46 protein-coding genes and 2 tRNA genes (2 of these 48 cut by a window edge) are annotated in these 56,874 nt (G+C 65.1%); 26 read left to right on the top strand and 22 right to left on the bottom strand.

The window, feature by feature from the left end; all coding sequences use genetic code 11:
- From ACEN9F_RS17940 to ahpF, 6 genes are all read left to right on the top strand, one after another.
- On the top strand, positions 1-682 hold the 3' end of the coding sequence (locus ACEN9F_RS17940) for a T6SS effector BTH_I2691 family protein (RefSeq protein ID WP_413421861.1). Its footprint begins 1,784 nt before the window's first position; 682 of the gene's 2,466 nt are visible here — the last part of the coding sequence; its start codon lies beyond the left edge, outside the window; it ends in the stop codon at positions 680-682.
- Between the two features lie 9 nt (positions 683-691).
- A complete protein-coding gene (locus ACEN9F_RS17935) occupies positions 692-1,756 on the top strand; it encodes a DUF6708 domain-containing protein (protein ID WP_413421860.1) in 1,065 nt (354 codons plus the stop codon).
- An 18-nt stretch (positions 1,757-1,774) separates the two neighbouring features.
- Positions 1,775-2,185: a hypothetical protein gene (locus tag ACEN9F_RS17930; protein ID WP_413421858.1), complete on the top strand. Its 411-nt coding sequence runs from the start codon at positions 1,775-1,777 to the stop codon at positions 2,183-2,185.
- A gap of 81 nt (positions 2,186-2,266) precedes the next feature.
- Positions 2,267-2,581, top strand: a complete 315-nt coding sequence (locus ACEN9F_RS17925; RefSeq protein WP_413421856.1) for a hypothetical protein — start codon at positions 2,267-2,269, stop codon at positions 2,579-2,581.
- Between the two features lie 148 nt (positions 2,582-2,729).
- The gene (ahpC, locus tag ACEN9F_RS17920; protein WP_176653407.1) at positions 2,730-3,293 is read left to right on the top strand and encodes an alkyl hydroperoxide reductase subunit C; all 564 of its coding nucleotides are present in this window, start codon (positions 2,730-2,732) and stop codon (positions 3,291-3,293) included.
- 111 nt (positions 3,294-3,404) lie between these two features.
- Positions 3,405-5,003 (top strand): alkyl hydroperoxide reductase subunit F, encoded by a 1,599-nt coding sequence (ahpF, locus tag ACEN9F_RS17915; protein ID WP_413421854.1) that lies wholly within the window; start codon positions 3,405-3,407, stop codon positions 5,001-5,003.
- Positions 5,004-5,098: 95 nt separating this feature from the next.
- Here ahpF and ACEN9F_RS17910 read toward each other — a convergent pair whose 3' ends face one another.
- Together ACEN9F_RS17910 and ACEN9F_RS17905 are read right to left on the bottom strand one after the other, a co-directional pair.
- The gene (locus ACEN9F_RS17910; protein ID WP_413421852.1) at positions 5,099-5,698 is read right to left on the bottom strand and encodes an NADPH-dependent F420 reductase; all 600 of its coding nucleotides are present in this window, start codon (positions 5,696-5,698) and stop codon (positions 5,099-5,101) included.
- Positions 5,699-5,723: 25 nt separating this feature from the next.
- Positions 5,724-6,458: an SDR family NAD(P)-dependent oxidoreductase gene (locus tag ACEN9F_RS17905; RefSeq protein ID WP_413421850.1), complete on the bottom strand. Its 735-nt coding sequence runs from the start codon at positions 6,456-6,458 to the stop codon at positions 5,724-5,726.
- Positions 6,459-6,607: 149 nt separating this feature from the next.
- Here ACEN9F_RS17905 and ACEN9F_RS17900 point away from each other — a divergent pair, with 149 nt between their 5' ends.
- Positions 6,608-7,183, top strand: a complete 576-nt coding sequence (locus ACEN9F_RS17900) for a TetR/AcrR family transcriptional regulator (protein ID WP_413421848.1) — start codon at positions 6,608-6,610, stop codon at positions 7,181-7,183.
- Positions 7,184-7,197: 14 nt separating this feature from the next.
- Here ACEN9F_RS17900 and ACEN9F_RS17895 read toward each other — a convergent pair whose 3' ends face one another.
- Positions 7,198-8,322, bottom strand: coding sequence for an AI-2E family transporter (locus ACEN9F_RS17895; protein WP_413421846.1), 1,125 nt, complete (start codon positions 8,320-8,322; stop codon positions 7,198-7,200).
- The gene (locus ACEN9F_RS17890) at positions 8,319-8,798 is read right to left on the bottom strand and encodes a cyclic nucleotide-binding domain-containing protein (RefSeq protein ID WP_413421844.1); all 480 of its coding nucleotides are present in this window, start codon (positions 8,796-8,798) and stop codon (positions 8,319-8,321) included. Before ACEN9F_RS17890 ends, ACEN9F_RS17895 begins: the two co-directional genes overlap by 4 nt.
- A gap of 175 nt (positions 8,799-8,973) precedes the next feature.
- Here ACEN9F_RS17890 and ACEN9F_RS17885 point away from each other — a divergent pair, with 175 nt between their 5' ends.
- Together ACEN9F_RS17885 and ACEN9F_RS17880 are read left to right on the top strand one after the other, a co-directional pair.
- Positions 8,974-11,373, top strand: a complete 2,400-nt coding sequence (locus ACEN9F_RS17885) for a TonB-dependent receptor plug domain-containing protein (RefSeq protein ID WP_413421842.1) — start codon at positions 8,974-8,976, stop codon at positions 11,371-11,373.
- Complete coding sequence (locus tag ACEN9F_RS17880; RefSeq protein WP_413421840.1) at positions 11,370-12,680, top strand: aminotransferase class V-fold PLP-dependent enzyme; 1,311 nt, start codon at positions 11,370-11,372, stop codon at positions 12,678-12,680. Before ACEN9F_RS17885 ends, ACEN9F_RS17880 begins: the two co-directional genes overlap by 4 nt.
- Before the next feature lie 4 nt (positions 12,681-12,684).
- On the opposite strand, the gene ACEN9F_RS17875 is transcribed toward ACEN9F_RS17880, so the two are convergent.
- The 4 genes from ACEN9F_RS17875 to ACEN9F_RS17860 all read right to left on the bottom strand — a co-directional run bounded on the left by ACEN9F_RS17875 (position 12,685) and on the right by ACEN9F_RS17860 (position 14,642).
- On the bottom strand, positions 12,685-13,296 hold the full coding sequence (locus ACEN9F_RS17875) for an ATP-binding cassette domain-containing protein (RefSeq protein ID WP_413421838.1): 612 nt from the start codon (positions 13,294-13,296) through the stop codon (positions 12,685-12,687).
- Positions 13,287-14,390: a hypothetical protein gene (locus tag ACEN9F_RS17870; RefSeq protein WP_413421836.1), complete on the bottom strand. Its 1,104-nt coding sequence runs from the start codon at positions 14,388-14,390 to the stop codon at positions 13,287-13,289. Before ACEN9F_RS17870 ends, ACEN9F_RS17875 begins: the two co-directional genes overlap by 10 nt.
- A 75-nt stretch (positions 14,391-14,465) precedes the next feature.
- A tRNA-Asp gene (locus ACEN9F_RS17865) sits at positions 14,466-14,542 on the bottom strand.
- Between the two features lie 24 nt (positions 14,543-14,566).
- Positions 14,567-14,642: transfer RNA gene (locus tag ACEN9F_RS17860), tRNA-Val, on the bottom strand.
- Between the two features lie 148 nt (positions 14,643-14,790).
- Here ACEN9F_RS17860 and ACEN9F_RS17855 point away from each other — a divergent pair.
- The 3 genes from ACEN9F_RS17855 to ACEN9F_RS17845 all read left to right on the top strand — a co-directional run bounded on the left by ACEN9F_RS17855 (position 14,791) and on the right by ACEN9F_RS17845 (position 17,410).
- Positions 14,791-16,092 (top strand): MFS transporter, encoded by a 1,302-nt coding sequence (locus ACEN9F_RS17855; protein WP_413427094.1) that lies wholly within the window; start codon positions 14,791-14,793, stop codon positions 16,090-16,092.
- Positions 16,093-16,160: 68 nt separating this feature from the next.
- Positions 16,161-16,523 carry a nuclear transport factor 2 family protein gene (locus ACEN9F_RS17850; protein WP_413421834.1) on the top strand — a complete coding sequence of 121 codons (363 nt, stop codon included), beginning with the start codon at positions 16,161-16,163 and terminating at the stop codon, positions 16,521-16,523.
- A 62-nt stretch (positions 16,524-16,585) separates the two neighbouring features.
- Entirely contained in the window at positions 16,586-17,410 is an 825-nt protein-coding gene (locus tag ACEN9F_RS17845; protein WP_413421832.1) for a helix-turn-helix domain-containing protein, read from the top strand.
- Here the strand turns inward: ACEN9F_RS17845 and ACEN9F_RS17840 are convergent.
- Entirely contained in the window at positions 17,399-18,241 is an 843-nt protein-coding gene (locus tag ACEN9F_RS17840; RefSeq protein ID WP_413421830.1) for a substrate-binding periplasmic protein, read from the bottom strand. The genes ACEN9F_RS17845 and ACEN9F_RS17840 overlap by 12 nt on opposite strands.
- Positions 18,242-18,342: 101 nt before the next feature.
- Here ACEN9F_RS17840 and dinB point away from each other — a divergent pair, with 101 nt between their 5' ends.
- From dinB to ACEN9F_RS17815, 5 genes are all read left to right on the top strand, one after another.
- Positions 18,343-19,494, top strand: coding sequence for a DNA polymerase IV (dinB, locus tag ACEN9F_RS17835; protein ID WP_413421828.1), 1,152 nt, complete (start codon positions 18,343-18,345; stop codon positions 19,492-19,494).
- A 100-nt stretch (positions 19,495-19,594) separates the two neighbouring features.
- Positions 19,595-21,148, top strand: coding sequence for an ATP-binding protein (locus ACEN9F_RS17830; RefSeq protein WP_413421826.1), 1,554 nt, complete (start codon positions 19,595-19,597; stop codon positions 21,146-21,148).
- A gap of 90 nt (positions 21,149-21,238) precedes the next feature.
- On the top strand, positions 21,239-22,135 hold the full coding sequence (locus ACEN9F_RS17825) for a recombination-associated protein RdgC (protein WP_413421824.1): 897 nt from the start codon (positions 21,239-21,241) through the stop codon (positions 22,133-22,135).
- Positions 22,136-22,292: 157 nt separating this feature from the next.
- On the top strand, positions 22,293-29,120 hold the full coding sequence (locus tag ACEN9F_RS17820) for a beta strand repeat-containing protein (RefSeq protein WP_413421823.1): 6,828 nt from the start codon (positions 22,293-22,295) through the stop codon (positions 29,118-29,120).
- 171 nt (positions 29,121-29,291) lie between these two features.
- Entirely contained in the window at positions 29,292-32,648 is a 3,357-nt protein-coding gene (locus tag ACEN9F_RS17815; protein WP_413421821.1) for a hypothetical protein, read from the top strand.
- A 4-nt stretch (positions 32,649-32,652) separates the two neighbouring features.
- On the opposite strand, the gene ACEN9F_RS17810 is transcribed toward ACEN9F_RS17815, so the two are convergent.
- Positions 32,653-33,138: an asparaginase domain-containing protein gene (locus tag ACEN9F_RS17810; RefSeq protein WP_413421819.1), complete on the bottom strand. Its 486-nt coding sequence runs from the start codon at positions 33,136-33,138 to the stop codon at positions 32,653-32,655.
- A 138-nt stretch (positions 33,139-33,276) separates the two neighbouring features.
- On the opposite strand from ACEN9F_RS17810, the gene ACEN9F_RS17805 reads away from it, so the two are divergent.
- A complete protein-coding gene (locus tag ACEN9F_RS17805) occupies positions 33,277-34,044 on the top strand; it encodes an L-asparaginase (RefSeq protein WP_413421817.1) in 768 nt (255 codons plus the stop codon).
- Positions 34,045-34,102: 58 nt separating this feature from the next.
- Here the strand turns inward: ACEN9F_RS17805 and ACEN9F_RS17800 are convergent, their stop codons facing one another.
- Positions 34,103-35,113, bottom strand: a complete 1,011-nt coding sequence (locus tag ACEN9F_RS17800) for a D-2-hydroxyacid dehydrogenase family protein (RefSeq protein WP_413421815.1) — start codon at positions 35,111-35,113, stop codon at positions 34,103-34,105.
- A 275-nt stretch (positions 35,114-35,388) separates the two neighbouring features.
- Between ACEN9F_RS17800 and ACEN9F_RS17795 the strand changes: the two genes are divergently transcribed.
- The 4 genes from ACEN9F_RS17795 to ACEN9F_RS17780 all read left to right on the top strand — a co-directional run bounded on the left by ACEN9F_RS17795 (position 35,389) and on the right by ACEN9F_RS17780 (position 39,777).
- Entirely contained in the window at positions 35,389-37,254 is a 1,866-nt protein-coding gene (locus ACEN9F_RS17795; RefSeq protein ID WP_413421813.1) for a phosphoenolpyruvate carboxykinase (GTP), read from the top strand.
- A gap of 110 nt (positions 37,255-37,364) precedes the next feature.
- Positions 37,365-37,892, top strand: a complete 528-nt coding sequence (locus ACEN9F_RS17790) for a hypothetical protein (RefSeq protein WP_413421811.1) — start codon at positions 37,365-37,367, stop codon at positions 37,890-37,892.
- 48 nt (positions 37,893-37,940) lie between these two features.
- Positions 37,941-38,558 (top strand): TetR/AcrR family transcriptional regulator, encoded by a 618-nt coding sequence (locus ACEN9F_RS17785; protein WP_413421809.1) that lies wholly within the window; start codon positions 37,941-37,943, stop codon positions 38,556-38,558.
- A 211-nt stretch (positions 38,559-38,769) separates the two neighbouring features.
- On the top strand, positions 38,770-39,777 hold the full coding sequence (locus ACEN9F_RS17780) for a hypothetical protein (protein WP_413421807.1): 1,008 nt from the start codon (positions 38,770-38,772) through the stop codon (positions 39,775-39,777).
- On the opposite strand, the gene ACEN9F_RS17775 is transcribed toward ACEN9F_RS17780, so the two are convergent.
- Positions 39,774-41,207 carry an aldehyde dehydrogenase family protein gene (locus tag ACEN9F_RS17775; RefSeq protein ID WP_413421805.1) on the bottom strand — a complete coding sequence of 478 codons (1,434 nt, stop codon included), beginning with the start codon at positions 41,205-41,207 and terminating at the stop codon, positions 39,774-39,776. The genes ACEN9F_RS17780 and ACEN9F_RS17775 overlap by 4 nt on opposite strands.
- 203 nt (positions 41,208-41,410) lie before the next feature.
- Between ACEN9F_RS17775 and ACEN9F_RS17770 the strand changes: the two genes are divergently transcribed.
- Together ACEN9F_RS17770 and ACEN9F_RS17765 are read left to right on the top strand one after the other, a co-directional pair.
- Positions 41,411-43,195 (top strand): DUF885 domain-containing protein, encoded by a 1,785-nt coding sequence (locus ACEN9F_RS17770; RefSeq protein WP_413421803.1) that lies wholly within the window; start codon positions 41,411-41,413, stop codon positions 43,193-43,195.
- A gap of 4 nt (positions 43,196-43,199) precedes the next feature.
- A complete protein-coding gene (locus ACEN9F_RS17765; RefSeq protein ID WP_413421801.1) occupies positions 43,200-44,153 on the top strand; it encodes a DUF1028 domain-containing protein in 954 nt (317 codons plus the stop codon).
- On the opposite strand, the gene ACEN9F_RS17760 is transcribed toward ACEN9F_RS17765, so the two are convergent.
- From ACEN9F_RS17760 to uvrA, 3 genes are read right to left on the bottom strand one after another with little or no spacing between them, the layout of a single operon-like run.
- Positions 44,133-45,029 (bottom strand): hypothetical protein, encoded by an 897-nt coding sequence (locus tag ACEN9F_RS17760; protein ID WP_413421799.1) that lies wholly within the window; start codon positions 45,027-45,029, stop codon positions 44,133-44,135. The genes ACEN9F_RS17765 and ACEN9F_RS17760 overlap by 21 nt on opposite strands.
- Positions 45,030-45,045: 16 nt before the next feature.
- On the bottom strand, positions 45,046-45,951 hold the full coding sequence (locus tag ACEN9F_RS17755) for an AraC family transcriptional regulator (RefSeq protein ID WP_413421797.1): 906 nt from the start codon (positions 45,949-45,951) through the stop codon (positions 45,046-45,048).
- Between the two features lie 4 nt (positions 45,952-45,955).
- Positions 45,956-48,802, bottom strand: coding sequence for an excinuclease ABC subunit UvrA (gene uvrA / locus ACEN9F_RS17750; RefSeq protein ID WP_413421795.1), 2,847 nt, complete (start codon positions 48,800-48,802; stop codon positions 45,956-45,958).
- A gap of 244 nt (positions 48,803-49,046) precedes the next feature.
- Here uvrA and ssb point away from each other — a divergent pair, with 244 nt between their 5' ends.
- On the top strand, positions 49,047-49,550 hold the full coding sequence (ssb, locus tag ACEN9F_RS17745) for a single-stranded DNA-binding protein (protein ID WP_413421793.1): 504 nt from the start codon (positions 49,047-49,049) through the stop codon (positions 49,548-49,550).
- Positions 49,551-49,974: 424 nt separating this feature from the next.
- On the opposite strand, the gene ACEN9F_RS17740 is transcribed toward ssb, so the two are convergent.
- The 3 genes from ACEN9F_RS17740 to ACEN9F_RS17730 form a co-directional block, all read right to left on the bottom strand.
- Positions 49,975-51,960, bottom strand: coding sequence for a PatA/PatG family cyanobactin maturation protease (locus tag ACEN9F_RS17740; RefSeq protein WP_413421791.1), 1,986 nt, complete (start codon positions 51,958-51,960; stop codon positions 49,975-49,977).
- Positions 51,961-52,122: 162 nt separating this feature from the next.
- The gene (locus tag ACEN9F_RS17735; RefSeq protein WP_413421789.1) at positions 52,123-53,094 is read right to left on the bottom strand and encodes an SDR family NAD(P)-dependent oxidoreductase; all 972 of its coding nucleotides are present in this window, start codon (positions 53,092-53,094) and stop codon (positions 52,123-52,125) included.
- Positions 53,095-53,115: 21 nt separating this feature from the next.
- Positions 53,116-53,874 (bottom strand): SDR family NAD(P)-dependent oxidoreductase, encoded by a 759-nt coding sequence (locus ACEN9F_RS17730; protein WP_413421787.1) that lies wholly within the window; start codon positions 53,872-53,874, stop codon positions 53,116-53,118.
- Between the two features lie 122 nt (positions 53,875-53,996).
- Here ACEN9F_RS17730 and ACEN9F_RS17725 point away from each other — a divergent pair, with 122 nt between their 5' ends.
- Positions 53,997-54,581 carry a TetR/AcrR family transcriptional regulator gene (locus ACEN9F_RS17725; RefSeq protein ID WP_413421786.1) on the top strand — a complete coding sequence of 195 codons (585 nt, stop codon included), beginning with the start codon at positions 53,997-53,999 and terminating at the stop codon, positions 54,579-54,581.
- Positions 54,582-54,596: 15 nt separating this feature from the next.
- Here the strand turns inward: ACEN9F_RS17725 and ACEN9F_RS17720 are convergent, their stop codons facing one another.
- The 4 genes from ACEN9F_RS17720 to ACEN9F_RS17705 all read right to left on the bottom strand — a co-directional run.
- Positions 54,597-55,181: a hypothetical protein gene (locus tag ACEN9F_RS17720; RefSeq protein ID WP_413421784.1), complete on the bottom strand. Its 585-nt coding sequence runs from the start codon at positions 55,179-55,181 to the stop codon at positions 54,597-54,599.
- 64 nt (positions 55,182-55,245) lie between these two features.
- Positions 55,246-55,461, bottom strand: coding sequence for a DUF2783 domain-containing protein (locus ACEN9F_RS17715; protein WP_413421782.1), 216 nt, complete (start codon positions 55,459-55,461; stop codon positions 55,246-55,248).
- A gap of 9 nt (positions 55,462-55,470) precedes the next feature.
- Entirely contained in the window at positions 55,471-56,460 is a 990-nt protein-coding gene (locus tag ACEN9F_RS17710) for an SLAC1 anion channel family protein (RefSeq protein ID WP_413421781.1), read from the bottom strand.
- A 112-nt stretch (positions 56,461-56,572) separates the two neighbouring features.
- A protein-coding gene (locus ACEN9F_RS17705) for a GlxA family transcriptional regulator (RefSeq protein ID WP_413421779.1) crosses the window boundary here: on the bottom strand, positions 56,573-56,874 show its final stretch. It continues 679 nt past the right edge of the window; only the last 302 of its 981 coding nucleotides appear in the window; its start codon lies off the right edge, out of view; the stop codon is at positions 56,573-56,575.

Below are 56,874 nucleotides of genomic sequence, written 5' to 3'. Positions count from 1 at the left end.
GAAACAACGAGCGGAATGGTTGGCGAAAAGCATCAAGACTGTGGAGGCCGTGGAAGCGCTGAATCTGGGGCGTTGGCGTAAGGTGATTAATAGCAATGTCAGGTTTGGTATCGTGGCTGCTGTTTTGCAGGCCGCGAGCTTGACCAAATTGGTCGCTGACGAAGAAAAAAGCTTAGCAAATGACAATTTCGACGCGAAGAGTCGTCTTTACGCGGGTATCACGGCGTTTGCGGCCACCACGTCTGAAGTGATGGGGCATGCTTTAGGTGGGCGTGTCGCTTTGGGCATGCGCTATGGACAGGGTCTCGCTTCAACTTCAGGAAGATTGCTGAGATTGGGAGGGCGATGGGCCGGTGTTCTGGCGGGCTTGGTCGTAGCGGGCCTGGATGCCAGGAAAGCGTATGTCGAGGCGCAAGAGAACGCCAGCGGGCTAGTGATTGGCGCCTACGTAGGTTCAGCAGTTGTTGGGTTGGCCTTGAGCGCTGCCGTGCTATTGGGCGCTTCGATTCCTATCATCGGCCTGCTGGTTCTGTTATTGATAGGCATAGGAATTTTGATCGAGTACATCAAAGACAACCCGGTGCAAGATTGGTTGGAACGTTGCCCTTGGGGCATATTGCCCGCGCAGCGTTACTCAAATATGGCGACGGAACAAGCAGAATTAGCGCAAGCACTTAAGTGAAAGCTGTACATGGAATTTTCAGGTCTTATCAAGAAATATCGCGTTAACCGCCTGCTCAGTGAGCAGGAGCGGGCGTGCCAGCTTCGGCAAAAACGGCGTCTGAATGTCGAGCCGCATTATCAGCTCAGCGTCATCAAGATGAATTCCACCTATCTGGAATCGGTGGACAAATGGTTTGCGTGGAAGGGAACAATCACCGCCTTGGTGCTTGCCTTCATCGGGATATTTGGTGCGCTATATGTGGGCTTGGTGCATTTGTCCCTGACACGTGCGCCGGATTTTCAAGGTGAAACAGACGACGGATCAATTTTAACCATAGTCGGCCTAATAATCCTTCCCTTCCTGGCCGGTTTTATCTGGCTCCTGTTGAGGGAATCGTTTGCCTACACCCACTACCCCATGCGGTTCAACCGCAAGACGCGCATGGTGCACGTATTCCGAACCGACGGCACGGTGTTGTCCCTACCCTGGGACCAGGTTTTCTTCACGCTCGGCCACATGCCGCAATGGGAAGACTGGGAAGTGCGCGGCCATGTGTTTGAGCCGGACGGCGTGACGGTGCGCGAGACGTTTGCCTTGAGTTATGTGGGTTCCCTGGAGGACCGCGACGTCAATCCGGCTCAGGCGCAATTTTCCGATCAGGATTTTGTCAGGGCACACTGGGAGTTTGTGCGCCGCTACATGGAAGAGGGCCCGCAGGCAGTGGCAAGTCAGGTGCAGTTCTGCATGCCCGTCAGCGCGCATCGCGAAAGCTTTAAAGGGGGTGTCGAGCGTGTTTTTGCCAACATCGCCGCCGCGCCTTTCTTGCTCTACTGGCTGCTGTCTCCGCTGTGCCTGGTAGTGAGCCTGGCGCGTGTTGTCGCCATGCGCACCAGTAAGATCCCACAATGGCCTGCGGAGGTCGAGGCCGCAAGCGCCATTGAGCCGGGTGATCCATATGCGATGGAAGGCGATTCGGCTGGTGAGCGGGTGGCCACGTTCCCGGAAGCAGCGCGGGCGACAGGTATTGCTTTCATCGCGAAGGCTTCCCATGGCGCAGCAAAGAAAACCATGCAGAAGACACGTGACACTTGACTATAAAATGGCGGAAGCATGGATTTTTTGGGTCTCGTTGTCAGATATCCGGCTAATCGCCCGCTGAGCGACCAGGAGCGGGCGCATCACCTCAAGCAGAAGCAGGGTCTGAATATTGAGCCGCATTACCAGCTCAGCGTTGTCAAGATGAACTCCACCTACCTGGAATCGGTGGACAAGTGGTTCGGCTCCGCTACATGGAAGATGGCCCACAGGCGGTGGCCGCTCAGGTGCAGCTTTGCATGCCCGTGGACAAACAACGTGAGCGTTTCAGCGTCGGCATGGAACCTGTTTTCGCCAATATCGCGGGCGGCAACATGCTGCTCTACTGCTTGCTTTTCCCGCGAAGCGACCAGCGCTATCGAGCCTGGCGATCCCTATGCCATTGAAGGCGATGCAAGCGGTGAGCGTGTGGCGGCGCAGAGCTGAGCGCGCCGCCGGCCGGCTTGCAAGCGCCACGCCGTTGACTACAATCAAAGCAGGGCCGGCCGTTCCGGCCGGGGGATCATCATGTTGAACGCATTCTATGCCTGGGCCAGGACCACGCTGGACCACATGCCCGAAGACATCAATACTCAGTTGACCATGGGCCAGAGCGCCCACAATCCCAGCATCCGCTTTGAAATCGCCACCGACAACGCCAACGGCAGCGTCACCTGCTGGGAATGCGGCAACTTCCACGCCAACATCACCGATAGCTGGTCGCACCAGCCGCGCTACACCGTCCAGGGCAAGCTGGACCCGGCCCAGCCGCTGGGGCCGCAACTGCACGATTTCCTCTCCAAGCTGGGCGTGGCCGATTTCGCAAGCGTGTCGCAGAGCTAATTCAGCCGGGAACAGGGATAATAACTATCCCGTTTGCCCAAGTCATAGTTAAAAGCGATTGAAACTATTGGAACAATCAATTTTGCAAATGGGACTAAACGCTTTACACTGGCGTCTCAATGATTCACAACCCAACGAGGAAACCACAATGTCCCTGATCAATACCCAAATCAAACCATTCAAGGCCACCGCATACGCAAACGGCAAGTTCATCGACGTGAGCGATGAATCCCTGAAAGGCAAGTGGTCCGTCCTGATGTTCTACCCAGCCGACTTCACCTTCGTCTGCCCGACCGAACTGGAAGACCTGGCTGATCACCAGCCTGAATTCGCCAAGCTGGGCGTGGACGTGTACGGCGTGTCGACCGACACCCACTTCGCGCACAAAGCATGGCACGACACCTCGGACGCGATCAAGAAAGTGAACTACCCGCTGATCGGCGACCCAACCGGCACCCTGTCGCGCAATTTCGAAGTGATGATCGAAGAAGAAGGCCTGGCTTACCGCGGCACCTTCGTCATCAATCCAGAAGGCAAGATCAAAGTGCTGGAAGTGCACGACAACGGCATCGGCCGCGACGCGTCGGAACTGCTGCGCAAAGTCAAGGCAGCGCTGTACGTGGCATCCCACCCAGGCGAAGTTTGCCCAGCTAAATGGACCGAAGGCGCAGCGACCCTGACCCCATCGCTGGACCTGGTCGGCAAGATCTAAGTTCGGCAGCAAGTCTTGAAAAAGACCGCAGCACACAAGTAGTTACCGCGATGCCGGTCCGGGCGTCCGGCCCGGCATTCGCCTAAATATTTGTAGAAAAGGAAGAAAATCATGTTAGACGCAACTCTCAAAACCCAGTTGAAGGCTTACCTGGAAAAGGTCGTGCAACCGATTGAGATTGTCGCCTCTCTCGATGACAGCGCCAAAGCCCGCGAGATGGAAGAATTGCTCCAGGAAATCGTCCTGTTGAGCGACAAGATCACGCTGGTCAAGCGCAGCGACGACGCCGAGCGCAAACCGTCGTTCAGCATCAACCGTGCCGGCACCGATATCGGCGTGCGCTTCGCCGGCATCCCGATGGGCCACGAATTCACCTCGCTGGTGCTGGCCCTGCTGCAAGTCGGCGGCCACACCATCAAATTTGACGAAGCCGTCATCGAACAGATCCGCAACCTGGAAGGTGATTACGCATTCGAAACCTTCATCTCGCTGAGCTGCCACAACTGCCCGGAAGTTGTGCAAGCGCTCAACGCGATGTCGGTGATTAACCCACGCATCAAGGTCACCACCATCGACGGCGGCGTGTTCCCGAAAGAAGTCGAGGAACGCCAGATCATGGCCGTGCCGATGATGTTCCTGAACGGCCAGCACTTCGGCCAGGGCCGCACCAACGTCGAGGAAATCCTGGCCAAGCTGGACACCAACGCCGGCGTGCGCCAAGCCGCTGAACTGAGCAAGAAAGACGTGTTCGACGTGCTGATCGTCGGCGGCGGTCCCGCCGGCGCGGCCGCGGCGATCTACGCCGCCCGCAAGGGCATCAAGACCGGCGTGCTGGCCGAGCGTTTCGGCGGCCAGGTGCTGGATACGCTGGCGATCGAGAACTTTATCTCGGTCAAGGAAACCGACGGTCCGAAATTCGCGGTCGCGCTGGAACAGCACGTCAAGGAATACGAAGTCGACATCATGAACACGCAGCGCGCCAGCAAGCTGGTGCCGCTCGGTAAGCTGGTGGAAGTGCAGACCGCGTCCGGCGCCGTGTTGAAAGCCAAGACCGTGATCATCTCGACCGGCGCCCGCTGGCGCGAGATCAACGTGCCGGGCGAGAAGGAATACCGCAACCACGGCGTGGCCTATTGCCCGCACTGCGACGGTCCGCTGTTCAAGGGCAAGCGCGTGTCGGTGATCGGCGGCGGCAACTCCGGCGTGGAAGCGGCGATCGACCTGGCCGGCCTGGTCAAGCACGTCACCCTGATCGAGTTCGGCGCCGAACTGCGCGCCGACGCGGTGCTGCAGCGCAAGCTGCGCAGCCTGGCCAACGTCACCGTGATCACCTCGGCGCAGACCACCGAGATCCACGGCGACGGCAAGATCGTCAACGGCCTGAGCTACACCGACCGCGTGTCGGGCGAGTCCAGGAAGGTCGAGCTGGAAGGCGTGTTCGTGCAGATCGGCCTGGTGCCGAACACCGAATGGCTGAAGGGCACGGTCGCCTTGTCGCGTCACGGCGAGATCGAAGTCGATGCGCGCGGCCAGACCTCGGTGCCGGGCGTGTTCGCCGCCGGCGACGTCACCACGGTGCCGTACAAGCAAATCATCATCGCCACCGGTGAAGGCGCGAAGGCGGCGCTGTCGGCCTTCGATCACCTGATCCGCTCTGACGACGACGAAGCCGTCGACGAATCGGCCGCCAAGGTCGCGATGACCGCGTAAGCACCCCGAAGCAAACAAACCCCAAAGTTGGACGCCAACTCTGGGGTTTTTTTCTATTTCGGGGCGTCTGCGGTACGGGCGCGCGTGACGCGCCGCTATTTGAACTTGACGAGATCCTTGAAGATCAGCTTACCCCAGGTATTGCCCCTGGCGTGGACCAGCGAGCCGCCATCCTTGAGCGGTCCTAGCGCAATCGGCGCGAAACCGAGTTGTTCGGCCAGGACCGCGACCGGCGCCACCGCATTTTCGTCATCGCTCGACAAGAACACGATGCGGCTGCCGCCATGCACGCTCGGATCCGCGGCCAGAACTTGGGCGGGAAGATGGTTAAAGCCCTTGACGAACCTGGCGCCGGTAAACGCTTTGGCGACAACCGCGGACGACGGCTGATCTTCCAGGTCTTCAACGGGAACACCGAAAGCATTTGTCGTGTCGATGATCGTCTTGCCCCGCCAGCTTGTGATCTGCTGCGCGACTTCGCGATGTTCCCAAAACGGAACCGCCAGGAAGATCGTGTCGGCCGCGATGGCATCCTGCAGCGTCCTGGGGACAACGGTGGGGCCGATCGCTCGTGCCCGCTGCATCAACGTCTCGGGAGGGCGCCGGCTGGCGACGCCCACATCGATGTTCTTTCTTGCAAACGCCTGGGCGAGCGCCTGGCCTACCGCACCAAAGCCAATAATCGAATAACTCATGTTAACTCTCCGTTTCCGCGCGATTTCAGATGGCCGCAGTGCCGCCGTCGACATACAGCTCCACCCCATTCACGAAGCTGGAATCGTCTGAAGCGAGAAACAGCGCGACCGTCGCGATTTCCTCAGGCTGCCCCATCTTTCCACGCGGGACCAGGGATTCGAAATACCGCTTCGTCTCCTCGTCGAAGAGCTGCTCCTGGATCGGTGTGGCGATCTGCCCCGGGCTCAGCACGTTCACCCGGATCTTTCGGCCCTTCAGTTCGTTGAGCCACCCGCGTGCGAACGCGTGCAGCGCCGCCTTGCTCGCCGCATACACGCTGAAACCAGGAAAACCTTTGATCGAGGCAATGGACCCGGTCATGAAGATCGATCCGCCATCGTTGAACAGCGGCAGCGCTTTCTGAACCGTAAACAGCGTGCCGCGCGTATTCAGGCCGAAGGTCGCATCGAAGTGCCGCTCGGTAATCTCGCCCAGCGGGAGAGCTTCGCCCGTGCCGGCGCTCGCGAACAGGATGTCGATCTTGCCCTTTTCCCGCTTGACTGTATCGAACAGGCGGTCGAGGTCGTCGAGATTGGCCGCGTCGCCGCGCACGCCGGTCACGTTCCGGCCAATCAGCTTGACGGCCTCGTCGAGCGCCTCCTGTCTCCGGCCCGTGATGAAAACATAAGCGCCTTCTTCAACGAACCGCATGGCGCTGGCCAGCGCCATGCCGCTCGATCCGCCCGTAATGACTGCAACCTTACCCTCAAGCTTACCCATGACTTCTCCTTTGGTGGTGTCGAACCACGTTTCTGTTCCCATTTGCGCGAATGCGCTGTATCTTACGGATCAGTGATCCAGATCTTGATTAAATGGATCGCTGATCCATTTAAATATACGGATCACTGATCCGGTTGTCAAGGGAATCCATGCGCGCCGACGCCAGAAAAAATTACAGCCACCTGCTTGCCGTCGCGCGTGACGTCGTCACCGAACATGGCGCCGAGGCTTCGATGCGGGATATCGCCCGCCGGGCCGAGGTCGGGTTGGCCACACTGCTGCGCCATTTCCCGACGCGGGAAGCCTTGTTCGATGCGTTGCTGCGGACGCATCTGGACGCGCTGACGCAGAAGGCAGGCGAATTCGAAACGTCGAGTCCACCCGACGAAGCGCTCGTGTCCTGGTTTCGCGAAGGGGTGGCATTCGTGCACAGCTATAGCGGCGTTGTTACCTTGATGGCGAGCGCCCACGAGGACCCGGACTCCGCGCTGTACGCTTCATGTACGGCGGTGCACGAAGCGGGCGCGCGACTACTGCTGCGTGCCCAGGCCGAGGGAACGGCGCGCGCCGACATGGATGGGGTCGACCTGTTCGCCCTGATGTCGGCGCTCGGCTGGCTCGTCGACCAACCTTCGTTCGCGCCACGGGGGGATCATCTGTTTCACGTTATTACGAGCGCCATCCTGACGAATCGGCCTGGCGGCGATGCCAAGAAGGCGGCGTAACAGAGCGCAAGGAATTACGCCAGGTCGGCGCTGGCTTGCCGGGTGCGCAGCTGCATCGCGTGGCGGTGGCGCGCGCGCAGGCGCGGGTCGGTGATCAGGCGGCCCAGCGTTTCGCCGATCACCATCACCACGCCCAGCAGCGGCAGCACCAGCATCAGCCCCGCCACGCCGGCCACCATGCCGCCGATGAAGATCATCAGTACCGTGATCAGCGGATGGATGTGCAGGCTGCGCCCCAAGGTCAGCGGCATGAAGACGAAGTCGTCCAGCAGCCGCACCAGGATGAACACGCCGATCGCCAGGTAGGCCACCGACGGATCGTTGGGCGCGTCGGTCGAGGCCACCATCACCACCAGCACGCAGCCGACGATCGAGCCGACATACGGCACCCACGCCAGCAAGGCCGCGATCAAGCCCAGCACCAGCGGCGACGAGACGCCGATCGCCCACAAACCCAATGCCAGCACGGCCGTATCGAGCACGGTCAGCTTGATCAGGCCCTGGAAGTAGCGGTGCGCGGTCTGGTCCACCTCATGCAGCAGGCACAGGGTCTTTTCAAAGAAGGCGTTCGGCACCGCGCGCGCCAGGAATTTCTTGAACCGCAGGCCGTCGCGCAGGAAGAAGAAGGTCAGGAACGGCGCCAGCAGCAGCGACGGCAGCCAGGCCGCGACCGACACCAGGATGTCGGTCAGGTGCTTTTGCACGAAGCCGCCGGTGAAGGCGGTGACGCGGATGTTGACCGTCTTGGCCAGCTTCATCTGCTTCAGGATCGGGAACTGCTGCTCCAGCGACTGCATCGTGTGGCGCACGAAGTCCAGCCCGCCCGTCATATAGATGCCCAGCATGTCCTGCCACGAGTCGGACGGCGTCGAGTTCCAGAACACGGCGATCAGGATCGCCAGCGACACCAGCACGAAGAAGGCCAGGCCCACCGCCAGCGCGGCCGCGTTGTGGCTGACGCCCAGGCGTATCAGCCGCTGCATCGGCGGTTGCAGGATGTAGTACAGCACGATGCCGAGCAGGAAGGGGATGGCCAGGAACAGCATCTGCTGCAGCAGGAACAGCAGCACGCAGGTGGCGGCGATGATGCCGCTCCAGACCACCGGCCCGGCCCGCTGCTGGGTTGGAAGCAGATTCATAGCGCCTCGACTTGCGGCTTGCCGGTCATCCAGTCGCGCAGGCGGCTGCCGATGTGGCGCGCCAGGGCCAGCGCGATCTTGTAGCCGATCACGGCGTCGGTTTCCATCAGTCCCATGAAGTCGGCGCGGAAGAACACCGCCAGTTCGCAGTTGTCCAGCGCGCGCGTTTGCGCGTTGCGCGGCGAGTTGTCCAGCAGCGCCAGGTCGCCGAAGAAGGCGCCGGCCGACAGCTCGGCCACCACTTCGCGGCTGGCGCCCACCTGGCGGCTGATCATCACCCGGCCCGACATCACCAGGTACAGCGCCTGGCCCTCTTCGCCCTCGTCGAAGATGATTTCATCGGCCAGGTAGCGGCGCTCGTGCATCAGGCGGTCGACGATATTCAGTTCGAGCGGGGTCAGCGTCGCGAACAGCGCCGATTCCTTCAGCCGCAGCAGCCGGGGGGATAAGACGGGTGACTTGAACAGACCGAACATCGACGCATGACTCCAGGCAATAAGGGATATTGCTAATGTATCACGCCGCGCCTGGTCATGCCCCTGACACACTGGCTGTATATGCTACCGCTCGCTTGCTTCCTGGTAGTTACCGGTCATATGAATGAAATTAATGGGAGTTGGCGATTTTTCTCACCTAACCAACAGAACAGCCATGAACTTGAAACGTAGCCAAATTGCGAGCGCAGCCGCGCTTGTCGCCTGCAGCGCGCTGACCGGCGCCCATGCCCAGGATATCCAGAATACCCAGAGCACCAGCGGCGCCGCCGCCGACGCCCAGCAATCGGTGATCGTCACCGGCACCCGCAGCAGCAACCGCACCCAGTTCGACACGCTGGCGCCGGTCGATGTCTTCACCCGCGAAGAGATCGCCGCCGTCGAATCGTCCGATCTCAACGACGTGCTGGCGCAGCTGGTGCCATCGTATGTGGTGCAGCGCCTGCCGATGGCCGACGGCCAGGTCTTCGTCCGTCCCGCCACCCTGCGCGGCCTGTCGCCGGACCAGACGCTGGTGCTGGTCAACGGCCGCCGCTTCCACCGCAGCGCGCTGCTGGGCGCGCGCGGCGCCCAGGCGCCCGACCTGGCGCAGATCCCGACCAGCGCGATCAAGCGCATCGAGGTGTTGCGCGACGGCGCCTCGGCCCAGTACGGTTCGGACGCGATTGCCGGCGTCATCAACATCATCCTGGACGACAGCGTCGGCGGCGAGCTGACCGCCCAGCATTCGCAATACAGCGAAGGCGACGGCAAGGCCAATGAACTGCACGCCAAGTACGGCTTCGAATTCGGCGACAGCGGCCGCCTGATGCTGTTTGCCGAATCATCGCAGTCGGATCCGACCTCGCGCACCCGCCAGCGTCCCGACGCGATCGCCTTCCAGGCCGCGCATCCCGCGCTGACCGTGCCGAATCCGGTGCAGCGCTGGGGCCAGCCGGACCTGGAAAGCCAGCGCGCCGGCTACAACGCCAGCGTGGGCCTGGGCGGCGATACCGAGTTGTACAGCTACGGCCTGTTCGGCCACATGGACGGCACCTCCGATTTCAACTGGCGCAATCCCGATACCAGCACCACCGTCTACAAGACCAGCACCGTGTTCCCCGGCTGGGATGTGCGCAGCATCTATCCGGTCGGCTTCAGCCCGCAGTACACCAACAAGCAGGACGACCTGCAGCTGATGGCCGGCGTGCGCGGCCGCTTCACGCCTGTGCTGGGCTGGGATGTCAGCGCCTCGTATGGCCGCAATGAAATCGATTACGGCCTGCACAATTCGATCAACGCCTCGCTGGGCCCGAACAGCCCGACCTCGTTCTACCTGGGCCGCTTGACGCAGGAAGAAAAGCTGGTCAACGCCAACTTCAACTACGAGTGGCGCCTGGCCGACCTGGCGCAGCCGGTCAACGTCGCCTTCGGCGCCGAGTACCGCAACGAAACCTACAAGGTGAAAGCGGGCGACGCCGCCTCGTATGCGGTCGGACCGGGCGCCGCTGCCGGCCTGGACGCCAACGCCAACGGCGCCCCCGGCTTCAGCGACCGCCAGTCCGGCAGCTGGGGCCAGGACAGCTACGCCGCCTACCTCGACGTCGAAGCGCCGCTGAGCCGTCGCCTGACGGTCGGCGCCGCGCTGCGCTATGAAGATTTCTCCGAGTTCGGCAACACCGTCAACGGCAAGCTGTCCGGCCGCTTCGAATTGGCGTCCGGCTTCGCCGTGCGCGGCTCGTACTCGACCGGCTTCCGCGCGCCGACGCCGGGCCAGTCCAACACCAGCAGCACCACCCAGGGCCTGGACACCAAGACCCTGCTGGTGTTCACCAGCGGCCGCCTGTCGAACAACGACCCGCTGGCCATCGCGCTGGGCGCCAAGCCCTTGCAGCCTGAGAAATCCAAGAACCTGTCGCTGGGCCTGACCTGGAAGACCGACCTCGGCCTGTCCGGTTCGGTGGACCTGTACGACATCAAGCTGCGCGACCGCTTCAGCACCTCGGCTTCGTTCGCGGTGCCGGCCGGCGTGCCCAATCCGCTGCGCTACACCTCGGTCAGCTACTTCACCAACGATTTCGACACCACCACCCAGGGTGTCGATGTGGTCGGCAATTACCTGAGCCGCGTCGGCACCGGCAAGCTGAACCTGACGCTGGCCTACAACTACAACACCACCACGGTGGACGGCGGCAACTCCAGCATCGCCACCAATGCCAGCCAGCGCATCGTGTTCGAGGAACGCCTGCCGCGCCAGAAGGCGACCTTCAGCGCCGCCTACGATCTCGGCAGCTGGAGCGCGCTGGCCCGCGCGCGCTACTACGGCGCCTGGACCGACAGCACCGGCAACGCCACCGGCGATATCTTCCAGCGCTTCGGCGCCATGCGCTTCCTCGACCTGGCGGCCAGCTACAAGGTCACGTCCAAGCAGACCATCCGCTTCGGCGTCGACAATGTGCTCAACAAGTATCCGGACGAGGCGGTATTCCAGGCCAGCCGCGGCCTGATCTACTCGCGCAACGCGCCTTACGATACCGACGGCCGCAACCTGTACGTCGATTACACGGTGAAGTTTTGAGCCAACCGGACCAGCGGCGCCGCGCGTGGCTGCGCGCCGGCGCGCTGCTGCCGCTGGCGCCGGCGGCGGCCATGGCGGGATTGCCGGCCTCGTTGCCGGCGGCGCCCGCACTGCCGCCCGCGCCGGCCTTGCCGCCGGCTGAACTGGCGGCCGACAACGGTTACTGGCAAGCCGTCGCCGCCCAGTACGACGTCACCGACGAGGTGGCGATGCTCGACAACGCGTACTGGGGTTCGATGGCGCGGCCGGTGATGGACGCCTACCAGCGGCATGTGACCGAGGTCAATCACGGCAATGCCTACTACGGCCGGTTGCAGTTCCCGCCGGAGTTTGAAGCGGCGCGCGGCAAGGCCGCCGAGGCGCTGGGCGTGGAGCGCGACGAGATCGCCTTCACGCGCGGCGCCACCGAAGCCTTGCAGGCGCTGATCGGCGGCTACAACCGCTTGCGTCCGGGCGACGTGGTGCTGTGCGCCGACATCGATTACGACAGCACCATCAGCGCCCTGCACTGGCTCAAGCAGCGGCGCGGCGTCGAGGTGGTGGCGATCACCATGCCGGAGCCGGCCACCTACCAGGCGGTGATCGATTGCTATGCGCAGGCGATGGCGCGGCAGCCGAAGCTGAGGATGATGCTGCTGACCCACGTCAACCACCGCAACGGCATGGTCTTGCCGGTGGCCGAGATCAGCCGCATGGCGCGCGAGCGCGGCATCGACACCATCGTCGATACCGCGCACGGCTTCGGCCAGCTCGACATGCGCATCCCCGACCTGCGGGCCGATTTCGTCGGCATCAACCTGCACAAGTGGATAGGCGCGCCGGTGGGCATCGGTGCGATCTACATCCGGCGCGGCCGGGTGGAGGATATCGATCCCTACATGGGCGAGCGCGATCGCGGCGATGTGCGCACCCGCGTGCATACCGGCACCATCAACTTTGCCGCCTACCTGGCGTTGCCGCCGGCGCTGGACCTGCATCAGCGCATCGGCGTGGCCAACAAGCAGGCGCGCCTACATCGCTTGCGCAACCGCTGGGTCGACGCCGCGCGCGATATCGGCGGCCTTGAGCTGCTGGCCTCATCCGACCCGCGCCTGACCAGCGCGATCGCATCGTTCCGTTTGCGGGGCCGCACGTCCCTGGCCGACAACGTGGCCCTGTCGAAACGGCTGTTGCGCGACCACGGCGTGTTTGCCGTGTACCGCGACGGCCTGGCGTCGGGCGCCTGCGTGCGGGCCACGCCGTCGATCTTCACCACCGAGGCGCAAGTCGACCGCCTGGTTGCGGCGCTAAGGAAGGTGGCCGCCTGAGTGGCTACAGTTGGATGGTCTGCGCCAGCGGCAGCGCCGGGTCCAGGTGGCTGGTCAGCAGGATGCACTGGCGCGCCAGCCGCTCCTGCGCCGACAGTTGCCGGCGCAGGTAGGCCATGGCGTCGGCATCGAGGCCGTTGAACGGCTCGTCGATCAGCAGCAGGCGCACCGGCAGCGCCAGGGCCAGCGACAGCTGCATCTTCTTGTGCTGGCCCAGCGACAGCGTGGTGACCGGCTGGTCCAGCGTCGCCATCAGGTGGAAAGCCTGCAGCTCGGCGTTCAGCAATGCGCTATCGGTGGCCGGATACAGCGCCAGGTGCAGGTCCAGCACTTCGCGCACGGTCAGCCATGGCAGTTGCGGCGTGTCGCCGCCGCAGTAATAGCACTGCAGGCGGTAAGCCAGGGGCTGGGCGTGGATTTCCATATCGTCCAGCCGGATGGTGCCGCTGTGCGGCGTCAGCGCGCCGCCGGCCAGCTTCAGCAAGGTCGTCTTGCCGGCGCCGTTCTCGCCGCGCAGCCAGGTGACGCCGGCGCCCAGTTGCAGGCCGAACTGCCGGAACAGCGCGCGGTTGGCATACTCGAAATGCAGGCCTTCGATCTGCAGTATCAATTCCATAGTTCACTTCCAATGGCGGTCAGGATGATGATGGCGCCGATCACCAGTCCGACCCGGCCGCGCACGCTCAGGCGGCGCAGCGAGACAATGGCGATCTGGGCCAGGCCGGCAAAACACAGCCAGACCACGGCGACGGTGTGGCTGTAGCCGGCGGCCGCGCGGCCCAGCGTCGGCAGCGCGAAGCAGGCCATGACGCACAGGCCGGGCAGCAGCGAGAACAGCATGGCGCAACGGAACAGTCGCTCCGATCGCAAGGGCCAGCCGGCGGCGACGGGGCGCAGCTGCGCAATCTGTTCGGCCACGGCCTTGTCGCCGCGGTCGGTCAACAGCACCAGCGTCAGCGCCGCGCAAGCACCCCACAACGCCGGCGGCACCAGCGGCGGATGCCATAGCCAGACGGCGACGCTGAGCAAGGCGCCGGCCAGCAGCAAGGTCTGCTGGATGCCGACCACATTCTCGGCGCGCCAGAACGGCCGCCAGAACAGCTGGCGCCAGTAATACGGCAAGATCATTTGCTGCGGCGCGCGCGGCACATAGGATGGCGCCGCCGCGCGGGGGCGGCCCGGCTTGCGCGCGGCCGGCATGCGGGCGCGCCGCGCCAGTATCAGCGTCGAGATGGCCCAGGCCAGCAGCAGCGACAGCGCCGTCAACAGCAGTGCCTGTGGCGCGGCCGGGCGCAGCCAGTCCGGCCATTGATACAGCCAGATCGCGGTGGAGATGGCGTAGGCCAGCGTCAGCGGGCCGACGATCATGCCGGCCACTGCCGCGTCGGCGCCCCACCGGCGGCGCGGCGGGATCGGCAGCGGCCGGCTCCACAGCAGCACCTGCGCCGGATGCAGGCGCTTGCGCAGCAGCCAGACCGGCGCGCTGGCCAGCATCGCCTGTCCGGCAAACAGCGCCAGCGCCTGCGGCCAGGGCCGGGTCGCGGCCAGCAATCCGGGCAAGGCGATGCAGGCGATCAAGCCAAGGACCACCGGCGCGAAGCCGAGCAAGATGATTTCGAGGGAACTTTGAAGACTGGCGGCAAACTGCAGCAGCGCGTGGCGCGCCATGCGGACACGGAAACGAAGATAGGAATGGGAGGGCTTATTCATTGCACATCAGGATACTAAGCGATTCTGAAGCTGAAATGAATAAGGGCCCGATCAAGATCGGGCCCTTAAGGAATTTGGCGGAGCGGACGGGACTCGAACCCGCGACCCCCGGCGTGACAGGCCGGTATTCTAACCAACTGAACTACCGCTCCAAATTTCGTCTTTTCTGTTTTCCTTGGTGGGTGCTGAGAGGGTCGAACTCCCGACCTACGCCTTGTAAGGGCGCCGCTCTACCAACTGAGCTAAGCACCCAGAAAACATATCAGCGTTTGTCTTTCTTAACTGCGACAACTGCTGAACGAGGCCGTATTCTACAAGCTGCTTTATCGGTTCCGCAAGGGTTTTTGGAAATAATTTAGAAAATTAAGCGGCGGGGCCGGATTCCGGCACAATGGACCGCATGAAACCGATGACCTCCGCCCCCACCTCCGACGACGGGCTCGACGCCCTCTACCGCCGCGTCAGCTGGCGGCTGATGCCTTTTCTGTTCCTGTGCTACGTGGCGGCCTACCTGGACCGGGTCAACGTCGGCTTCGCCAAGCTGCAGATGCTCAACGACCTGCGGTTCAGCGATACGGTGTACGGCATCGGCGCCGGCATCTTCTTCATCGGCTACTTTATCTTCGAGGTGCCGTCCAACCTGCTGATGACGCGCACCGGCGCCCGCATCTGGATCGCCCGCATCATGATCAGCTGGGGGCTGATCTCGTCGGCGCTGATGTTCGTCGACAGCGTGGCCACCTTCTATGTGCTGCGCTTCCTGCTCGGGGCGGCCGAAGCCGGCTTCTTCCCCGGCATCATCCTGTACCTGACCTATTGGTATCCGGCGCACCGGCGCGCGCGCATGGTGGCGCTGTTCATGAGTGGCGTGGCGGTGGCCGGCATCGTCGGCGGCCCGCTGTCGGGCTGGATCATGAAGACCTTCGCCGGGCTGTATGGCCTGAGCGGCTGGCAATGGCTGTTCCTGCTCGAAGGCTTGCCGTCGGTGCTGATCGGCGTCTGGACGCTGTTCTACCTGGACGACGGCATCCGCAGCGCACGCTGGCTCAGCGAAGACGACAAGCAGCAGCTGGAACGCGCGATCGCCGAGGACCGCAAGGAGCAGCACAGCATGCCGCTGGCGCAGCTGTTCCGCAGCGCCAAGGTTTGGCTGCTGGCGCTGGTGTACTTCCTGTGCGTGATGGGTTTGTACGGCGTCAGCTTCTGGCTGCCGCAGCTGATCAAGAACAGCGGCGTGACCGACGTGTTCGACATCGGGCTGCTGTCGGCGATTCCGTATTGCGTGGCGGCGGTGGCGATGGTGCTGGCCGCGCGCCACTCGGACCGCACGGGCGAGCGGCGCTGGCACACGGCGATCGCCGCGCTGGCCGGCGCGGCGGGGCTGGTGGCCGCCACCATCTATAGCGACGACACGGTGATCGCGCTGGTGGCGCTGAGCGTGGCCACGGCCGGCATCCTGAGCACCTTCCCGATCTTCTGGAGCCTGCCGACCGCCATGCTGGGCGGTACCGCGGCGGCGGCGGGCATCGCGATGATCAACTCGATCGGCAACCTGGCCGGCTTCGTCAGCCCGTATCTGGTGGGCGCGATCCGCGACGCCACGCACAGCACCGCCAGCGGCATCTATCTGCTGGCGGCAAGCCTGCTGGCCGGCGCGGTGCTGGTGGTGACGGCCGTCAAGCGGCGATTACCTGGGACGTAATCGCCGCCGCGCGACGATCTGCGGACAATGGTTCTGTCGACATGACATAACCATTCAAGGAGATCACCATGACCACCCCATCCCATATCGCAGCTCAATACCTGGCCGTCTGGAACGAACGCGACGCCGCAGCCCGCCGCGCGCTGGTGGCGCGCGCCTTCAGCCTGGACGCCAGCTACGTCGATCCGATGATGCGCGGCGCCGGCCACGACGGCATCGACGCCATGATCGCCGGCGCGCAAAGCCAGTTCCCCGGCTACCGCTTCGAACTGGACGGCACGCCGGACGGCCACAACGACGTGGTGCGCTTTTCGTGGACGCTGGCCGTGCCCGGCGGCGCGCCGGTGGCGCACGGCACCGACGTGGCGCGCCTGGCCGATGACGGCCGGCTCGCCAGCGTGACCGGCTTCCTGAACCAGGCGGCCGCCTGATTCGCTTGAGTTCGCCGGCGCGGCAGGCTAGATTAGCGGCTTGTCCACACCATGGTGACGCCATGACCGCAGCCGCAGCCGACCACTACTTCAGCGACTTCGCCGCCGCGCTGCGCTACTGGCGCGGCAAGCGCGGCTACAGCCAGCTGCGCCTGTCGACCGAGAGCGCCGTCTCGCAGCGCCACATCAGCTTCCTCGAAAGCGGCCGCTCGCAGCCCAGCAAGGACTTGATCCTGCGCCTGGGCATGACGCTGGAGATCCCTTTGCGACAACGAAACGCCATGCTGCTGGCGGCCGGCTTCGCGCCGGCCTACCAGGAACGCAAGCTGTCCGACCCGGAACTGGGCGCGGTGCGCCAGGCGCTGGACTTCATGCTGGCGCAGCAGGCGCCGTATCCGGCGCTGGTGGTGGACCGGTTGTGGAATCTGCAGATGGCGAACGCCCCCGCCGCCGGCCTGATGCGATGGCTGCTGGCCTTGCCCGACGGCTTCGTGCTGCCGGTCGACGGTTCGGTCAACGTGCTGCGGCTGATGCTCGATCCGGACGGCGTCGGCCAATACCTGCACAACTGGCAGGACGTGGCCGCCGACCTGCTGCACTGGATACAGCGCGAAGCGATGAGCGATGGCCCCGGCAGCGAAGCCACCGCGCTGCTGGGCGAACTGCAGGCGCTGGCCGGCATCGCCGGCATGACCACACCCAACCTGGACCGGCGCGCGCTGCCCTTCCTGCCGGTGACGATACGCAAGGAGGGCGTCGAATTGAATTTGTTCACCACCATCGCCACGCTGGGGACGCCGCGCGACGTCACCGTGCACGAATTGCGGATCGAATCCTTCTTTCCCGCCGACGAGGCCAGCGCGCAATGGTTCCGCTCACGGGCCTAGCGCGTGGCGCGGCATGGCGTCGAGGATGTCGCGCACGCCGGCGGCAAAGATCTGGCGCGTGATCTCCTCGCCCAGGTAGCGTTCGTAGATTTTTTGCACCGTGCCGTCGGCCACGATGGCGCGCAGCGCCTCGATATAGCTGTGCAGCACCTGCGGCGGCACACTCTTCGAGACATACATGCCGACCAGCGCGCGCGGCGATTCGGCAAACGGCGTGCCGGTCATCTTGCCCAGCATCTTGAACTGGCGCTGGTGCAGCACGTGGATGGCCGGCGGCGCCAGCGTGCCCTCGGCGCGGCCGGCCTGGATCTTGCGGAACACCACGCCGTAGTCGTTGACGTATTCCAGCCGTCCCAGCTTTTGCAGCCGGTCCATCTGCGCCTGGGTTTCGGGCGAATAGGAAATGCCGCGCGTGACGTTCAGGCGCGCGCTGCTGTGGTCGACAAACTCGGCCAGGCTGCGGAACTTGCCGGCGCTCTTGTTGGTCAGCAAAAGCTCGAACTGGGTGTAGGTGTAGGGCAGCCACACGCCGTGCTGGTCGCGCTCGGCGGTGCGCAGCGAGGCGCCGGTCAGTTCCAGCTGGCTGTTGAAGAACTGCGCATACAGCCGGCCGTGCGGATACCACTCGATATTGAAATCGCAGCCGGTACGCCTGTGCATCTCCGCCAGCACGTCGACGGTGCTGCCGCGAAAGCTCGCGCCGTCGCGATAGGAGGAGTAACCGAGGTCGCTGATGCCGGCGCGGGCCGGCGGACATGGGGCCGCCAGCGCCGGCAGGGGCGCGAGCGGCAGCCAGGTGGCCAGGATAACGGTCGTCAGGCGTTTGGTCATGTCGGCGGATTGGTAATATTTGTTGCTTCCAGTGTAACACCGGCTTGCGGCGCGCAGGGTTTTCGTGAATACTGTATGTATCTACAGTAACTCATCGCATCATGACCGAACCGCAACGGCGCATCGCACACCTCGACATGGATGCGTTTTACGCCTCCGTCGAACTGTTGCGCTACCCGGAGCTGCGCGGCCTGCCGGTGGTGATCGGCGGCGGCCGCGACGCCCAGCCGGTGCCGCGGGAAGACGGCACGCACAGCTTCGCCCGGCTGCGCGACTATGTCGGACGCGGCGTCATCACCACCGCCACCTACGAGGCGCGCGCGCTCGGCGTCGGCTCGGCGATGGGCATGATGAAGGCGGCCAAGCTGGCGCCGGACGCGATCCTGCTGCCGGTCAATTTCGACGCCTACCGCCATTATTCGCGGCTGTTCAAGACCGCCGTGGCCGGCATCGCGCCGGATTTCGAGGATCGCGGCATCGATGAAATCTATATCGACCTGACCCGCGTCGAAGGCGAAACCCGCGCGCTGGCGACGCGCATCAAGCAAGCCGTGCGCGACGCCACCGGGCTGTCGTGCTCGATCGGCGTCACGCCCAACAAGCTGCTGTCGAAAATCTGCTCGGACCTGGAAAAACCCGACGGCCTGACCATCCTCGGCTACGACGACATCCCGGCCCGCATCTGGCCGCTGGGCGTGCGCAAGATCAACGGCATCGGCCCCAAGGCCACCGAAAAGCTGGCGGCGCTGGGCATAGCAACCATCGGCCAGCTGGCCGGGGCCGACGCCGGCCTGTTGCAGGACCATTTCGGCGCGCATTACTCGGCCTGGCTGGCGCAGGCCGCGCGCGGCATCGACCACCGCGAGATTTCCACCAGTTCCGAGAGCAAGTCGATCAGCCGCGAGACCACCTTCGAGCGCGACCTGCACGCGCGCCAGGACCGCGACACGCTGTCCGGCATCCTGACCACATTGTGCGAGCGGCTGGCGGACGACCTCAAGCGCAAGGGCTATGTCAGCCGCACCATCAGCATCAAGCTGCGCTTCGACGACTTCCAGATCGTCAGCCGCAACGTCACCTTGCCGCAGCCGGTGGCCGACCCGGCCGGCATCCTGCAGGCCGCGCGCGAATGCCTGAAGCGGGTGCCCTTGCAGCGCCGCCTGCGGCTGCTGGGCGTGCGCGCCAGCACGCTGGAGCCGCCCGGTTCCGGTCACCAGCCGGCGCTGCCCCGGCAGGGCGAATTGTTCGCCTAGACGGTTGTTGTTTCGCCGCCCCAGCCATCAAGCAGATGCATGCGCCAGCCTATCCGGCGTTGTATAGTGGAACGGCCGCCCCATCCGTCAGGAGCACTACATGCTGGAGCATCTCAGTATCCAACAGCGCTTTCGCCTGCTGCTGGCCGTTTCGCTTGCCTGTTTCGCGCTGTGCGGCCTGATCGTCCAGCGCACCCTGTCGGAAATCCGCGTCAATGGCCCGATCTACGAGCGCATCATGCAGGGCCAGGACCTGGTGGCCGACATCCTGCCTCCGCCGGCCTACCTGGTCGAATCCTATCTGATCGTGCTGCAGCTGAACGCGGCCGACGCCAGCCGGGCGGCGCCCCTGCTGCAGCGGCTGCGCGGCGCGCAGCAGGCCTACGAGCAGCGTTACCGCTACTGGTCGGCGGCGGGCCTGCAGGGGGAACTGGAGGACAAGTTCCTGAAGCAGTCGCACGCGCTGGTGCAGTCCTTTTACAGCACCGCCTTCGGCGACCTCGCGCCGGCCCTGCAGCGCGGCGACCAGGGCGGCGCCGCGCGCGCGCTGGCCAGGCTGGGCGCGACCTATGAGCAGCAGCGCAAGACCATCGAACAGGTGGTCGAGCTGGCGCGCCAGCGCAACCGCGACGACGAGGCGGCCGCGCTGGAACGCATCCGCCACATGGCGTGGTCGCTGGGCCTGATGTTCGCCGTCATCATCGGCGTGTTCATCCTGATCTTCAACACGGTCAGGCGCAGCATCGCCGATCCCATCCTCGATGCGCTGAAGATCACCCAGCGCGTCGCCGCCGGCGACTGGCACCAGCAGATCCACCCCGGCGCGCGCGGCGAGGCCGGCCGCCTGCTCGACGCCATCCGCGACATCGTCAGGAACACCCAGACCGAGATCGTCAAGTCGGAAAAGCTGGCGGCGCTCGGTTCGCTGGTGGCCGGCGTCTCGCACGAACTCAACACGCCGGTCGGCAACGGCCTGATGGCGGTCAGCACGCTGAGCGAGGACTTGCGCACCTTCCGCGGCAAGATGCGGGACGGCCTGAAGCGCTCGGTGCTGGACGAGTTCCTGCAATCGGTGGAGCTGGGTTCCGACCTGGCGATGCGCAACCTGCAGCGCGCCGCCGACCTGATGAGCAGCTTCAAGCAGGTGGCGGCCGACCGCGCCAGCTCGCAGCGCCGCCGCTTCCTGCTGCACCAGGTGGTGCATGAAACGCAGATGACCTTGCAGCCCATGCTGAAGCGCGCCAATTGCGAGGTGCGGCTGGAGATTCCGCCGGCCCTGCAGCTCGACAGTTTCCCCGGCCCGCTGGGACAGGTCATCGCCAACCTGATCGAAAACGCGGCCAAGCACGGCCTGGACGAGGGCGGCGGCGTGATCGTGCTGAGCGCGCGCGCCGCCGGCGACGACGCCGTGACGATTTCGGTCCAGGACGGCGGCAAGGGCATCGCCGCCGCCATGCAGGCGCACGTGTTCGAGCCGTTCTTCACCACCCGGCTGGGCCAGGGCGGCAGCGGGCTGGGCCTGCATATCGCGCACAACATCGTGTATCAGATCCTGGGCGGCAGCATCGAGCTGCGCAGCGCGGCCGGCCGGGGCACGTGCTTCGACGTGACGATCCCGTTGACGGCGCCGCACGACCTGGCATCGGCCGCCTGAGCGCGGTTTTCCCGCCACAACCGGACCGTGCGGCGCGCCAGCGTGTAAAATGGCGCTCCCCTGGCATTACTGAAACAAGGCAAAAAACTCATGTGGTTCAAGAATCTTCAGATTTACCGTCTGCCGGCCCCTTGGGCCTTTACCCCGGAACAATTGGAAGCCGCCCTCGCTCCTCACTCCTTCGTGCCAGCCAGCAGCAATGAATTGCTGCGCCAGGGTTGGGATACCCCGCGCCCGAACGGCGGCCTGGTCCATGTGGTCAACAATCAAATGCTGATCCTGCTGGGCACCGAGAAGAAGCTGCTGCCGAACACCGTCATCAACCAGGTCGCCAAGGCGCGCGCCGCCGAGCTGGAAGAAGCCCAGGGCTTCGCCCCGGGCAAGAAGGCGATGAAGGAACTGAAGGAGCGCGTGGCCGACGAGCTGCTGCCGCGCGCCTTCTCGATCCGCAGCAACGTCTGGACCTGGATCGACCCGGTCAACGGCTGGCTGGTGGTCGACGCGGCCAGCCCGGCCAAGGCCGACGAAGTGATCAAGCTGCTGCTCAAGGCGGTCGACAAGCTGCCGCTGGAAAGCCTGCGCGTGCAGCGCTCGCCGGTCGGCGTGATGACCGAGTGGCTGCAGGCCGACGACGCCCCGTCCGGCTTCACGGTCGACATGGATACCGAGCTGCGCGCCACCGGCGAGAGCAAGGCGGCGGTGCGCTATGTGCGCCACACGCTGGAGGCGGACGAAGTGCGCCGCCACATCGCGGCCGGCAAGCAATGCACCCGCCTGGCCATGACCTGGGACAGCAAGATTTCCTTCGTGCTCACGGAATCGCTGGCGATCAAGGGCATCAAGCCGCTGGACGTGATCAGCGAAAAGGAATCGAGCACCAAGAACGACGAAGAGCGTTTCGACGGCGATTTCATGCTGATGACCGGCGAGCTGGCCAAGCTGATGGCCGACGTGGTCGAGGCACTGGGCGGCGAAGCCAAGGCCTAAGCCCGCGCAGTCCTTGCCTTTTAGTAAAAAATGCCGCGAAGTCGTTGATTTCGCGGCATTTTTTTTGTGGTGCCGAAGGAAAAAACCGTCATTGCCCGATGGCAATTCGAACGCGGCACTGCTATAGTGGAAGGCCTTATCAAAAAAGGAATTCCCCATGAGCGGGCCCAGCGGCTTGACCACCGACCAGATCGCCAGTTTGACCGTGCCGGACATCACGGCCTGGACCACCGACGATATCCTGGACCTGACCGCCGAGCAAGTGGGGGCGCTGCGGGTGGACCATGTCGCCGCGTTGAGCAGCGTGCAGCTGTCGGTGCTGACGCCGGGCAATCTGCAGGCGCTGAGCACGCAGGACATCGCCGCGCTCAAGCCTGCCGTGCTGAACGCCGCCGGCGCCGCCTCGCCGGTGCTGATGGCGGCGCTGCTGAGCGACCAGATCGCCGCGCTGACCACGGCGCAGGCCGCCGCGCTGGGCACCAAGGCGTTCACCAGCCTGGACCTGGGCGCCATCGCCGCCTTCGAGTCGGCCGACGTGGCCGCGCTGAGCACCGCCAATATCGCCAGCCTGGGCGTCAGCGATATCGCGCTGATGCGGAGCCAGCAGTTTGCCGGCCTGGGCAGCCGCCAGCTGGCCACCTTCACCACCGCTGAAATCCAGGCCATCGGCAGCGACGGCGTGGCCGCGCTGGGCACCCAGGTCATCGCCGGCCTCACCACCGCGCAGATCGGCTTGCTGAACACCGACCAGATGACCGCGCTGACCACCCTCCAGGCCTCGGTGCTGGGTTCGGCGCAGGTGGCGGCCTTGTCCACCACGGTCATCGCCGCGCTGGAAGCGGCCGATGTCGGCGCGCTCAAGACCTCGGTCATCGCCGGCCTGTCGACGCGCCAGGTCGCGGCGCTGACCTCGGCCCAGGTGGGCGCTTTCACCACCGCGCAGTTCGCCGTGCTGGGCAGCGGCCAGATCGGGGCGCTGAGCACCGACGCCTTGCTGTCCGTGCCGACCGCCGACCTGGCGGCATTGGGCACCGGCGCCGTCTCGCAGCTGGGCACGGCCGTGCTGTCGCAGCTGACGACCGGCCAGATCAACGCCTTCGGCAGCCAGCAGATCGCCGCGCTAAGCAGTGCCCAGGTGGCCGGCCTGACCAGCGACCAGGTCGGTACGCTGAACTCCGCCCAGCTGGGCGCGTTCGGCAGCCGCCAGGTGGCCGGCCTGTCGACCGCCGACATGGCCGCCTTCGACCAGCAGCACCTGCCTTACCTGGGCACGGCGATGATGGCGGCGCTGACCTCGAACCAGCTGGCCGCGCTGGCCGACGCCTGGTCCAGCGGCTACTTCGCCTTGCTGAGCACGGCGCAGATCGCGGCCCTGCGCACTGCGGCGCTGGTGGGCATCGACGCCGACCAGATCGCCGCGCTGACGACCGCGCAGGCCGCCGCGCTGAGCAGCGCGCAGCTCAGCGTGCTGCCGACCGCCATGCTGCGGCTGCTGTCGACCGCCGACGTGGCGGCGCTGAAGACCAACGCCATCGCCGCCCTGAGCACCCAGCAGATGGCGGCGCTGACCAGCGCCCAGCTGGGCGCGTTCGGCACCGCGCAATTCTCGGTGCTGACCAGCCGCCAGCTGGCCGCCATCAACAGCGACACCATCGCCGGCCTGTCCAGCGCCGACCTGGCTGCGCTGACCACCAGCGCGGTGCCGCTGCTGAACCCCGCGCTGCTGTCGCTGCTGAGTTCATCGCAACTGGCCGGACTGGGCTCGCGCCACTTCGCCGTCATGAGCAGCGCGCAGGTCGCCGCGCTCGGCACCGCCCAGGTGCAGGCGCTGGCGTCGGCGCAGATCGGCGGCTTCGGCACGGCGCAACTGGCCGGCCTGGGCAGCAACGATATCGCCGTCCTCGGCAGCGGCGCCATGAAGGCGCTCAGCACGGCCGCCATCGGCGCGCTGACGTCCGCGCAACTGGCGGCGCTGGGTGCGGGCAGCGGCCTGTTCGGCGTATTGACCACGGCGCAGATCGCCGCGTTGCGCACCGGCGCGCTGGCCGGCATCGGCAGCGACCAGATCGTCGCGCTCAGCACGGCCCAGGCCGCGACGCTGAACAGCAGCCAGACCGCCGCCATGGCGACCAAGCTGATCATGGCGCTGGAGACCGCCGACCTGGCCGCGCTGAGCACCAGCGTCATCGCCAGCCTGTCGAGCAGCCAGCTGGCCCGCCTCAGCGGCGTCCAGGTCGGCGCGCTGACCACCTTGCAAAGCAGCGTGTTGAGCAGCAGTCAATTCGCCGCGATCGGCTATCTCGGCCTGCTGGGCCTGCAAAGCGCCGACCTCGGCGCGATGGCCACCGCCACCATCGCCGGCATCGCCACCGACACGCTGAGCGTGCTGGCCACGGCGCAGCTGGCCGGCCTGGCCACGCGCCAGATCGCCGCGCTCAGCTCGGCGCAGCTGAACGCCTTGAGCAGCGCGCAGATCTTCAGCCTCAGCTCGGCGCAGATCGCCGCCCTCGGTTCGCAGCAGATCGCCACGCTGTCGACCGCCGACGTGGCCGCGCTCAGCACGGCGGGCCTGGCGGCGCTCAACACCGCCGCCGCCGCCGCGCTCAACTCGGCGCAACTGAACGTGCTGGACGGCGCCATCGGCGTGCTGGGCACGGCGCAGGTCGCCGCGCTGGGCACGGCCGCGCTGGCCGGCCTGGGCACCGACGAAGTGGTGGCGCTGACCACCCGCCAGGCCGCCGCCCTGAGCAGCGACCAGGTGCGCGCGCTGAGCACGCGTTCCATCCATGCCCTGGAGACAGCCGACCTGGCCGCGCTGCGCACCCAGGCCATCGCCGCCCTGACCACCGCCCAGGTCGGCGCGCTCGGCAGCGACCAGTCGTCCTCGCTGACCTCGGCCCAGTTCCTGGCGTTGAGCAGCACGCAACTGGGCGCGCTGTCGTCCGACGCCATTGCCGGCTTTGCCAGCGCCAGCCTGGCGGCGCTGGGCACGGCCTTCATTTCCACGCTGTCGAGCGCCGCGCTGGCGGGCTTGACGTCGGCGCAGTTGAACAGCCTGAGTTCGCAGCAGTTCGGCGTGTTGAGCAGCAAGCAGCTGCTCGGACTGACGCCGTCACAAATGGCGACGCTGGGCAGCCGCCAGGTCGCCGGCCTCAGCCCGGGCAGCCTGCCGGGCTTGCAGAGCGGCGACATCGCCGCCTTGGGCAGCGCCGCCCTGCGCGCCCTGAGCACGGCCGCATTGCAAGCCTTGAGCACGGCGCAAGTGGCCGCGCTGGGCGGCGCCGACGGCAGCCTGTTCGGCGCGCTGGGCACCGCCCAGATCGGCGCATTGGGCAGCCGCGGGCTGGCCGCGCTGACCACCGACCAGATTGTCGCGCTGAGCACCGCGCAGTCGGCTTCGCTGAACAGTGCGCAAGTGGCCGCCTTGTCCAGCGCCGGGATCGCCGCGCTGGAAGCGGCCGACCTGGCCGCCGTCGCCACCGCCGCGCTGACCGGCATGACCACGCGCCAGGCCGCGACATTGAGCAGCGACCAGGTGGCGGCGTTGACCAGCGGCCAGGTCGGCGCCCTGAATTCCGCCCAGTTCAGCGCGCTCAGCTCGGACGGCGTGCAGGGGCTGGAGCTGAACGATATTCCGGTGCTCAACACCGGCGTGATCGCCGGCCTGTCGGCCGGTGCGCTGGCCAAGCTCGGCACCGACCAGGTCGCCGCGCTGGCCACGCGCCAGGTGGCAGCGCTGACCACGGTCCAGCTCAATGCGCTGAGCACGGACCAGGTCTACAATTTACGTTCGGCGCAGATCGCCGCGCTCGGCACCGCCCAGGCCGCCGGCCTGTCGCTGCGCGACCTCGCCGCCATCAGCACCGACAACCTGGCGGCATTGAAGACCGCCGCCATCGCCGCCCTGAGCGCGGCCCAGCTGAGCGTGCTGGGCAACGATCCATGGGGCAGCGGCGAGAGCGTCATGGCGGCGCTGACCACGGCGCAGATCGCCGCGCTGGGCACGGCGGCGTTGTCCGGCCTGCGCACCCAGCAGGCCGTCGCGCTGAGTTCCGACCAGGCCGCCGCGTTCAACAGCGCGCAGATCGCCGCGCTGTCCAAGGCCAGCCTGGTCGCCTTCGACCCGGAAGACGTCGCCGCGCTGAAAACCGCCGCGCTGAAGGGCTTGTCGTCGACCCAGCTGGCGGCGCTGACGCTGGACCAGACGGCCGTGCTGGGCACCGCCCAGATTGTCGCGCTGTCTACCGCCGCGCTGTCCGGCCTGACCAGCGCGCAGGCGGTGGCGCTCAGCGTGGACCAGGCCGCCGCATTGAGCAGCAGCCAGATCGGCGCGCTGTCGCTGGGCGCCACCGCCAAGCTGGAGGCGGACGACCTGGCGGCGCTGCAAACCCGCACCATCGCCGGCCTGCGCACCCAGCAGATCGCCGTGCTCAGCAGCAGCCAGCTGGCCGCGCTGTCGACCGCGCAAGTCGCGGCCCTCAGCAGCAGCCAGGTCGGCGCGCTGGCCCCCAACAGCGTCGCCGGCCTGTCGCTGGACAGCCTGGTGGCCTTGAGCACTCAGGCCATCGCCGGCCTGACCAACGCCCAGCTGACGGGCCTGAGCGGCGCCCAGGTGAGCAGCCTCGCCACGCGTCAGATCGTCAGCCTGAACAGCAGCCAGTTCGGCGCGCTGCGCACCAGCCAGGTCGCGGCGCTGACCCTGGACCAGACCGGCGTGTTGGGCAGCAAGCAGGTGGCGGGGCTGTCGGCCGCCGCCATCGTGGCGCTGGACACCGATATCGCGGTGCTGGGCACGCAGGCGATCGCCGCGCTGACCGCTGCGCAGATCGTGGCGCTGGGCACCAATGGCGCCGGCGCGGCGGTCAACTTTGATCTGCTGGGATCGGCGCAGATCGCGGCCATCAGCACCACCGCCCTGCAGAGCCTGACCAACAACCAATTGCGCGCCTTCGACAGCGAGCAGATCGCGGCGCTGAGCATCAAGCAAGTCAACTCGCTGTCCGCCGCCTTCCTGACCGGCTTGAACAGCCTGCAAATGGCCGGCCTCAGCTCGGCCCAGATCGCCGCGCTCAGCACCAACCAGATCGTCGCGCTGAACGCCCCGCAGTTCGGCATGCTGAACTCGGACCAGATCCACGCGCTGACGGCGGCGCAGTTCGGCAGCCTGTCGACCGCCGACGTGGCCGCGATCGACGCCGACAACCTGGGCGCGATCAGCGTGGCCGCGATCGCCGGCCTGACCTCGGCCCAGCTGAACGCGCTGGGCGGCGCCGGGCAGGCGATCTCGGCCCTCACCACGGCGCAGATCGCCGCGCTGCGGACCCAGACCATCGCCGGCTTGAGCGCGACGCAGGCGGCCAACCTGACCACCGACCAGGCCGCCGCGCTGACGGGCGGCCAGATCGCGGCGCTGCCGCTGACGGTGGTCGGCGCGATGGAAGCGGAGGACATTGGTTCACTGAAGAATTCCACCATCGCCGCGCTCAAGACCCAGCAGCTGCTGGCGCTGAAGAGCAGCCAGATACTGGCGCTGAACACGGCCCAGATCGCCGTGCTCGGCAGCGCGCAGCTGACGTCGCTGGCGGCGGCGCAGGTCGCCTACCTCGGCGTGGACGACGTCGCGGTGATCAATCCGCTGCTGCTGAATGCGGCGGCGCGCGACGGCAACCTGCTGGCCGCGATGAACTCGGCGCAGCTGCAGGCGCTGACCACCGCGCAATATGCGGCGCTCAGCTCGGCGGCGATCGCGCGGCTGCGGCCGGTGCAGCTGGCGGCGGTGGAGGCGGTGGACATCGCCGTGCTGGGCACCAGTGTGATCCGCACACTGAGCGACGACCAATTGCTGGCGCTGACGGTATCGCAAGTGGCGGCGCTGACGCTGCCGCAAATGGCGGCGCTGCGCGTCAGCGCGATCGCCAACCAATTCACAGCGGCGCAGATGGTGGCGTTCTCGGGCGCCCAGCTGGCCGCGATGAGCACGGCGCTGATCGCCGACCTGAGCGCGTCCAACCTGGCCGCCATCGAGGTCGCCGACATCGCCAGCCTCGGCACGCAGCAAATCCGCGCGCTATCGGGGTTCCAGATGGGCAGCCTGGCCAACGCCCAGCTGGCGGCGCTGACCACCACGCAGACCCATGCGATGACGGCGAGCCAGTACAACGCCCTGAGCGCCGCGCAGCAGGCGGCCTTCAGCGCGGCGCAGAAAGCCGCCATGACCTTCGTCACGCCGCTGGTGCTGGACCTGGACGGCAACGGCGTGCGCACGCTGGGCCTGGAGGCGGGGGTGCGGTTCGACCTGGCCGCCAGCGGCGAGACGCGGGCGACCGGCTGGGTCGGCGATGGCGACGGCTTGCTGGCGCTGGACCGCAATCACGACGGCATCATCAACGATGGCGGCGAACTGTTCGGCTCCGCCACGCGGCTGGCCGACGGCAGCAGCGCCGGCAACGGCTATGTCGCGCTGGCGGCGATCGACAGCAACGCCGACGGCGTGGTCGACGCGAAGGACAGCCTGTACGGCGACTTGCGCGTCTGGGTGGACGGCAACGCCGACGGCGTCAGCCAGGCCGCCGAGCTGAAGACGCTGGCCGAGCTGCACATCGCCAGCCTGAACCTGGACGCGCGGCGGGATGGCGCCGTCGACAACGGCAACCTGATCGGCTTGAGCTCGACCTACACCACCGACGACGGCCAACAGCATGCGGCGGCCGACGTCTGGTTCGCGCAGGGCCGCGGCGGCCAGGCCAGCGCGATGGCGCAAGCGCTGTCGGCGTTCGACGCCGACGCCGCCGCAGGGCCACCGTCGCTGGCAATGCCGCAGCCTGCCGCCGGCATGGGCGCGCACGCCGCGCGCATGGCCGACGCTCTGCAGCGGTTCAGTCTCGACGGCCAGACGGCGGGTACCCAACTGTCCGACCACGAAACCCTGCGCCTGAAAGCGCTGCAACCCTCCGCAACGCCCGGCCTGCTGGCCGCACCGCGTTAAAACTCCGGGGTCAGGTCCAAAACCTGGACACGAACTCTACCGTAGCGGTCGCTACGGTAGAGTTCGTGTCCAGGTTTTGGACCTGACCCCGGATTTGTTTTTTCCGAAATATTTCTTTTTCCCTCTGCTAGCCGCTTGGACCACTCCAGTGTTTCTAGAAAAGGAAAAACCATGAGTTTCGACCGTACCATGACTACCGCGCAGTTCGCGGCCGGCGGCACCCGCTTGATCGCCAGCCTCACCACCGCCGACCTCGCCGCGCTTGGCACCGACTATATCGTCGCGCTGACCACGCAACAGGCGCAAGCGCTGAAAGGCCCGCAACTGGTGGCCTTGTCCACCGCCGGCATCGCCGCGCTGCAGGCCGACGACCTTGCCGCCATCAAAGCCTACGACTTGTCGCTGGCGTCGCAGACCACCCGCTTCATGGCGGCCCTGACCCCGACCCAGGTGCCGGCGCTGACCACGGGCCAGGCTGTGCTGCTGAACCAGAAAGGCATCGCCGGCCTGTCGACGGCCGCGCTGGCGGCCCTGCCGACCCAGCACGTGTCGCTGCTGTCGGTAATGGTGGTGGCCGGCATGACGCCGGCCCAGGTGCGCGCACTGGGCTCCGACCAGATCGCGGTGCTGAAGGCGGGACAGGTGGCATCGCTGCCGAGTGCGCGCGTCGGCGCCGAGGATATGTTCCGCGCCGACCAGATCGCCGCGTTCAGCACCCAGCAGATGCTGTCGCTGAGCACGGCCATCCTGTCCCGGCTGAGCGCCACCGAGATCGGCGCGATCGAAGCGATCGACCTGGCCGCGCTGAGCACCGGCCAGATGGCAGTGCTGAACGTGAACCAGGTGCTGGCGCTCAGCAACGAGCAGCTGGGCGCCATCACCAGCCGCCAGATCACGGCGCTGGGCACGCGCCAGATCCAGTCGCTGGACGCCGGCCGCCTGCATGCGTTGAGCACCAGCGCGGTCGCCACGCTGAGCACGGCGCAGATGCGCGCGCTGACCACGGCCCAGCTGCGCTCGCTGGAAACCGAACAGCTGGCCGCGCTGAACAACCGCCAGCTCGCCGTCCTGTCGACCGCCGCGATCCAGTCGCTGGACCCGGCCAACCTGGCCGTGCTGCGCACCTCGGCGATCGCCGGCCTGACGTCGGCGCAGCTGGCGGTGCTGGGCGGCGCCGTCGACGGCGCGTTCAGCCTGCTGACCACCGGCCAGGTGGCGGCGCTGAGCAGCGCGGCCATGAGCGGCCTGTCGACGCGGCAGGCGGCGGCGCTGACCAACGACCAGGCGGCGGTGCTGAATGCGGCGCAGCTCGGCGTGCTGTCGACGCAGGTCATCACCATGCTCGACGCCGGCGACATGGCGGCGCTGAAAACCAGCGCGGTCGCCGCCCTGCAGACCCGGCAGATGGCGGTGCTGAACGGCGGCCAGCTGGCGGCGCTGTCCACGGCGCAAGCGGCCGTGCTGGGCGGCAGCCAGTTGAACGCGCTGAGCACGAAAACCTTCGCGGCCATCGAGAACGAGGACTTGTCCGCGCTCAGCGTCAGCGCCTTCGGCAGCCTGTCGACGCGCCTGCTGGCCTTGCTGGACGCCGACAAGATCACGGCCTTGTCGGCGCGTCAGCTGGGCGGGCTCGGCTCCGCCAGCTTGAACGCATTGCGCAGCGACCAGTTCCTGGCCCTGAGCACGGCGCAGATCGCCGGCCTGAACCCGGCGCAGCTAGGCGGCGTATCGACCGCCAACCTGGCCGCGCTCCGGGCCGAGAACCTGGCGGCCTTGCCGAGCGCCTTCATCGCCGCGCTGAACGCCGTGCAGTTTGCCGCGCTGGGCGGAGCGGCGCATGACATCGGCTACCTGAGCACCAGGCAGATCACGCAACTGGGCACGGCCGCGCTGTCCGGCATGACGGCGGCGCAGGCGGTGGCGCTGACATCCGACCAGGCTGCCAGCCTGAACGCCACCCAGGTGACTGCCCTGTCGACCAAGGTGATCGCCGCGCTGCAGCCGGAAGACTTCGCGGCCCTCAGCGGCGCGGCGATTTCCGGCTTGCGCACGGCGCAGTTCGCGGTGCTGGGCAGCGACCAGATCCTGGGCCTGACGACGGCGCAGGCTTCCGGCTTGGGCAGCCAGCACATCGCCGCCTTGTCCAGCGGCGTGATGGCGCAGATGCGGCCGGAGGAGATCGCCGCGCTGAAGGCGTTGTCGATCGCCGGCCTGCGCACCGACCAGTTGCGCGCCCTGTCCAGCGACCAGGTCAACGCGCTGACCGTCGCGCAAAGCAATGTACTGAACAGCGCGCAGTTCGGCGCCCTGTCGACCGCCATCATCGCCAGCATGGAAGTGGCTGACGTCGCCGCCCTGAATACCGGGGTGATCGCCGCGCTGTCCACGGCGGCGCTGGCGGCGCTGGGCAGCGAGCATATCGCCGCGTTGCGAGTTGCACAGATCGGCGCCATGTCGACCGCGACGCTGGCCGCGCTGAGCGACCAGCAGTTCGCGGCGCTGAGCGCGCTGCAATTCTCCGGCCTGAGCACGCGCCAGTACCAGGCGCTGTCGACGCGCGACATGGCGGCCATCGGCACGCAGCAGTTCGCCGGCCTGACGACGGCGGTGATCGCCACCTTGAGCACGGCGCAGCTGGCGCTGCTGTCCACCGCCCAGATCGCCGCGCTGAGCGTGACGCAAGCCGGCGTCTTGAGCAACGCGCAGCTGAAGGGGTTGTCCACCGACGCGGTGGCTGCGCTGGAAACGGCCGACGTCGCCGCGCTGGGTACGCTGGCGTTCATGACAGCCTTGCCGACCGCTTTCTTCGGCAGCCTGTCCAGCGACCAGGCGGCAGCGCTGACCTCCGCGCAGATCACCGCGCTGGCCAGCGGCAGCATCGCCAACCTGGCGCCGCAATTGCTGTCCGCGCTGAACGTGACCGCGTTGAACGGCATGAGCACGGCGAACATCGCGCGCCTGCAGCCGGCGCAGTTGCTGTCGCTGCGCACCGACCAGATCGCGGCGCTGAGCACGCGCCAGATCGCCGCCCTGCCGACCGCGCACCTGGACGGCAGCGACATCCTGACCACCGATCAGGTGGTGGCGCTGACGACGGCGCAGGTGGCCTCGCTGAGCAAGGGACTGCTGGCGGCGCTGGGCTCGGACGACCTGGCGGCGATCGAAACGGTGGATCTGGCGGCGCTGGGCAGCGCGCAGCTGAAGGTGCTGTCGACCACGCAGATCAGCGCGCTGACAACGGCGCAGGCCAATGTCTTCACGACGGCGCAGACGGCTGGATTGAGCACCGCGCAGATGGCGGCGCTGACGGCGGCCAGGACGGCGCCGGCGGCCATGCTGGCCGAGTCCTCGGCGCTGAGCTTGCGCGTCAGCAGCATGGCGCAGGCGATGGCGGCCTTCAGCGCGGCCGAGCCGGTGCAAGGCATCGGTTTCGATGCCTTGCGCGGACGGGCCGCCGGTTCAGGCTTGCAGTTGAATATCTACGCGCCGGAAGGGCCGCAAGACTTGCTCGCGTCGCCCCGCCGGTAGGCGTTTAAAGCGGCTGGAAGACGCCGGCCGCTTTATTCTTCTGCACGTTGTCCCACGCGAAGATCTTGCCGTTCATGGCCACGTACACGCCGGGCGGCAGGATCTGCGCCACGCCGCAGGCAAAGCCCAGGTTGAACATGGCGTCGGAATTGGCGATTTCGTAGGGAATCATGGCGCCGGTCAGCACGATGGTCTGGCCCAGGCTGGCCGGTCCCAGCACGGCGGCGGTCTGCGGCATCGTATCGGTGCCGTGGATGATGACGATGGCTTTTTCGGCGGCGGCGCGGCACGAGGCCAGGATGCGCTCGCGGTCGGCGTCGACCATGTCCAGCGAATCCATCAGCGGCAACTCCTCCAGCGCCACGTCCACCGTCAGGCGGCAGCGCGCCAGCAGGGCCGGCACATGGCTCTCGGCGAAGCCCAGGGTGCCGTTCAATTCGTTGTAATGTTTGTCGAAGGTGCCGCCGGTGGCGAGGATGCGCAAGGTCATGATAAAAGCTCAGGCTGAAGAAATGATGTGCATCATAACCTAAACGGCAAACGCGAAAGAGTGCGAAAAGAGTCCGTCGGCGGACTGGAAACTTCGGCATACTATGTCTACACTGGTTTCTTTGTTCGCTACGACACCATGAAAGCGCTAGCCCCCGGAACTGTCATTTTTCATCGCCATCGCGGCTACGGCGTCATCACGTCGGTCAATTTGCTGACCGGCTGGATTTCGGCCCGTTTCGGCAGCGAGGCGAGGACGCTGGACTTGAACCTGTCCACCGATGAAGTGCAGTTCGCCGACGGCGAAGCGATCCTGTTCCGCCGCACCCCGCCCGACCGCATGCCCCACGCGCGGCTGATGGCCGTGGTGCGCGACCTGCACCAGGCCGGTTATCAAAAGCTCTATTTGTATTCCTGGCCCAAGCCGTCCGGGCTGCACTGGCGCTGGCATTTGTTCACCGGCCAGCGCGACTGGATGCAGCGCCCGTGGCGCGAGGGCTGGTACGGTTCCGGCGCCGACTACAACGTCAATCCGGTGATGGGCTGGGGCGATACGCCGGGCGCCACCACCGAGGAGCTGATCCACGCGCTGGCCAAATTCGATCCGCAGGGGCTGGCGCAGGCGCTGGGCCGCGATGAAGACCACACCAACTGGTTCGCCGGCGTTTGCGATGCGCTGCTGCCCGGCTATATGTACAGCCTGGACATGCAGCGTCCCGACGGCGCGCCGCTGACCGAGATGCCGCCGGTGCCGGTGATCCCGGTGCGCGCCAGCCTGCCGCCCTACGCCGGGCCGGACATCGGCTGGCCGCCGGGCTGGGCCGGCCTGTGGAGCAAGGTGCATGTGATGCCGGCGCCGCGCATCAACCTCACCGGCCTGCCGGAAGTGCCCGAGCAGACTGACTAGCCCCGCAACGTCATTCCCGCAGAAGCGGGCATGCATGCCGAGCCGGCCAACTGGCGTCCTATGGATTCCCGCCTGCGCGGGAATGACGCGCGTAGTCCGGATTGTTGATATTGCCCGGCGTGCCGGCGGCGAAATCCGCCACGTTCTGGAACGCGTGCCGGAAGTACAACTCGTAACTGTCCTGCTCCACGTAGCCCAGGTGCGGCGTCGCCAGCACGGTCGGCATGCGCAACAGCGGGTTGTCGGCCGCCAGCGGTTCGGAGTCGAACACGTCCAGCGCGGCGTAGCCGGGACGGCCTTGCGGCAGCGCCTGTTCCAGCGCGTCCGGCTGCACCAGTTCGGCACGGCTGGTGTTGACGAAGATGGCGCTGGTCTTCATGCGCGCCAGGTCGGCGGCGGTGACGATGCCGCGCGTGTCCGGATGCAGCCGCAGATGCAAGCTCAATACATCGGATTGTTCGAATAAAGCCTCGCGCGAGGCCGCCGCCGCATGGCCGTCGGCCACCGCCTTGTCGCGGCTGGACTGGCTGCCCCAGACGATGACCCGCATGCCGAAGGCGCGGCCATAGCCGGCGATGATCTGGCCGATCTTGCCGTAGCCCCAGATCCCCAAGATGCGGCCCTTGAGCACGACGCCCAGCCCGTTCAGCTGCGGGTTGATGGACGCGGTCTGCCACAGCCCGTCCTTCAGATTGTTCGCATACGGCACGATCCTGCGCGCCGCCGCCATGATCAGCGCCCAGGTCAGCTCGGCCGGCGCGGTCGGCGAGCCGACGCCTTCGGCGATGGCGATGCCCATCTCGGTCGCGGCCGCCACATCGACGTGGCCGGCCAGCTTGCCGGTCTGCGAAATCAGCTTCAGGTTCGGCAACTTGGCCAGCAGCGCACGGTTCAGCACGGTGCGTTCGCGTATCAATACCAGCGCGTCGAACGGGGCCAGGCGGATGGCGAGCTGACCCAGGCCGCGGGTCGAACTGTTGAACACTTTGACCTCGTGTTCGTGCAGTAAATCAAAGCATCGCAGGCCGGTGGTGGCATTCTGATAATCGTCGAGAATCGCAATTTTCATGGGAGATAACGGATTTTATGATGGATTTCGTAGGGAAATAACAGGTTGGCAAAGAACTGGAATAGCTTACTACTTTACTCAACTAATTCTCCTACATTTTTGTATGGAACGCGTATTGACGGGTGTACAATCGCCCGAAAAACACCGCCTGACGACCAATCCGGGCTGTGCAGACCGCCGTACCCGCCGACCCATTTCGAATGGGCATCTGAGCGCAAGCCACAAGCTGACGACGATACTGCCGCGACAGAATTTTAATTAGCATTGGAGGTACCATGAATCAGCCCGTTATGGGTGGCGTTGCTACACTGAACGTCCCAGCTTACATCAAACAGCAAAAACTGATCAATTGGGTGGCGGAAATCGCTGCCCTGACCAAGCCGGACCGCATCTACTGGTGCGACGGTTCGCAAGAAGAATACGACCGCCTGTGCGCTGAAATGGTCGCCGCCGGCACCATGAAAAAGCTGAACCAGGAAAAACGTCCGAACTCCTACCTGGCCTGCTCCGACCCCACCGACGTCGCCCGCGTCGAAGACCGCACCTTCATCTGCTCCAACACCAAGGAAGAAGCCGGCCCGACCAACAACTGGATGGCCCCGGCGGAAATGCGCGCCACCCTGAACCCGCTGTTCGACGGCTGCATGGTTGGCCGCACGATGTACGTGGTGCCGTTCTCGATGGGCCCGCTGGGTTCGCCGATCGCCCATATTGGCGTGGAACTGTCGGATTCGCCATACGTGGCGGTCAATATGCGCGTCATGACCCGCATGGGCAAGGCCGTGTACGACGTGCTGGGCACCGACGGCGAATTCGTGCCGTGCGTGCACACCGTCGGCGCGCCGCTGAAGGCCGGCCAGAAAGACGTGGCATGGCCATGCAATCCGACCAAGTACATCGTTCACTATCCTGAAACCCGTGAAATCTGGTCCTTCGGTTCCGGCTACGGCGGCAACGCGCTGCTGGGCAAGAAGTGCTTCGCGCTGCGTATCGCGTCGAACATGGGCCACCAGGACGCGGCCAAGGACGGCATGGGCTGGCTGGCTGAACACATGCTGATCCTGGGCGTGGAATCGCCGGAAGGCAAGAAACACTACGTCGCGGCGGCCTTCCCTTCGGCTTGCGGCAAGACCAACTTCGCCATGCTGATCCCGCCGGCAAGCTTCGACGGCTGGAAGATCACCACCATCGGCGACGACATCGCCTGGATCAAGCCGGGCGCCGACGGCCGCCTGTACGCGATCAACCCGGAAGCGGGCTACTTCGGCGTTGCCCCGGGCACCAATGAAAAAACCAACTTCAACTGCATGGCGTCGCTGCGCGAAAACACCATCTTCACCAACGTCGCGCTGACCGACGACGGCGACGTCTGGTGGGAAGGCCTGACCAAGCAGGCGCCGGCGCACCTGATCGACTGGCAGGGCAAGGACTGGACCCCGGCATCGGGCACCAAGGCCGCCCATCCGAACGCCCGCTTCACCGTGGCCGCCACGCAGAACCCGGTGATCGACTCGGCATGGGACGATCCTGCCGGCGTGCCGATCTCGGCCTTCATCTTCGGCGGCCGCCGCTCGACCACCGTACCGCTGGTGACCGAAGCGCGCAACTGGACCGAAGGCGTTTACATGGCCGCGACCATGGGCTCGGAAACCACCGCCGCCGCCGCCGGCCAGATGGGCGTCGTGCGCCGCGATCCGTTCGCGATGCTGCCGTTCATCGGCTACAACATGAGCGACTACTTCCAGCACTGGCTGAACCTGGGCGAGAAACTGGGCAAGGTCAACGCCGCCACGCTGCCGAAGATCTACTGCGTCAACTGGTTCCGCACCGACGAGCAGGGCCACTTCGTCTGGCCTGGCTTCGGCGACAATATGCGCGTATTGAAATGGATGCTGGAACGCATCGAAGGCCAGGCCGGCGGCATCGAGAACATCTTCGGCACCACCCCGCGCTTCGGCGACCTGAAGTGGGACGGCATTCCGTTCTCGCCGGAAGAGTTCGAGACCATCACCTCGATCGACAAGGACGCATGGCGCGAAGAGCTGGTCCTGCACGAAGAATTGTTCACCAAGCTGGCCTACCACCTGCCGGCTGAACTGAAGGCCGTCAAAGCCGAACTCGAGAAGCGCCTGGCAAAATAAGCCGGCCCTGGAGGAGACTGGAAACGGCGCATAGCGATATGCGCCGTTTTTTTATTGGGGCAACGTATAATCGATGGCTATTTTGTCAACCCCATTTGAACTGATGAGCAATGAATAAATTCTCCACCACCGCCGCCTTGATGACCGCCGCCATGCTCAGCGCGCATGCACATGCCGGACACAAGGAAGAGTGCGAACGTCCCGACTATGCCAGGCAATATGCGGCTGCTTTTCCGGCTGAATTGAACGGCGCCCTGGACAAGTTCAATGCGCAGGACGCGCTGCACAAGAAGAAGATCGATGCCATGAAGGCGGCGATGATCAAGGCCGGCGCGTGGTCCGATATGGAAGCCGCCACCTTCATGGTCAAGGCGTCGATAACGGATGAGGATGCCAAGGCAGCCGAGGCCGGACGCAAGAAGGCGGCCAGCGATTTCAAGGTTCAACTGCTGACGATACAAGGTATCGAAGTGGTGGCCGGTGGCGACAAAGCGGCGGAAGTACGCGCTACCTGCTTGCTGGGGCCCAACGCCATCACCAAGGCAGACGCGTTGTGGGATGCGATAGAGAAAGCCTGGTCTCTGCTGGAGGCCAAGATCGGTGCGGTCGCGCAGGAAAAAAACATTACTTTGCCATAGGCCGCATATTTCGCTTGTTGTTTCGCACGGGTGTGCTAAAGTTCGTGCATGGATACCCTGACCGCAAAAAGCGAAGCGACCTACGCCACCATCATCGACGCCGCGCTCGACATGGCGGCCTCCGAGGGCATAGGCCAGTTGTCGCTGGGCGAGCTGGCCAAGCGCACCGGCATCAGCAAGAGCGGCGTGTTTTCCCGCATCGGCTCGCTGGAGACGCTGCAGGCCGCCGTGCTCGACGAATATGACCGACGTTTTTCACAGGAAGTGTTCCTGCCGTCGCTGCAGCTTCCCAAGGGCTTGCCCCGGCTGATGGCGCAAGTCAGCGCCTGGTCGCGGCGCGCCTGCGACGAAGGCCTGAGCAATTCCTGCCTGTACACCGCCGGCGCCTTCGAGTTCGACGACCAGGCCGGCCCGCTGCGCGACCGCTTGCAGCAAGGTGCCGTGGTCTGGCGCGCGTCGCTGCGCAAGACCATCCTGCAGGCGGTGGAGCTGGGCCATCTGCGCCCCGACACCGACGCCGGTCAGCTGGTCTACGAAATCTACAGCCTGATCGTGGGCCTGGTGCACGATACCCGTTTCCTGCGCGACGAGCAGGCCGGGCGCCACATGCAGCGCGCCTTCAGCCGCTTGATCTCGACCTACAAAAGCTTTAACGATCTGGAGTAAGCCATGCCGCGGCTCGCCTGCGGTTTCCTTTGATTTAATTTCGCACACATGTGCGAAAATGGAGAGAATCATGATGACCTTGCTATTGCTCATACCCGTTGCCGCCTACCTTGTCTACCACAGCCGGCTGGCCTGCGTGCTGCGGTCGCTGCCAAACAACAACGACGATTTCGTGCTTTTCTGAACGGGCATTTTTGTTAGACTTGCGGGCATGACGACAAGCGCCAACGACAACGCCAGCCTACTGGCCCGCATCGCCCAGACCAGCCGTCCCGACCTGGTGGTCACGATAGGCTATGGCGACGAGCTGCCGATGTTCCGGCATGCGCGCGCGCTGTGGCAGTTTTATATGTGCCACTTCCCCGGGATCGAGGTGATCTTCGTGCGCTGGTCCGACAAGCTCAAACGCGGCGAAGTCATGTCCGACGGCCACGACCTGCTGGTCGGCATCGGCGGCGATTTCCAGGGCGAGGCGGGCTACAACAACAGCGGCGTCTGGTCGCAATCGGAGAACGCCCGCTGGATCTATCGCCAGGTGCTGGTGCAGGACTACCTGCTGCGCACGCGCGACACGCCGTTCTTCCTGTACCAGACCACGATCACCTCGGTGGTGGACTTCCGCGGCCTGTGCACGGTGCTCGATCAGCAGCCTCCGCTCGATTTCTTCGCCGGTCCGCTGGGGCGCATGAACGCGCCGGAGGTGGTCGCCGGCCTGACGTTCGTCAGCGGCGCCAGCGTGCTGATGTCGCGCGATGTGCTGGTGCGCATGCGCGAGCGCTATGACCCGAACCACCCCTACGCGACGCTGCCCAACGATATCTGGCAGTCGCTGGTGCTGGACGACGTGCCGCGCCAGGCGCTGCCGACGTTTAATTTCATCCGCCCGCGCGCGCCGCGCGCCGACGGCAATTTCATCTACACGCTGACGCGCAAGCTGGTACAGGACGGCCACTACCACTTCCGCGTCAAGACGGTGGCGCCGGAAGACGCGGCCGCCCGGCGCGAGGATATCGATCCGTGGATCATGCTGCGCGTGATGGAGGCCATCCTCGACAGCGAGCATGTGCCGGCCGCCACGCTGGACATGGTGGGCAAGGTGCGCCGGCTGGCCGACGGCGGCGCCGGCCAGCCGGTGGCGCCGCGCATGGCGGGCCCGCTGCACACGGGCCCGCGCGACTTCGTCATGAACGACAACGAAGTGGCGATGCCGCCCGTTTAACGGTACTGCGCCGCCTCGCCCAGGATCGCCTTTGGTTCCAGGTAGGCGTCGAGTCCATACGGGCCGAACTCGCGGCCGATGCCCGATTGCTTGAAGCCGCCGAACGGCGCGATCAGGTCGTCATGCACGCCGTTGATGTGCACGCGCCCCGCGACCAGCTGCTCGGCCACCTTGTTGGCGCGCGCCAGGTCGGTCGAGCTGACGTAGGCCTGCAGGCCGTAGGGCGTGTCGTTGGCCATGACGATGGCTTCCTGTTCCGTCCTGTAGGTCAGTATCGACAGCACCGGGCCGAAGATCTCTTCCCTGGCGATGGTCATCTCCGGCGTGACATGGGCAAACACGGTCGGCTTGACGAAGTAGCCGGCCTCCAGTCCCTCCGGCTTGCCCGGTCCGCCCGTCAGCAGTTCCGCACCCTCGTCGATGCCGGCGCGGATGTAGTGCTGCACGCGCTCGTACTGCTTGCTGGTGACGATCGGTCCCAGCGCCACATCCGGATCGCGCGGATCGCCGACCTTGAGCGCGTCCACCGCCGCCTTGGCCAGTTGCTTGACCTGTTCCAGCCGGTGTTCCGGCACCAGCAGGCGCGAGCCGGCGATGCAGGCCTGGCCGTTGTTCATGAAGCAGGCCATGATCGCGGTCGGTATCGCCTTCTCGAAATCGGCGTCGTCGAGCAGGATGTTGGCGCCCTTGCCGCCCAGCTCCAGCGTCACGCGCTTGAGCGTATCGACCGCGCCGCGCGCGATGGTCTTGCCGACCGCCGTCGAGCCGGTGAAGGAGATCTTGTTGATGTCCGGGTGCGCGGTCAGCGCCGCGCCGACCACGTCGCCGCGGCCGTTGACGATGTTGACCACGCCGGGCGGCAGTCCCGCCTCGTGGATGCACTCGGTGATGATCTGGTTCTGGCGCGCGCTCAATTCGCTGGGCTTGACCACCACCGTGCAGCCGGCCGCGATCGCCGTCGCCACCTTGTTGGCGATGAACCAGGCGCTGGAATTCCATGGCGTGATGATGCCGACCACGCCGACCGGCTCCAGCACCACCTTGGACTTGCCGACGGTCTTGACGAATTCATGGTCGTCCATGACCTTCTTCACGTCCAGGAACATCTTGGCCGTGTACTGCGAGCGGCCGATGCTGCTGGCCGAGGTGCCGCCGTATTCCTCCATCAGCGCTGCCGCCGCTTCGCCGGCGCGGGCCAGTACGGCATCGTGCAGCCGTTGCAGGTACGCGCCGCGTTCGGCCCTGGTGGTGCGCGAGAAGGCCGGGAACGCGGCCTTGGCGGCGGCCACCGCGCGGCGCGTGTCTTCCTCGTCGCCGAGGCGGACCTGGCCGGCCAGCCGGCCGGTGCTCGGGTTGACCAGATCGGCCAGCTCGGTGCCGTGCGGGGTGACGAACTGGCCGTTGATGTAGATGGTGTCGATGGTGTGCATGGCTGCTCCTTGAAGTGTGCAGCCATTCTAGAAAGGGCGGCGCCGGCGCGTCAGCCCGATTCCTGCCGCATGTTTGCCTGATTCTGCCTGTCGTGGAAAAATGCCGTCCATGCCCGTGTTTTGACATTTCGTCACAATCGTCCGGCACCGTGCGCGCCGGACGATTACAGTGCATGCTCGACACTTCTTATAGATAGGCCAACATGACAACGACTACCCGTATCGGCGCCGCCAGCGCCTTGTTGTTCTCCCTGATCCTGGGCGTGGCCCATGCCGACACCGCTGCCCCCGACCTGGAGGGCCGCCGCGCGGCATTGAACAACCTGCTGAAAGAGCAGTGGGAATACACCATGCGCACCAGCCCCGAGTGGGCGTCGCTGCTGGGCGATAAGCGCTACAACGACCGATGGTCCGACTTCTCGCAGGCCGGCATCGATGCCGATATCAAGGCCAGCGCGGACTTCCTCAAGCGCTTTGAAGCGTTGGACACCAGCGGCTTCCCGTTGCAGGAGCAGCTGAACCGCGAACTGATGGTGCGCCAGCTGAACCAGAACATCGAAGGCGCGCGCTTCAAGGACTGGGAGATGCCGCTGGCGCAGAACTCGGGCATCCACATCGACGGCCCGATGATCATCTCCGCGCTGAACTTCGAAACGGTCAAGGATTACGAGGACTACATCAAGCGCCTGCACGCGCTGCCCAAGCTGTTCGACCAGACCCGCGTGCAGATGGAGAAAGGCGTGCAGGACAAGCTGATGCCGCCGAAGTTCTTGATTCCTAAAATCGTCAAGCAGTGCGAAGACGTGGCGGCCATGAAGCCGGCCGATTCGCCTTACGCCGAACCGCTGAAGAAATTCCCGAAAGATTTTTCGGCCGCCGACAAGGCCCGCCTGAGCAAGGAGATCCTGGCGGCGGTGCAGAAGGACGTGGCGCCGGCATACAAGAAGCTGGCCGTCTACACCAAGACCAAGTACCTGCCGCATGGCCGCAAGGAAGTGGGCATGTGGTCGCTGCCGGACGGCACGGCGCGCTACGCCTACAAGGCCAAGTCGTCGACCACCACGGAGATGTCGCCGGAAGAGATCCATCAACTGGGCCTGTCCGAAGTGGCGCGCATCGAGGGCCAGATGCTGCAGACCGCGCAGAAGCTGGGCTACCAGGACCTGAAGAGCTTCAACAATGCTGTGGCCGACAATCCCGCGCTGCATCCGAAATCGCGCCAGGAGATCATCGATCTCTATCAAAAGTATACGGACCAGATGTACACCCAGTTGACCCAGCAGTTCGGCGTGCTGCCGAAGGGTAAAGTGGAAATCAAGCCGGTCGAGGAATTCCGCGAGAAGGGCGCTTCGGCCGCGGCCTACATGCCGGGTTCCCCGGATGGCAAGCGTCCGGGCCGCGTGATGGTCAACACCGGCGACTTCGCGCACCGTTCGATCATCGACATCGAAACCACGGCGCTGCACGAAGGCGTGCCGGGCCACCACATGCAGCTGACCATCGCGCAGGAAATCGCAGGCCTGCCTGACTTCCGCCAGCAGGGCAACTACACCGCGTATGCCGAAGGCTGGGCCCTGTACTCGGAGCGTCTGGGCGAGGAGCTGGGCTTCTACAAGGACCCTTACAGCTACTACGGCCATTTGCAGGACGAGATGCTGCGCGCGATCCGCCTGGTGGTGGACACCGGCCTGCACTACAAGAAGTGGAACCGCCAGCAGGTGGTGGACTTCTTCCACGATCACTCTGGCATCGAGGAAGTGGAAGTGCAGAGCGAGACCGACCGCTACATCGTCTGGCCGGGCCAGGCGCTGGGCTACAAGATCGGCCAGCTGAAGATTCTCGAACTGCGCGACTACGCGCGCAAAGAGCTGGGCAGCGGCTTCGACATCCGCAAGTTCCACGACCAGGTACTGGGCGCGGGCGCGTTGCCGATGGATGTGCTGGAGACCCACATTAAGGAGTGGGTGGCCAGCCAGAAAAAAGCCTGACGCCATGACGCCGCTGCGCGCTCGCGTCGCTGCGCTGGTGCTGATGGCCAGTGCCGGCCAGGCGGCTGCGACGTTTTCGATTGCCGCTTGCGACCGTGACGGCAATTGCGGCGTCGCCGTGGCCACCAATAACCTGGCGGTTGGCGCCAGCGTGCCGTATGCACAGGCGCGTGTCGGCGCGCTGGTGTCGCAGTTTGAGACCAATCCGTCCTATGGACCGAAAGGCCTGGCGTTGCTGTCTGCCGGCGCTACGCCGGAGCAGGCCATCCAGCAGCTGCTGGACGGCGACGGCGACTTCGACGGCCAGACATCCGCAGCGCGGCAGGTAGGCATGGTGGCCGCCGGTGGTGGCTCGGCCGCTTATACAGGCGCCGAGGCGCAGCAGTCGGCGTGGGCCGGCGCGCTGCGCGGCGATGGCTATTCGCTGCAGGGCAACGGCCTTGCGGGGCAGCAGGTGCTGGCCGCGATGCAGCGCAGCTTCCAGTCATCGGCCGGCACGCTAGCCGAACGTCTCGTCGCCGCGCTGGAAGCGGGCGACAGCGCCGGCGGGCAAACCAGCGGCAAGCTGTCCGCCGCGTTGCTGGTGCGTACCGTAGAGGGTGGTTGGCAGGATATCGATTTGCGTGTCGACGCCGCAGCGGAGCCGGTCCGGGACCTGCGGCGGCTGGTGGAGCGCCATTACGCGCTGCAAGCGATCCTGCGGGCGGAACGCCAGGCGCGCAAAGGGCAAAAGGTGGAGGCCCGCATGTCGATCTCGGAATCGCTGCGCAGAAGCCAGGGCTGGGACCGCATCTGGCGGCGCGCGGCGCGGCTGGCGATGACGATGGGCGACCAGGCGGCCGCCCTTGACTATCTGGGCGTGCTGCTGTCCCTCAACCCGGCTTGGGGGCGCATCGAACTGCAGGACAGCCTGTACCTGCCGTTGCACGCCAACCCGCTATTCATGTCCTGGCGCTAGCGACGGCGGCACCCTGCGGAGATCGATGCCGGTCACCCACCAGGCCTTGTTCTGAAAAGTGAAGTCGAGGGCGTTGACCGCGACGACCTTGCCTTCGCTTGCGTTGATTTCTCCCGGCTTCGGCAGGAAACTCATGTCGACGCCATTGCCGCTGGCGGCCAGGGCGTCCAATGCCTGCAGCAGCCTGGCATCATCCCGTTTCAGCGCGGCGCAGACGCCGTATGGGTCGCATACCTGGACTGGAGAAGCGATGAAGCGCACGGCGCGATCCAGCATATCCTCGTTGCCCAGATAGTTGAACACCCAGCCCGCCGCATCGGCCAATTCCCGCGCGCGCGCCAGGACCTCGTCGTTCTCGCGCTTGAGCTCCTGCCGCATCGAACCGCCATCCGCGAACAATACGTCGTCCACGCGCCAGCCAGCGGGCTCTTTGGCCAGCACGTAGCGGATTCGGCGCATATGGGATGCGCCCAGGTCCGGATACACATTGAAGGATGCTTCGACGGTGTTATCGCCGACCCGGCTGGCTGTGAAACCGGAGCGTTCGAAGTCCAGGGCGGGGGCGACCTCCTGCGCTTGCAGGAAGACGTCGCCATCCGCACCGTAGCCGCAGATATCGTCGCCTCGCGACAAGCTCTCGCACAGGTGGCTGTTGGCATCGACCAGCGCCTCCAGCTCCCGCGTATAGAAAGAGCCGGCGGGCAGCTGGCTGGCTTGCCGGCTTTCAGGCCGGGACAGGTGATCCTTGTAGAAGTCCGTGATCAGGTCCAGCTGCCGCTGCTTTTCAGACCATGCCCTGTCGGCGATCAAGATCGAGAGGCCGGCCAGGAACAACGCGAGGCACACGGGCAGCACATATTTTTTGTCGATTTTCATGGCGGCTGACTCTCCGCTAGGCTTCGGTCATGCGCAGTTTTTTCATGTCCTGCATCGGTGGCGCGCCGAACAGGCGCCGGTACTCGCGGCTGAACTGGGACTGGCTTTCGTAGCCGACCTTGTAGGCGGCGGTGGCGGCGTCGATATCGCCCTGCATCAGCAGGGTGCGCGCCTGCTGCAGGCGCAGCTGCTTCTGGTACTGCATCGGCCCCATCGTCGTCACCGCCTTGAAGCGGTGGTGCAGAGTGGAGACGCTCATATTGGTGGCCTGCGCCAGGTCCTCGACCTTGACCGGCTGGTCGTAGCGGTCCTTGAGCCAGGCGATGGCCTTGCTGATGCCGCGGTCCTGCTGGTCGAGCACGATGTTCTGGTACAGCTGGCGGCCGTTGGCGCCATTCAGCAGGCGGTAGATGATTTCGCGTTTCAGGCCGACGGCCAGGAAAGCCGCCTCCTGCGCCGGTGCATTCAGCAAGCGCACCAGCTTGTATAAGGCTTCCTGCAATTCAGGATCGGAACGGCCGATGAAGGCGCCGCGCACCGGCTGCGGCGATTCGATGTCGATCTTCGCTTCCAGCACGACGGCGGCGATTTCCTGCGGATCGAGTTCGATGTTCAGCAGCAGGTAGGGCTGGTCGGCACTGGCCGTGACGATGTGGCCTGCGGCCGGCAGGTCCACCGACACCACCAGGTATTCGCCGGGGCCGTAATCCAGCACGTCGGCCGCCAGGTGCAGGCGCTTGACCCCTTGCAGGATCATGCAGCACGATGGCTTGAGCACGCCGCGCGTGACGGGCGTCGGCTGCGAGGAGTGGAACAGCGACAGGAACGGGATCGCCGTCGCCACCCTGCCGTCGTGCAGCACATGGTGCTGGACGATGTCGATCATGTGATCGAGCGGCGAGGGCGTGACGTCCCGTTTCATGGTTTTACTTCAATAAAGGCAGCAGGTACTTGCCGGTGACGCTGGCCGGGTTGTTGGCCACATCCTCCGGCGTGCCGGCGGCGATGATCTTGCCGCCGCCCGCGCCGCCTTCCGGTCCCAGGTCCACGATCCAGTCGGCCGTCTTGATGACGTCCAGATTGTGCTCGATGATGACCAGCGTGTTGCCCTGGTCGCGCAGGCGGTGGATCACCTTCAGCAGCAGATCGATATCGTGGAAGTGCAGGCCGGTGGTCGGCTCGTCCAGGATGTACAAGGTGCGGCCGGTGTCGCGCTTGGACAGCTCCAGCGACAGCTTGACGCGCTGCGCCTCGCCGCCCGACAGCGTGGTCGCGCTCTGGCCCAGCTTGATGTAGCCCAGGCCCACGTCCAGCAGCGTATGCAGCTTGCGCGCGATCAGCGGCACCGGCTTGAAGAACTCGTGCGCGTCCTCCACCGTCATGTCGAGGATCTCGGTGATGTTCTTGCCCTTGTAGTGGACTTCCAGCGTCTCGCGGTTATAGCGCTTGCCGTGGCAGACGTCGCACGGCACGTAGACGTCCGGCAGGAAGTGCATCTCGACCTTGATCACGCCGTCGCCCTGGCAGGCTTCGCAGCGGCCGCCTTTGACGTTGAACGAGAAGCGCCCGGCGCTGTAGCCGCGTTCCTTCGCGGTCGGCACGGTCGCGAACAGGTCGCGGATCGGCGTGAACAGGCCGGTGTAGGTGGCGGGATTCGAGCGCGGCGTGCGGCCGATCGGCGCCTGGTCGACGGAGATGACCTTGTCGAAGTGTTCCAGGCCGCTGATGGAGTCGTGCGGCGACGGCTCGGTCTGCGAACCGTACAGGTGGCGCGACAGCGCCGGATACAGCGTGTCGTTGATCAGCGAGGACTTGCCGGAACCGGACACGCCGGTCACGCAGGTCATCAGACCGACCGGCAGGTGCAGGTTGACCTTCTTCAGGTTGTTGCCGGTGGCGCCGGTGATCACCAGCTGCTTGTCCTCGTTGGCGACATGGCGCTTCTTCGGCACGGCGATCTTCAGCGTGCCTTTCAGGTACTGCGCCGTCAGCGAGTTCTTGTTCTTCAGGATATCGGTCAGCGTGCCCTGGGCGATGATGTCGCCGCCATGCACGCCGGCGCCCTTGCCCATGTCGACGATGTAGTCGGCGGTGCGGATCGCATCCTCGTCGTGCTCCACCACCAGCACGCTGTTGCCGATGTCGCGCAGGTGCTTCAGCGTTTCGATCAGGCGGTCGTTGTCGCGCTGGTGCAGGCCGATCGACGGTTCATCCAGCACGTACATCACGCCGGTCAGGCCGGAGCCGATCTGCGAGGCCAGGCGGATGCGCTGCGCTTCGCCGCCCGACAGCGTATCGGCGCTGCGGTCCAGCGACAGGTAATCGAGGCCGACGTTGTTGAGGAACTTCAGGCGCGAGATGATCTCCTTGACTACGCGGTCGGCGATCTCCTTCTTGGCGCCCTTCAGCTTCAGCTGCTCGAAGAACGACAGCGTATCGCGCAGCGGCTTCTCGGCGATCTCGTAGATCGCCTTCTCCTGCTTGCCGGTGCCGACCTTGACGTAGCGCGCTTCCACGCGCAGGCGCGCGCCTTCGCACGACGGGCACTTCTTTTCGTTGATGAACTTGGCCAGTTCTTCCTTGACCGCCATCGAATCGGTTTCGCGGTAGCGGCGCGCCAGGTTGGTGACCACGCCTTCGAACGCGTGCTCCTTGACGACGGTGCGGCCGCGCTCGTTCACGTAGGTGAACGGGATGTGCTGCTTGCCGGAGCCGTGCAGGATCACCTCCTGCGCAGGCTTCGGCAACTGCTCGTACGGCAGGTCGAGGTCGAATTCGTAGAACGCCGCGAGATTCGACAGCATCTGGAAGTAGAACTGGTTGCGGCGGTCCCACCCCTTGACGGCGCCGGAAGCCAGCGACAGGTTGGGGAAGGCGACGATGCGCTTCGGATCGAAGAATTCGATGTGACCGAGGCCGTCGCATTCCGGGCAGGCGCCCATCGGGTTATTGAACGAGAACAGGCGCGGTTCCAGCTCCTGCAGCGAATAGCCGCATTCATTGCAGGCGAACTTGCTGGAGTAGACGTGTTCGGCGCCGCTGTCCATCTCCAGCGCCACGGCGCGGCCGTCGGCCAGGCGCAGCGCGGTCTCGAAGCTCTCGGCCAGGCGCTGCTTGATGTCGGCGCTGACCTTGACGCGGTCGATGACGACGTCGATGGTGTGCTTCTCGGTTTTCTTCAGCTTCGGCAGGTCGTCCACTTCGTAGATCTTGGCGTCATGCGTGCCGCTCTGCACGCGGAAGCGCACGAAGCCCTGGGCCTGCATCTGCTCGAACAGGTCGGAGTGCTCGCCCTTGCGGTTGGCCACGACCGGCGCCAGTATCATCAGCTTGGTCTCGGCCGGCATGGCCAGCACGGCGTCGACCATCTGCGACACGGTCTGCGCGGCGAGCGCGTTGTCCGGGTGGTTGATGCAGTATGGCGTGCCGACGCGCGCGTACAGCAGGCGCAGGTAATCGTGGATCTCGGTCACGGTGCCGACGGTCGAACGCGGATTGTGCGAGGTGGCTTTCTGCTCGATCGAGATCGCCGGCGACAGGCCTTCGATCAGGTCGACGTCCGGTTTTTCCATCAGCTGCAGGAACTGGCGGGCGTAGGCCGACAGCGATTCCACATAGCGGCGCTGGCCCTCGGCGTACAGCGTGTCGAAAGCGAGCGAGGATTTGCCGGAGCCGGACAGCCCGGTAATCACGATCAGCTTGTTTCGCGGCAGGTCGAGATTGATGTTTTTGAGGTTGTGCGTGCGTGCGCCGCGGATGCGGATCTGTTCCATTGATTTTGGCCTTTAGAGTCAACCCGTCACTATAGCCGGGTTTGATTACTTGCGCCGACCTTGAGCAGGATCGTGCCGGCGGCGCTTGACACTGTATATAATACCAGTATTTTCTTGCGCCGTTTCAACTAGATCGGCACGGAAATTTTGCAGGGTGGTCGGCGTCATCGTCTATAATCGTCGTTTAGCTTTAGACAAATAGCCCGCCCCACGGCGGTGGTCGTTACTCAGGAGTTTTATCAACATGGCATCAGTCAACAAAGTCATCATCGTCGGCAATCTGGGTCGCGATCCGGAAATTCGCTACATGCCTAGCGGTGACGCGATCGCCAACATTGCTGTGGCGACATCGTACAAGTCGAAAGACCGCAACACCGGCGAGCAGAAAGAGCTGACCGAGTGGCACCGCATCTCGTTCTTCGGCCGCTTGGCTGAAATCGTCGGCCAGTACTTGAAGAAGGGTTCGTCGGTCTACGTCGAAGGGCGCCTGCAGACCCGCAAGTACACCGACAAGGACGGCGTAGAGAAATACGCAACCGACATCATCGCCGAGCAGATGCAAATGCTGGGTGGCCGTCAAGGCATGGGCGAGGGCGGCGGCATGGACGACGGCGGCGGCTACGAAGCCCCGCCACAGCGCCAGGCACCGGCTCCGCGTCCGCAAATGGCCGCTCCGGCGCCAGCACCGCGTCCGGCACCACGTCCGGCGCCGAACTTCTCGGACATGGATGACGACATTCCGTTCTAAAGCGTACCTGCCCGTGAAGAAGTAGAAAAACCCCCATAACTTCAAAGAGTTATGGGGGTTTTTTACTTCCAGGCCGCAACGAGCGGTGCGCCGCCCGTTGCGGCGTGTGCGCAGGTTAAACGCAGATGCCCTGGCAGCTGCCGAACAGGCAAATACCGATGCAAGTGTTAGGACAGCCGCAGCTGCCCGATGGCGTGATGCCGTTGCTGTTGCCTTGAATACTTGCTGCGTGAGCTACCGGTTGTGCTTGAATTGGCAATTTCATGGTCGTTTCCTTAAAAAGGCCAATCCCAGGACGATTGGCGACATTGCGCCTTTTGGTTGGCGCATGAGGAAATCGTATTCCCGCGATACGATTTTTTTCAGCTTACGGAGCACAATGCCTGGCCGTGCCCCGGTCTGGAAATCGTCGGACGTCTGGCAATCAATACACATCCCAGTCGCGCACTTTGCCCACCGTGACCGGAATGACTTCACTGACATCGACGGTGAAGCGGTAGACGTGGCGCGCCTGCTCCAGGCGTTTGGCGGGATTGAAGAAACTCAGTTTGACATCCCAGCAGTCGGAGCCGGGCCGGCAGATCGGGCTGCGTTCGACATTGATGCTGTCCAGCTTCATGTCGGTTTGAATCGCCTTGCCATACACTTCCGAGATCTGGAAGGCATTGGTGGCGGCGTAATTCATGGCGCGGTCCTGCGCGCTGACACCCAGATTGCGCACCTCGTAGTAAATGCGGTCGAGGAAGTTGCGGACGCCCTCTGCCTTGGCACGATGCTTCAGCAGCGATTTCTCGTCGTTTGGCTGGGCGCCGGCAATCGCGGAAATCAGCTCGGCGGTCGACCAGCTGTACATGCCGCGCAGATCGGGGTACAGCACCGGTACTTCCTGCCCGCTCATCAGGCGCACCGATCCGGAGATCAAGCCGGGAATCGATACCCGTTCCACGCCGCCGTCGATTTGTGCGGCGAGAAATTCCTTCAGGCGCTCGTAGGTGTAGCTGGCAAACGGACCATAGGGCGAAATGGCATAGACCACCGTGGCGTCCAGGCTCAGCGTCCAGGTCAGGTTTGCCGCCGAGACAGGATCGTTCTGCAGGTAAGCCAGCAACTCGCGCGGATCATGCACGTTGATGCCGGACAGTTGAGCGAAGGCATCGCGTTTTGCTTCGGTGCCGAAATCGTAGCCGATTTGCCCCAGTACATAGGCAGTCGCGGGCGGGGCTTTGTTTTTGCTGCACGCGCAATCGGACGGGTCGATTGCACTGGCGCTGATTTGCGCTGGCGCCGCGTCGCCGCGCTCGCCGGCGGCATCGCTGGAAATGGCCGCTTCAAACGCGCTTGCCAATGAGGTGTTTTCGCTTTCAATCATCATATTTCTCCGATCAATGGAATGGTGGGGACTAACAGGGGGTTCGCGGTTTGCGCGCGGGACGGCGATGCCTGGAGTGTTGCTGTCTTCCGTCTCCAGGAGGGGGAGGAATCGTGTTGTCGTATCGGGTAGCGATTGCGCGGCGATGCCGGCGCCGGTACTGGCATGCAAACCGGCATGGGCCGCAGTGATATTGAGTCGTCCAGCCAGCATGCGCGGACAGTCGGCGGAGACGGCACTGTCGCAGGCGTCGGCCGATTCCAGCAGGAGGGCGCGCACGCGCTGACCATCGGGCTGGATGCCGTGCTTGATCTGCAAGCTCAATAGCAGCGCCGCCACGCCCGAGATGATCGGTGCGGCAAAGCTGGTGCCGCTACGGACCGCGACGCCGCCGCCGGGAGCGGCGCCGGGGATATCCACGCCCAGGCTGAGGATGCCGTTGTCCTGGTACAGATCGCCCCAGTTGCTGAAGTCCAGCGGATGCTTGTCGCCATTCATGGCGCCCACGGCCAGGACCGACGCAATCGATGCCGGCACATGCAAACAACGGCATCCGTCGTTGCCTACCGCCGCCACCACCAGGATGCCGTGGTCGGCGCATCGCTGTATCGCGCTTTCCAGCAACGGGTCGGGGACGCCGCTCGAACTCAATTCGCCGCCGCTGATATTGATGATGTGCGCGCCGTGCGAAATCGCATGGTCGATGGCGCGCGCCAGATCAAGCTGCGAGCACATGCGCTTGCCACCGTGATTCGATGAGTAGATCGGTACGATGATGCCGCGACATCGTGGCGCGATGCCCTGTACGGTACTGCCGTGCTGGCCAAAAACAATGCTGGCGACGTGCGTCCCGTGTTGCGAGGCGGGGTCATTCCCCACAGCGCTTTTGGCTAGCGTCTCGGCTTCTTCAATATGCGCGCCGGAGAAGCACGCATGCGCAAGATCGACCGGGCCGTCCAGGATCGCAATGCAGATATCCGGATCGCCCAGGGTCTCGTTCCATAAATCCTGCAAGCCGTTCAACATCGAAATAGTGCTCATGTTTTCCCGCCATTGTGAGAGCTGTTTGAATCTTCATTCAGCAAGCCTCATGCCAGCGGGAAATGCTTGTTTTCGAGATGATTTACGTCGGTTTATTCGAGACCCTGGTGTAAATTGACACGTCTTCTGGGTTCATTTACATGACGCTTTACACGGTCATGGCTAGTGGCGCCCAGCGCTGGTCAGTTCCTCGCTCTTCGCCCAAAGCTGCCTGGCTTTGTCGGCGTCGAGCGCATACGACCGCACGCCGTCCGCGAACGGATTGGGCGTGTCGTTGACCGGCGCGACCGCGCAGTCTTCGAGATACCGTCCGCCGATCTCGTCTTTGTCAGCCACGACCGCGGCCCAGACCGACGTCGCGGCCGCCTGCGCGACTTCTTTCAATTCACCTGGCGGCAGTCCCGCGTCGGCGCGCGCCTTGCCCACCGTCTCGAACAGGCCCTGCAACTCTTGCTGCGAGAAATTGCGCGGGAGATTGGTGAGACTATTCCCCGGCATCACCGAGGCGGCACGGATGCCGCGCGCGCGGTGCCGCCTGTCGAATTCCACGGCGAACAACGAGGTGGCCGTCTTCGAGCGGCCATAGGCGACGAACGGGTCGTATGCCTGGTGCTCGAAATTCGGATCGTCGAGGTCGACATCGGCGACGCGGTGCGCCTGGGACGACAGCACCACCAGGCGCCCGTTATCGGCAAGCAGCGGCGCGATCCGGTTGATCAGCACAAAGTGACCAAGATAGTTGGTGGCGAACTGGACTTCGAAACCGTCGGCGGTCCGGCCGAATGGCGTGGCCATCACGCCGGCGTTGGCAATGATGGCATCGAACGGCCGGCCGTCGGCCAGCAGTTGATCCGCGCCGGCGCGCACGCTTTGCAGCGATGCCAGATCGACCGTGATCAGCTCCAGGCTGCCGCCACCTTGCGACGCGGCGTCGCGGACCGGCGTTGTGGCCGCTGCGGCTTCGGCCGGGTCCCTGACCGTGCCGACGACGCCGGCGCCGCGCGCGGCCAGGGCGCGGGCGGTTTCGAGGCCGATGCCCGACGATGCACCCGTCATCAGAAATCGCTTGCCCTTGAGATCCACGCCGGCAAGCACCTCGTCGGCGGTGGATGTTGCACCAAACTGTTTAGTCATTTCATTTCCTTGTTTGTAAAGTCAGATGCCCAGGCCGCCAGCCACATCGATCACGCCGCCGGTGATGTAGCCGCCGTTCGGTCCCGCCAGGAAGCAGACCAGGGCCGACACTTCTTCGAGCGTGGCGATGCGGCGGATCGGGTGCAGGTCCATCAGTGCGTCGGGGACGCCCTCGCCCAGCACCGCTGCCGACATGTCGGTCGGCATCACGCCCGGCTGGACGACGTTGACCGTGATGTCGCGCCCGCCCAGGTCGCGGGCGACGCCCTTGGCATAGCCGACGATCGCCGCCTTGGTGCCCGCGTAGTCGGCGGCGCCGGCGAACGGGACGTGGCCGCCCAGCAGCGAGCCGATGAAGACGATGCGGCCGCCGTTCGACAGCACCGGCGCCGCCGCGCGCGTGGTCGCCACCGCGCCCAGGACGTTGATTTGCCACTGGCGATCGAGATTGACCGTGTCGAGGCCGGGATCGTCGACCGTCTTGCCCTGCACCGCGATCGCCGCGTTGTTGACCAGGATGTCGAGCCGGCCGAAATGCGCCATCACCTTGTCGATCAGCGGCTTGGCCGCGGCCGTGTCGGCCTGGTCGCTCTGGATCGCGACAGCCCGGACGCCCTTGGCCTTGAGCTTTTCGACCACGGCTTCCGCCTTCTCGGCCGACGCGACGTAGCTGATCGCAACGTCCGCCCCCTGCTCGGCGAGCGCCTCCGCCGTGGTGGCGCCGAGCCCGCGCGAGCCGCCGGTTACCAAGGCAACCTTGCCTGTCAATGTCTTCAACATGCTTATCCTTTCTCAGTCCATTTTTCAATAACGATCGTTATCGTAACGCCTAGTATATAATTTGGCGATGGGCTGTCAAGTAATTTCGTAACAGTCATTATGAAAAATATCGAGGTGATCTGATGGGACGCCATCGCGAATACGATGTAGAGAAGGTGCTCGACGCCGCGCTGTGCGTCTTCTGGCGCAAGGGGTACGAGGGGGCGTCCTATGCCGACCTGACCGAGGCTGCCGGTGTGGAGCGGCCCGCCCTGTACTCAGCGTTCGGCAACAAGGAAGCGCTGTTTCGCCGGGTGCTGGAGCGTTACGCCGAGCGCTACATGACCCATATCCCGGAGGCACTTCAACTGCCGACGGCACGGGAAGTCGCCGCGCACCTGTTGCACAGTTCAGTCGATCTCAATACACGTTATCCCGACCGTACGGGATGTCTCGGTATCAATGGGACGGTTGCCGGATCGGATGAATCGGAACCTGTGCGCCAGGCCTTGATCGACTTTCGCGCCGCCGGCGAGACGCAGCTGCGTGAACGCTTCGAACGGGCCAAGGCCGAGGGCGACCTGCATGAGACGGCCAATCCCGCAGCCCTCGCGGCATTCATCATGGCGGTGCTTCATGGCATGGCGGTGCAGGCTAAAGCCGGCTTCAGCCGCGAGATGCTGGACGCGGTGGCTGGGCAAGCGCTTGCCGCATGGCCCGGCAAGTAGCGCGCGCCTTCCTGCTTACTTTGGCTTGGCTGGACGCGCCAGGATGGCGTTGATGGTTTTGACTTCGCGCTCGCTGGCCTTGCTCAGCAGGCTCTCGTGCGCCCGCCCCAGCTCGGCGTAGTGGGCGATTTCCGGCGTCACGGCATTCCTTTGCGCGACCCCATAGGCGGCCAGCGCGGTCAGCACGCACATCGCCAGCGTGAAGGCGATAAAACCGCCAAGCCACAAGCCGGTCTTTCCCATACTACGGTTGAGGGCGCGGCGCACCTGGTCGGTTTCGGCGCTCAGCGCGGCGACGGTCTGCGCCAGTTCGTCGACCGCCGCGTTGGCAGCCTGTGCCGCCGCGCGGCCGGCTTCCTGTCCCACCGCAGCGGCGATGGTGCCGGCGCGAGCTTCGACCTGGACCGCTTCGGCGATCTTGACGTCGATCTGGGTCAGGCTGGTATTGGCCAGCCGCAGCAGCTTGTCGCAGCTGGCGACTTGCCGCGAGAAGTTGCCGACGTCGGTATGGAAGCGGTCAACTTCCATCTTGTGGGCGTCGAGCTTGTCATGCAGCGTGTCGAACAGTTCGCGTTGCGTGCTGCGGTCTTGGTCGGTCATCTTGGTCGGAACAGGCGGATGGACGGAGCCCTATTGTAAGGTGCTCCGTCCGCCTGTGGCCAGATCACCTCGGCATCGTCCTTTCGACATCGACACGCGCCAAGGCAAACGCTTGCCGCAACACCGCCAGATCGCCTATGTGATTGGACAACAGCAGCACCAATTGGGCATTCAGCATCTTGCTTTGCGCTTCGTCCAGGTCCTGGTGGGAGTCGCTGAGCATGTCGTAGAAGTCATCGTAGTCGTCGAGATTCTGGCCCAGATTCAGTGGCGCGTTCATGCATTGTCCTTACGCGGTCAGGAGACGGCCGGTGAACAGGGCGTGGAGCGTGCGGATGGCCAGCACCACGATAGAAACCGTGAGCACGAACAGCAGCAGCGCGGCGATCAACCCCAAACCTTTGCCGCCGACCGCGCTGGAGTACACCAAGGCGGAATTGGCGAGCGCCGCCATCGGGAAGCCGATCGCCCACCACGACGGCGAGAACGGCGCCGGTTTCACGATGAGGCGATAGCCGATGATCACGAACAGGAACAGCGCGAAGTAGAACAGCAGCGCCGCGAACATATCCACCTTCTGCACCAGGTTGACGTAGGCGATGAAGCCGACGGAAAACGGGGCGACCAGTATCATCTTGGATGGCCGCATGGGTTGCGCCAGCGGTTCATGATGGACCAGCCGCGAGAAGATCAGGACGAAGAAGACGATCGCGCTGACGCCGCCGATGGCGGCCGCCAGCAGGTTCACTTCGTGCGTCCAGTCGGCCGTCAGCGCGCCGCCCGTCACCACGATATCGAGGCTGCCGACGCCGGCGATCAGCCAGGCCGGCACCACGCTGGTGGGCGTGGCATTGCCGTTCAGCAGGCGGGAAATCATGAGCACGCTCAATGCCAGCGTGACCACCGTGCCGATACTCCATACCACCAGCTGGGCGGCGGCGTTGTAGCTGCCGATAACGCTGGAGAGCAGCAGGATGCTGATGCCCACGGTGCCGAAGAAGCTGCTGATGACGGGATGCGAAAATTCGTGCTTCACGACGTCGGTATATTTGAACAGCTTGCCCAGGTAGGACAGCGCCAGCACGGCGAACAGCAGCAGTGAAATGATGCCGATGGCGTTCGATACCGCGATGTCGGCGCCGTAGGTCTTGCTGGCCAGGCGCCACGCCAGCGCGAGGCCGGCGACGCTCATCACGGAGCCGAACAGGCTCACGGGCAGATAGCGGACAGACTGCAGGGCCCGCGCCGGAATGGCGAGGCTAGATTGGACGGATTCCATATTGACTCCATTGGGTTCGTTGCGTGCTGGCCATTGTGCAGCAGCGGCGGCGCGCTGTGAGCATGCCCGGACCGGCTTGACCCAAAAGGAGCGTGGGTTGTCCCGAAAGTCGCTAAGCGGCCTGACCGTGAGGGACGTCGCCCGCGCGAAAGCGTTCCCGGTACAGCTTGGGCGTGGTGTCCAGCTGGCGCGAGAAGATCATCCGCATCTGCGTTGCGTTGTTGAATCCGCATCTGAATGCGACCGTCTTCAGCGGCACATCGGTCTCCTCCAGCAGCTTGCGGGCGAAATCGATGCGGACCTGGTCGACAAAAACCGATGGCGTGACGTGGGCGTGCTTGGCGAAGGCGCGCGAGAAGGTGCGACGGCTGACCCCCACTGCGTCGGCGATGTCTTCGATCGTCAGGGCGTCGC

Origin of the sequence: Duganella sp. CT11-25 (assembly GCF_047302815.1) — a bacterium.
In the GTDB taxonomy this organism is placed as follows: Bacteria; Pseudomonadota; Gammaproteobacteria; order Burkholderiales; family Burkholderiaceae_D; genus Rugamonas.
Note: the sequence above shows the minus strand (reverse complement) of the source record. Positions and strands in the feature narration are given on the sequence as shown.

Excerpts from the sequence above, each read along its gene's own strand:
- ACEN9F_RS17935 (WP_413421860.1), top strand. The coding sequence starts at position 692 with ATGGAATTTTCAGGTCTTATCAAGAAATATCGCGTTAACCGCCTGCTC.
- ACEN9F_RS17930 (WP_413421858.1), top strand. The coding sequence starts at position 1,775 with ATGGATTTTTTGGGTCTCGTTGTCAGATATCCGGCTAATCGCCCGCTG.
- ACEN9F_RS17925 (WP_413421856.1), top strand. The coding sequence starts at position 2,267 with ATGTTGAACGCATTCTATGCCTGGGCCAGGACCACGCTGGACCACATG.
- ahpC (WP_176653407.1), top strand. The coding sequence starts at position 2,730 with ATGTCCCTGATCAATACCCAAATCAAACCATTCAAGGCCACCGCATAC.
- ahpF (WP_413421854.1), top strand. The coding sequence starts at position 3,405 with ATGTTAGACGCAACTCTCAAAACCCAGTTGAAGGCTTACCTGGAAAAG.
- ACEN9F_RS17910 (WP_413421852.1), bottom strand. The coding sequence starts at position 5,698 with ATGAGTTATTCGATTATTGGCTTTGGTGCGGTAGGCCAGGCGCTCGCC.
- ACEN9F_RS17905 (WP_413421850.1), bottom strand. The coding sequence starts at position 6,458 with ATGGGTAAGCTTGAGGGTAAGGTTGCAGTCATTACGGGCGGATCGAGC.
- ACEN9F_RS17900 (WP_413421848.1), top strand. The coding sequence starts at position 6,608 with ATGCGCGCCGACGCCAGAAAAAATTACAGCCACCTGCTTGCCGTCGCG.
- ACEN9F_RS17895 (WP_413421846.1), bottom strand. The coding sequence starts at position 8,322 with ATGAATCTGCTTCCAACCCAGCAGCGGGCCGGGCCGGTGGTCTGGAGC.
- ACEN9F_RS17890 (WP_413421844.1), bottom strand. The coding sequence starts at position 8,798 with ATGTTCGGTCTGTTCAAGTCACCCGTCTTATCCCCCCGGCTGCTGCGG.
- ACEN9F_RS17885 (WP_413421842.1), top strand. The coding sequence starts at position 8,974 with ATGAACTTGAAACGTAGCCAAATTGCGAGCGCAGCCGCGCTTGTCGCC.
- ACEN9F_RS17875 (WP_413421838.1), bottom strand. The coding sequence starts at position 13,296 with ATGGAATTGATACTGCAGATCGAAGGCCTGCATTTCGAGTATGCCAAC.
- ACEN9F_RS17870 (WP_413421836.1), bottom strand. The coding sequence starts at position 14,390 with ATGAATAAGCCCTCCCATTCCTATCTTCGTTTCCGTGTCCGCATGGCG.
- ACEN9F_RS17855 (WP_413427094.1), top strand. The coding sequence starts at position 14,791 with ATGAAACCGATGACCTCCGCCCCCACCTCCGACGACGGGCTCGACGCC.
- ACEN9F_RS17850 (WP_413421834.1), top strand. The coding sequence starts at position 16,161 with ATGACCACCCCATCCCATATCGCAGCTCAATACCTGGCCGTCTGGAAC.
- ACEN9F_RS17845 (WP_413421832.1), top strand. The coding sequence starts at position 16,586 with ATGACCGCAGCCGCAGCCGACCACTACTTCAGCGACTTCGCCGCCGCG.
- ACEN9F_RS17840 (WP_413421830.1), bottom strand. The coding sequence starts at position 18,241 with ATGACCAAACGCCTGACGACCGTTATCCTGGCCACCTGGCTGCCGCTC.
- dinB (WP_413421828.1), top strand. The coding sequence starts at position 18,343 with ATGACCGAACCGCAACGGCGCATCGCACACCTCGACATGGATGCGTTT.
- ACEN9F_RS17830 (WP_413421826.1), top strand. The coding sequence starts at position 19,595 with ATGCTGGAGCATCTCAGTATCCAACAGCGCTTTCGCCTGCTGCTGGCC.
- ACEN9F_RS17825 (WP_413421824.1), top strand. The coding sequence starts at position 21,239 with ATGTGGTTCAAGAATCTTCAGATTTACCGTCTGCCGGCCCCTTGGGCC.
- ACEN9F_RS17820 (WP_413421823.1), top strand. The coding sequence starts at position 22,293 with ATGAGCGGGCCCAGCGGCTTGACCACCGACCAGATCGCCAGTTTGACC.
- ACEN9F_RS17815 (WP_413421821.1), top strand. The coding sequence starts at position 29,292 with ATGAGTTTCGACCGTACCATGACTACCGCGCAGTTCGCGGCCGGCGGC.
- ACEN9F_RS17810 (WP_413421819.1), bottom strand. The coding sequence starts at position 33,138 with ATGACCTTGCGCATCCTCGCCACCGGCGGCACCTTCGACAAACATTAC.
- ACEN9F_RS17805 (WP_413421817.1), top strand. The coding sequence starts at position 33,277 with ATGAAAGCGCTAGCCCCCGGAACTGTCATTTTTCATCGCCATCGCGGC.
- ACEN9F_RS17800 (WP_413421815.1), bottom strand. The coding sequence starts at position 35,113 with ATGAAAATTGCGATTCTCGACGATTATCAGAATGCCACCACCGGCCTG.
- ACEN9F_RS17795 (WP_413421813.1), top strand. The coding sequence starts at position 35,389 with ATGAATCAGCCCGTTATGGGTGGCGTTGCTACACTGAACGTCCCAGCT.
- ACEN9F_RS17790 (WP_413421811.1), top strand. The coding sequence starts at position 37,365 with ATGAATAAATTCTCCACCACCGCCGCCTTGATGACCGCCGCCATGCTC.
- ACEN9F_RS17785 (WP_413421809.1), top strand. The coding sequence starts at position 37,941 with ATGGATACCCTGACCGCAAAAAGCGAAGCGACCTACGCCACCATCATC.
- ACEN9F_RS17780 (WP_413421807.1), top strand. The coding sequence starts at position 38,770 with ATGACGACAAGCGCCAACGACAACGCCAGCCTACTGGCCCGCATCGCC.
- ACEN9F_RS17775 (WP_413421805.1), bottom strand. The coding sequence starts at position 41,207 with ATGCACACCATCGACACCATCTACATCAACGGCCAGTTCGTCACCCCG.
- ACEN9F_RS17770 (WP_413421803.1), top strand. The coding sequence starts at position 41,411 with ATGACAACGACTACCCGTATCGGCGCCGCCAGCGCCTTGTTGTTCTCC.
- ACEN9F_RS17765 (WP_413421801.1), top strand. The coding sequence starts at position 43,200 with ATGACGCCGCTGCGCGCTCGCGTCGCTGCGCTGGTGCTGATGGCCAGT.
- ACEN9F_RS17760 (WP_413421799.1), bottom strand. The coding sequence starts at position 45,029 with ATGAAAATCGACAAAAAATATGTGCTGCCCGTGTGCCTCGCGTTGTTC.
- ACEN9F_RS17755 (WP_413421797.1), bottom strand. The coding sequence starts at position 45,951 with ATGAAACGGGACGTCACGCCCTCGCCGCTCGATCACATGATCGACATC.
- uvrA (WP_413421795.1), bottom strand. The coding sequence starts at position 48,802 with ATGGAACAGATCCGCATCCGCGGCGCACGCACGCACAACCTCAAAAAC.
- ssb (WP_413421793.1), top strand. The coding sequence starts at position 49,047 with ATGGCATCAGTCAACAAAGTCATCATCGTCGGCAATCTGGGTCGCGAT.
- ACEN9F_RS17740 (WP_413421791.1), bottom strand. The coding sequence starts at position 51,960 with ATGAGCACTATTTCGATGTTGAACGGCTTGCAGGATTTATGGAACGAG.
- ACEN9F_RS17735 (WP_413421789.1), bottom strand. The coding sequence starts at position 53,094 with ATGACTAAACAGTTTGGTGCAACATCCACCGCCGACGAGGTGCTTGCC.
- ACEN9F_RS17730 (WP_413421787.1), bottom strand. The coding sequence starts at position 53,874 with ATGTTGAAGACATTGACAGGCAAGGTTGCCTTGGTAACCGGCGGCTCG.
- ACEN9F_RS17725 (WP_413421786.1), top strand. The coding sequence starts at position 53,997 with ATGGGACGCCATCGCGAATACGATGTAGAGAAGGTGCTCGACGCCGCG.
- ACEN9F_RS17720 (WP_413421784.1), bottom strand. The coding sequence starts at position 55,181 with ATGACCGACCAAGACCGCAGCACGCAACGCGAACTGTTCGACACGCTG.
- ACEN9F_RS17715 (WP_413421782.1), bottom strand. The coding sequence starts at position 55,461 with ATGAACGCGCCACTGAATCTGGGCCAGAATCTCGACGACTACGATGAC.
- ACEN9F_RS17710 (WP_413421781.1), bottom strand. The coding sequence starts at position 56,460 with ATGGAATCCGTCCAATCTAGCCTCGCCATTCCGGCGCGGGCCCTGCAG.